The following is a 56,037-nucleotide window of genomic DNA, read 5'->3' as shown; positions in this document are numbered from 1 at the left end:
TGGAGCGGGGATTCGTAGAGGCAAAAGCCCGCCAGCGGGTGGTGCAGCTGTGTTTTTGCGAATCCCGAATCCCCAATCCCGAATCCCGGCCAAAAGCTACTTCGCCCTGCCCTGGTTCGCCACCGCGGCCATCTTCGCCGCGATCGCGTCGGCGTCGCCGAGGTAGTAGTGGCGCAGCGGCTTCAGCGCGTCGTCGAACTCGTACACCAGCGGCACGCCGTTGGGGATATTGAGCTCCACGATCGCCTCGTCGGAGATGACGTCGAGGTACTTCACCAGCGCGCGCAGCGAATTGCCGTGCGCCGCCACCAGCACGCGCTGGCCGGACTTGATCGCCGGCGCCAGCACCTCGTGCCAGTACGGCAGCACGCGCGCCACGGTGTCCTTCAGGCATTCGGTGTCGGGGATGTCCTTCGGATCGAGCGCCGCGTAGCGCGGATCGTGCACCGACTCGTTGGCGGCCCGGTCCAGCGGCGGCGGCGGGATGTCGTAGCTGCGCCGCCAGATCTTCACCTGGTCCTCGCCGTACTTCGCCGCGGTCTCGGCCTTGTTCAGCCCGGTGAGGCCGCCATAGTGGCGCTCGTTGAGGCGCCAGTCGGTGAGCACCGGGATCCACATCAGGTCCATCGCGTCCTGCACGCCCCACAGCGTGCGCACCGCGCGCTTGAGCACCGAGGTGTGCGCCACGTCGAAATGGTAGCCGGCTTCCAGCAGCAGCCGGCCGGCCTCGCGCGCCTCGGCCATGCCCTGCTCGGTGAGGTCGACGTCGGCCCAGCCGCTGAAGCGGTTGTCGAGGTTCCACTGCGATTGGCCGTGGCGGATCAGGACGAGCTTGTGCATGGAGGCGCCCAACAGTGATGAGTAAATCGGGAATGGTGCCGGCCGGCCCCCGGCAGCGTCAAATGCGGCCCCTGCCACAGGTCATGCCAAACCCTCGGCCCGCTGGCTGCATCCTAGTGCTTGTACCCATCCACTGAAGACTCAAGGAGATTGCCATGCGTCGATTCCCGACGATCCTCATCCTGGCCGCACTGGCGCTGGGCCTGGTCCTGCCGCCGCTGGCCGTCGCGCAAGACAACGACATCGACAAGGTCAACGGTTCGGTGCAGGTCGCGGCCGGGCAGCAGGCGGGCGATGTCAGCACCGTCAACGGCGCGGTCCATGTCGGCGACGGCGCCAGCGTGCACGAGGCCAGCACCGTCAACGGCGAAGTCGAACTGGGCGACAAGGCGCAGGCAACCGAACTGGGCACGGTCAACGGCGCGATCAGCCTGGGCGGCGCCAGCCGGGTCAGCGGCAAGGTGAACGCGGTCAACGGCAGCATCCATCTGGCTCGCGGCGCCGAAATCGGCGGCCGGCTGGAGAACGTCAACGGCGCGATCGTGCTGGACGGCGCCCACGTCGCCGGCGGCATCGGCACGGTCGGCGGCGACGTCACGGTCGGTGCCGACTCGCGCGTCGAGGGCGGCATCCTGGTCGACAAGCCGAACAGCGGCTGGTTCCACTGGGGCAGCGACCGCAAGCCGGTGATCGTGATCGGCCCGCACGCCGTGGTGCAGGGCACGCTGGAATTCCGCCGCGAGGTGGTGCTGAAGGTCAGCGACAGCGCACAGATCGGCCCGGTGAAGGGAGCCACGGTGGAGCGATTCCATGGGGATGCACCGTAGGCCGCGACCCGGCATTCGTCACCACAACCGAACAACCGACCCATTGCAGCGAGCCATCATCCGGGGCTCGCCGGGAGACTGCCATGAACACCCAAATCGCCGTCGCGGTCGTCGCCGCGGCGCTGGCGGGTTGTGCCAGCGCGCCCATGAATCGCGACGCACTTCACCGGCACGCCGAACGCAACTGCCGCGTCCAGTCCGCCGTGTCGAAGGCTTATGCGATTGACAGTACTGGCGCAAGCATTCGTAGCGTCGCCTATGTCCGTTGCCTGCGTGCCGCTGGTTTCACGGCTGAAATCTGAGACGGGCGGGCGCTACGCCCAATCCCGCGGCTTCAGGTATTCCGCCAGCTGCGCCTCGGGCGAACCCGGCTCGGGCTGATACGCGTATTCGAAGCGCACGCGTGGCGGCAGGCTCATCAGGATCGATTCGGTGCGCCCGCCGGACTGCAGGCCGAACAGGGTGCCGCGGTCGTAGACCAGGTTGAACTCCACGTAGCGGCCGCGCCGGTACAGCTGGAACTCGCGCTCGCGCTCGCCGTATGGCGTGGCCTTGCGGCGCGCCACGATCGGCAGGTAGGCATCGAGGAAACCCTGGCCGACCGCCTGGGTGAACGCGAAGCAGCGCTCGAAGCCGCCCTCGTTCAAGTCGTCGTAGAACAGTCCGCCGACGCCGCGGGTCTCGTCGCGATGCTTCAGGTAGAAGTACTCGTCGCACCACTGCTTGTAGCGCGGATAGACGTCCGCGCCATACGGCGCGCACAGGTCGCGCGCCACCGTGTGCCAGTGCCGCACGTCCTCGTCCACCGGATAGAAGGGGGTGAGGTCGAAGCCGCCGCCGAACCACCACACCGGCTCCACGCCTTCCTTGCTGGCTTCGAAATAGCGCACGTTGGCGTGGGTGGTCGGCACGTGCGGATTCTTCGGGTGCAGCACCAGCGACACGCCGGTGGCGATGAAGCTGCCGCCGGCCAGCTCCGGCCGATGCGCGGTGGCGCTGGGCGGCAGCTGGTGGCCGTGCACGCGCGAGAAATTCACCCCGGCCTGCTCGAACACCGCGCCGTCGCGCAGCACGCGGGTGCGCCCGCCACCGCCGGCCGCGCGTGTCCACGCGTCCTCCTCGAAGCGCGCGCCGCCGTCGGCCTGTTCGATCGCGGCGCAGATGCGGTCCTGCAGTTCGCGCAGGAAGGTTTCGGCCCGGTTGGCTTGCTCGCTCATCGCCCGACTCGTCGATTCAATGGCGCAAGCTTAGCAAGTGCCCATGCACGAACGGCTGCGGCGCGGCGCCGCGCCGGGCTGAGCCAGATCAGCCGGACGAATCAGCTGATCCGCGCCGCCATCCGCCGGTGTCCGATCAGCTGCGCCCAGCGCAGGCCAAGGTCGATCCACATCAGATAGCTGGCCTCGAGCAGCAACAGGCCGAGGTAGCGCCGCTGCCGCGGCAGCGCCGGTTCGGCGGCCACCGGCAAACCATCGAAGCCGAGCCGGCGCGCCAGCAGCAGGCAGCGCGCCAGGTGATAGCGGCTGGTCACCAGCGCCACCGGCGGCAGCCCGGCGTCGCCGGCCTCGGCCAGCAGCAGGCGGCGCGCGTGGCGCAGGTTTTCCAGCGAGTCGACCGAATCCTGCTCCAGCTCCACCCGCACTCCGCCGGCCAGGCCGTGCCGCTGCAGCCAGGCCTGGCCGGCGGCCGCCTCGCTGCACTGGCCGCCGCTGCAGCCGCCGAGCAGCAGCAGGTGGTCGGTCTGTCGCTGCTCGGCCAGGCTCAGCGCACGGCGCAGGCGCTGCTGGTAGTCGTGCTCGGGCACACCGCGCTCGAGCCGGCGGCCGAACACCAGCGTCACCATCCGCCGCGGCGGCGCCAGCGGGCTGCGCAGGGCGACGCGGCAGACGTGGATCAGGTAGCCCAGCCAGACCAGGCCCGCGCTCAGCACCAGCGCCAGCACGGTCACCAGCGCGGCATGCTGCACGTCGCGGTCGCGCAGGTAGAGCCAGGGGCTTCGGGATACAGGCATGGGGAACGTGAAATGGCAGCGGGATGAGCCAGCTTAGCCGGCCGCGCTGTTCGCGGCATCCTCATGCCGCCATGGTTACGCTGAATACCCGCTTGGCGTGGGCCAGCCGCAGGCTAGGCATTCCGCGGGGTCAACGTTAGGCTTTCCTGATGCCCATTCTCATGACACCCCTCGCGGTCACCGCGTATACCGCCACTTCCGCCATGGGCAGCGGCCTTGAAGCGCAGCTCGATGCGCTCGAACACGCCCGCAGCGGGCTGCGCCCGAACGACATCAGCAGCGCGCCGCTGGCCTGCTGGGTCGGCCGCGTCGACGGCGTGGAAGACGTCGCCCTGCCCGCCGCCCTGCGCGCATGGGACTGCCGCAACAACCGGCTGGCCTGGCTGGGCCTGAACCAGGACGGCTTCCTCGAACGCGTGCACGCCGCACGCACGCGCTACGGCGCCGACCGCGTGGCGCTGCTGCTGGGCACGTCCACCGCCAGCATCGGCGCCACCGAGGAAGCCTATCGCCGGCTCGATCCCGACGGCGGCTTCGCCGACGACATGCTGCGCCCGGCGATCCACGCGCCGCACTCGCTGGCCGCCTTCGTCGCCGCCGCGCTGGAACTCGACGGCCCGTGCCTAACGGTTTCCACCGCCTGCTCGTCCAGCGCCAAGGTGTTCGCCAATGCCGAACGGATGATCCGCCTCGGCCTGGTCGACGCGGCGGTGGTGGGCGGCGTGGACACCCTGTGCGACAGCGTGCTGTTCGGCTTCAACGCGCTGGAGCTGGTGTCGCCCGAACCGTGCCGCCCGTTCGACGCCGCGCGCAACGGCATCTCGATCGGCGAGGCCGCCGGCTTCGCGCTGCTGGAACGCACCGGCGTGGCGCCCGACGCGCCGCAACTGCTCGGCTACGGCGAGGCCAGCGACGCGCACCACATGTCCACCCCGCATCCGGACGGCCTCGGTGCCGAGCTGGCGTTGCACGATGCATTGGCCCGCGCCGGCCTCGATGCGGCCCGGGTCGACTACATCAACCTGCACGGCACCGCCAGCCAGAAGAACGACGAGGTCGAGGCGGCGCTGGTCGGCCGCGTCTTTCCGGCCACGACGCGGGCCAGCTCGACCAAGGGCTTCACCGGCCACACGCTGGGCGCGGCCGGCATCGTCGAGGCGACCATCGCGCTGCAGGCGATCGGGCACGGCCTGGTGCCGGGCAACCTCGGCGGCGACACGCCCGACCCGATCTGCGGCGCGCAGTTCGCCTGGCGCAACGAACGCCAGTGCGTCGACGTGGCGCTGAGCAACTCGTTCGGCTTCGGCGGCAACAACGCCTGCCTGGCGTTCGCCCGTGCGGGATTTGCGGCATGAATACGCTGCGCGTCCACGTCGAAGGCGTCGGCCTGTGGTCGCCGCAACTGGCCGACTTCGCCGCGCTGCGCGCGCTGCTGGCCGGCGCCACCCCGCCAGCGCCGCCGCCGCGACCGGCCGCCGCCAGCCTGCCGCCGAACGAACGCCGGCGCGCGCCGGAAAGCGTGCTGCTGGCGGTCGAGGCGGCCGGCCAGGCGGTGGCGATGAGCGGCCGCGATGCCGCCGCGCTGGCCTGCGTGTTCGCTTCCGCGCATGGCGACCAGGCGATCACCGACTACATGTGCGCCACCCTGGCGCAGGCGCCCACCGAGCTGTCGCCGATCCGCTTCCACAACTCGGTGCACAACGCCGCGGTCGGCTACTGGACCATCGCCACCGGTTGCCACGCGCCGTCCACCGCGATCTGCGCCCAGCGCGCCAGCTTCGGCGCCGCGCTGCTGGAAGCGGCCAGCCAGGTATTGGCCGAGCAGCGTCCGGTGCTGCTGGTGTGCAGCGACACCGCCGGCAGCGGCGCGCTGGCCGAAGTCACCGGCTGCGCGCAGGCGTTCGGCTGCGCACTGGTGCTGGCGCCGCAAGCCGGCCCGGCGACGCTGGCACGGCTCGACCTGCAACTGGGCACCGCGCCCGCCGACGCGCCCTTGCCGGAACCGCTGCATGGGTGGCGCGCCGGCAACCCGTCGGCCGCCAGCCTGCCGCTGCTGGCCCTGCTGGCCACAGAGGGCGGACACTGCGAACTGGCCGTCGCCGCTACACTCGGCTTGCGGATCGACATGGAGAACGTCGCTTGAACACTGCCGTGGCGCGCTGGTGCGTGCTGATTCCCTGCCTCAACGAGGAGGCCGCGATCCAGTCGGTGGTCGAATCCGTGCTGGCGCTCGGCGCGCCGGTGATCGTGATCGACGACGGCTCGGACGACCGCACGCCGGAGATCGTCGCCGCGCTGCCGGTGACCCTGCTGCGCCACGACGAACGCCGTGGCAAGGGCGAGGCGCTGCGCCATGGCTTCCGCGAGGCGCTGCGGCAAGGCTACGAGGCGGTGCTGACGATGGACGGCGACGGCCAGCACCTGGCCAGCGACATCCCGCGCATCGTGGCGGCCGCCGCACAGTACCCCGACCACATCGTGATCGGCGCGCGCCTGCTCCATCGCGAACAGCAGCCGAAGGGCCGCCGCCGCGCCAACGCGGTCGCCGACTGGGGCATCTCGTGGGCCTGCGGGCAGCCGATCGCCGACACCCAGAGCGGGCAGCGCTGGTATCCGCGCGCGGCGCTGGACCTGGTCGACCTGCCGGCGGAGAACTTCGTGTTCGAGGCGGCGATCCTGATCGCCGCCTCGCGCGAGAAAAAGCTCGGGGTGGTCTCGGTGCCGATCGCCTCGCGCTACCACGGCGCGTTCCGTCCCAGCCACCTCAAGCCGGTGCGCGACGTCACCCGCATCACCACCTATACGATCGGCCAGGTCCTCCACTACGGCCACATCGTCGCCAGCCATCGCCGCTCGCGCGCGGCGCCGCTCATCGTCGACGACGGCACGACGGCCTGACGCCATGGGCCATGCGCTGCTGCTGGTGCAGTTGGTGGCGATCCTGGTCACGGCACGCGCACTCGCCTGGCTGCTGCGCTGGATCGGCCAGCCGCCGGTGATCGGCGAGATGATCGCCGGCCTGGCGCTGGGCCCGCTGCTGTTCGGCGCACTGGCGCCGGCCTGGCAGGGCTGGCTGTTCGCGCCGGCCAGCCTGCCGGCGCTGGACGGGCTGAGCCAGATCGGCCTGGTGCTTTTCATGTTCATCGTCGGCGCCGAGCTGCGCCTGTCCGGCGGCGTGAGGCAGGCGCTGCGCGCGGCCGGGGCGGTGGGCGGACTCGCCGTGCTGCTGCCGATCGGGCTCGCCCTGCTGATCACGCCGCTGTTGTATGCGCGCTACGCGCCGGCGGGCATCGCGTACTGGCCGTTCGCGCTGTTCCTGGCCGCGTCGCTGGCGATCACCGCGATGCCGGTGCTGGCGCGCATCCTCAAGGATCGCCACGTCACGCACACACCGGTCGGCCAGCTTGCGCTGACGGCGGCGGCGATGGCCGACGTGCTGGCGTGGATCCTGCTCGCGCTCACCGTTGCGCTGATCTCCGCGCACGGCGACTGGGCGCCGTTCTGGCGCAGCGTACTCGGCGTCGGCGCCATGCTGGCGCTGTGCTTCGGCGTGCTGCGGCCGCTGTTGCGGCGCTGGCTGACGCGGCATGCGTCGAAAGGCCGCCCGGACGGCGGCGTGCTCGCGGCGCTGCTGATCGGCGCGTTCGGCTGCGCCGCGTTGACCGAGTGGCTGCATCTGCACGCGGTGTTCGGTGCGTTCGTGTTCGGCCTGTGCCTGCCGCGCGACGATGCGTTGCTGGCCGGGCTGATCGAACGGCTGGAACACGTCGCGGTGATCGCGCTGATGCCGGTGTTCTTCGCGCTGACCGGGCTGAGCACCAGTGCCGACGCGTTCCAGCGCGATGCGCTGGACGCCTTCGCGCTGATCCTCGCGGTGGCGGTGGTCGGCAAGGTGCTCGGCGGCGCGCTCGGCGCGCGCCTGGGCGGCCACGGCTGGCGCGACAGTCTCGCGGTCGGCTCGCTGATGAATGCGCGCGGCATGGTCGAGCTGATCGTGCTGAAGATCGGCCTCGATGCCGGCGTGATCGGCCGCGAGATGTTCACCCTGCTGCTGTTGATGGCGATCGTCACCACCATGATGAGCACGCCGATGCTGCTGTTCTTCAGCCGCCACCGCCGGCTTGCCGCCGTGGAACGCTCACGCCACCCAGACCAGGGTTGAGCCAGCATCGGTCGTGCACGGCAGCCGTCGCGCACTCCCGGAGTCCTGGACCAGCATGAGCGACGCGATGCACGAAGCGGTGATCCTCGGCGGTGGCCTGGCCGGCCTGTGCCTGGCGCTGCAGCTGCGCGGCGAATTTCCGGACATGGACATCCTGGTGCTGGAGCGCAACCGGCACCCGCTGCCGGCGGCGGCGCACAAGGTCGGCGAGTCGACGGTGGAGATCGGCGCGGATTATTTCGACCACACGCTGGGCCTGCGCGAGCACATGGACGCCGCGCACATCCGCAAGTTCGGCCTGCGCTATTTCTTCAGCGACGGCAGCAGCGACATCGCGGACGTCACCGAACTGGGCGTGAGCCGGATCCTGCCGGCACCGAGCTACCAGATCGACCGCGGCATCTTCGAGACCTTTCTCGGCGAGGAAGCGCGGCGACGCGGCATCGCGTTCCGCGACGGCGCCACGGTCAAGCGCTTCAACGTGGGCGAGCATGGCGCCGCGCACGAGGTGCACTACCTCGACGACGATGGCGAGCACCATGTCACGGCGCGCTGGCTGCTGGATGCGTCGGGCCGCGCCGCGCTGCTGCGCCGGCGCTTCGGGCTGACCGTGGACAACGGCCATCATGCCAACGCGGTGTGGTTCCGCATGGATGCGAAGCTCGACATCGACCGCTGGAGCGACGACGCCGACTGGCGTGGGCGCGTTTCGCCGCCGGAACGCTGGCGCTCGACCAACCACCTGACGGGGCCGGGCTACTGGGCGTGGCTGATTCCGCTGGGTTCGGGCGCGCACTCGGTCGGCATCGTCACCGACGCGGCGATGCATCCGCTCGACGGCATGCGCGATTTCGAGCTCGCGCTCCAATGGCTGCACGCCCGCCAGCCGGCCCTGGGCCGCGCGGTCGCCGCCGAGCGCGGCAACCTGCTCGACTTCCGCTTCCTGCGCAATTACTCGCACGACAGCCGCCAGCTGTTTTCCGCCGACCGCTGGGCGCTGACCGGCGAGGCCGGCAGCTTTCTCGATCCGTTCTACTCACCCGGAAGCGACTTCATCGCGATCGCCAACACCTACATCGTGGCGCTGCTCGGCCACGATCGCGCCGGCCGCAAGCTGGCGCCATACGCGCACATCTACGAGCAGCTGTTCCGCTCGTTCTACGCGAACACGCTGAGCCTGTTCCGCGGCCAGTACCCATTGTTCGGCAACGCCCAGGTGCTGCCGGCCAAGGTGACCTGGGACTACGCGTACTACTGGGGCGTGCTGTGCCAGCTGATGTTCCAGCGCCGGCTGACCGACCTCGACCTGCTCGGCGAGATGCGCCCCGAACTGGAACGCGCGCAGGCGCTCAATGCGCGCATGCAGCAGTTGTTCCGCCACTGGCATGCGGCCAGCAGCGGCCACAGCCGGCGCGAGATGCTGGACCAGTGCAGCCTGGCCTGGTTCGCCGCACTCAACCGCGGCCTGCACGACAGGCTGGACGATGCCGGCATCCGCGCACGGCTGCGCGGGCACGTGCGCGTGCTCGACGGCCTGGCCGATGCGCTCACCCTGCAGGCAGCCGCCGTCGACGCGCGCCTGCACGCACCGCTGTCCGGCCAGCCGCGGCCGGCGCTGTTCGACGCGGCGAGGTGACCGCGCGGCTCAGCCCATCGCGCCGTTGACGCCGATCAGCTGGCCGTTGATGTAGCCGGCCGCGTCCGAACACAGGAACGCGACCAGCGCCGCGACCTCCTCCGGCTTGCCGGCGCGCTGCGCGGGGACCAGCTCGCGGATGCGTTCGGGCGGGAACGCGGCCTCGGCCATGCGCCCCTCGATCACACCGGGCGCGACCACGTTGACAGTGATCCCGCGCGAGGCCATCTCGCGCGCCAGCGACTTGCTGGCGCCCACCAGCGCGGCCTTCGCCGCGGCGTAGTTGGTCTGCCCGCGATTGCCCAGCTGCGCCGCCGCCGAGCCGATCGAGACGATGCGGCCGAAGCGCGCGCGCGCCATCGGCAACAGCAGCGGCCGGGTGACGTGGAAGAAGCCGTGCAGTGAGACGTCGATCACCCGGTGCCACTGCTCGTCGCTCATGCCTGCCATCGGCGCGTCGTCGTGGATGCCGGCGTTGTTGACCAGCGCGTGGATCGGCTCTTCGGACAGCAGCACGTCCAGCGCCGCGCGGGTCACCTCCGCGTCGGTGACGTCGAACGCCAGCGCCTGCGCGCTGCCGCCTCCGGCAACGATCGCCGCGGCGGTTTCCTCGGCCCGGGCCAGGCTGTGGTGGCCGTGCACGATGACGTGCCAGCCGGCCGCGGCGAGCGCGTGGCAGATCGCACCGCCGAGCTCGCCGCTGCCGCCGGTGACCAGGGCGCGACGTGCGGGATGGGCTTCGGACATGGCAGGCCTCGCAGGCGGATCAACGGGAAGGATAGATCACCGCGGCGCGCCCGCTGGCCAGCAGGCGGCCGCGATGCTCGACGCGGAACGCATACTGCGCGCCGCCGCCGTCGGCGTACAGGCATTCGGCATGGACGTCCAGATGGCCGTCGAGCCGGTCGACGTATTCCTCGAACAGCTGCACGTCACGCAGGCTGACCAGCCGGCCGGGGCGCACCGTCTCGTCGCCGCGCGCGCGCGCCAGCAGCGCGCCGTGCACCGCCGTCGCCTGCGCGCCATATTCGGCCAGATGCACGGCGTGCAGTCCGTGCGCGCCGCGCAGCGGGTTGTCGGCGCACGTGTGGCCCGCGCTGATCGCGTGGATACTGCGCTCGTCCCACGCCAGCACCGCTTCGAGCAGGCACATCGTGCCCGCGTGCGGAATCAGCTGCGCCCAGTCAGTCTTGTCGAGCATGCGGCGCCATCAGGATCGACAGGCAGAAGTGGAAGGCCACGCCCAGGCTCACCGTGAGCCCGATCGCGCGCAGCACCGGGATCGTGGCCCACGCCAGCATGCCGAACACCAGCAGCGCGGACAGCACGCAGACGAGGGTGGCGTGCAGGGTGCGTCGCTGCTCGGCCGGGTCGCCGGTGTCGCGCTCGAAGAACAGGGCGTAGTGCAGGCCGAGGCCGCCGGCGAGGATCAGCGCGACCAGGTGGAACAGCGAGATCTCGACACCGGCCACGCGCTCCACCGCCAGCACCAGGAAGGTCGCTAGCGTCATCGGCGCCAGCACGTGCCAGGCGCGGCGCAGGCTACGCAGCGCGAACGTGATCGTCAGCACCAGCAAAATCGCAGCGACCAGCAAGGCCTGCAGGATGCGCGTGCGGTAGTCGACCACCAGCGACTCCGAGGCTGCCTTCAGGTCGAGCAGGCGCACCGCGCCGTTGGTGTTTTCGCCCAGCGTCTGCAGCGCGGCCGCGTCGTGCACGCCGCTGACCGTGCCCAGGCCCAGCCAGTGGCCGTCGCGCTCCACCAGCATCGCAGCGAGGCGCTGGCCCAGCGGCGTCTGTGCGTAGCGCTGCGGCGTCAGCGGCGGCAGCTGGCGCGCGGTTTCCACATCGTCGACGAACGGCTGGAACAGATCGGCGCGGAACGGCAGGCCCTGTGACGCTTCGTCCAGCGCGTGCTGCAGCGTGGCGCGGTCGGGCAGCTTCTGCTGCCGCTTCCGCTGCAACGCTGTCGTCGGCAGATAGCGTGACGGCAATTCCAGCGCATCGGCCGCATGCTGCGCCAGCAGGGCATCGACGCGCGGCTGCAGCTTCTCCGACAACGCCAGCACGCCCTGCTCGGTCGGCGCCTGCAGCACCAGCAGGTAACGCACGTCGGGCGCGCCGAGCGCCTCGCGCAGGCGCGCGTCATGCTGCAGCAGATCCTGCGGCAGCGGGGTCAGCGCGGCGAGGTTGTTTTGCCAGAACGGCGCGGGTGCGAGCGCCAGCATCAGCACGACCGCCACGGCGACCGCGGCGGGAATCCAGCGCGGCCGCGGCAACCGGTCGACGACATCGCGCGCGCGCGCCAGCCAGCGCATGTCGGCGACGTCGCGCACGCGCCGCGGCAGCAGGTGCGGCAGCAGGTAGCGCGTGCTGAAGCCGGCCACCAGCAGGCCGACGATGGTGAACACGGCCAGTTGCTTCAGCCCGTTCACGCCGGAGGCGTAGAACGCCAGGTAGGCGATGCAGGCCGAGGCGATCGCGGTCAGCAGCAGCGGCCACAGGGCGCGCACGCTGTGCACCGCATCCTCGCCGGCGCGGCGGTGGCTGAGCACGCGGATCGGATATTCCTGCGCCACGCCAAGCAGGGTGAAGCCGAACGCCAGGGTGATCCCGTGCACTTCAGGGAAGGCGAGCGTCAATGCGGCGATGCCGGCCAGCGCGGCGCTGGCGATCGGCAGCGCCGACAGCAGCAGCGAGCTGAAGCTGCGGTACGCCAGCAGCAGCAGCGCGACGAAGCCCACGGTGGAGATGCGCCCGATCCAGTCGGCCTGGTGCCGCGTCTTCGCGCCGACCACCACGCTGAAGTAGCCCGGCCCGCTCAATTCCAGCTTCGCGCCGGCACTGCCGGGCAGCGCATGGAAGGCCTGCCGGATGCCGTCGATCGCCTGCTGCTGCGCGCCCGGATCGAAACCGGCGGCCACCGTCTGCACCAGCAACAGCGCTTCACCCTGCGGCGAGAACCACACCCCCTCGCGCAGTTCCGGCGATTTCGCCGGCGCCCACAGCTCGGCCAGTTTCAGCACCTCCAGCGTGGGGTCGCGCGGCAACAGGCCTTTCAGCAGACTGGCCGCCGGCGAGGAAAGATCGTCCAGCCGCTGCTGCAGCTGGTCGGCCAGGTACGCTTCGTCCAGCGGCTGCGTGTCCAGCGTGGGCGACAGCAGGAAGCGGTACGGCAGCAGGCCGGTGTCCAGCGCGCCGAGGTCGAAGCTGCCGTTGAGTACCTGGCTGTAACGCAGGTCGTGCTTCAACGCCGCGGCGAGGCCCTGGCTCAGCGTCGCCAGCCGTGCGTCGGACTGGCCTTGAATGGAGAGCAGCAGCAAGCGCGAACCCGGCCCTTCGCCGACCTGCTCCATCAGCAGACGCTGGTCCGGCGTGGTCGGTGCGGGCATGAAGCTGCGCAGGTCGGTGCTGACGTGCAGGCGCTGGCCGACCACCCAGCCGAGCCCGGCCAGCGCCAGCAACCATCCGATCAGCAATGCCGCGCGGGCGCCCCGGCGCATGCTCAGGGCGCGCCCTGGCACAGCGCCTGCAGTGCCTCCCGGGTAGGTTCGGCCGGCATCTGCGCGGCCAGCGGGCCCAGCAGGTCGACCGCGAGATCGCCGTCGGCTTCCTGCATGTGCATGCAGCGCGAGGCCTTCGCGTAGCCGTCGATGCGGATGTTGGCGACGGTCTTCGCCACGCGCGCGTCGCGCGGCACCAGGGTCAGCGTCCACGCGCCGCCGGCGTCGCCGCCCTGGCGGATCTCGAATGCCTGCTGCAATCGCGCGGCGTCGCCGCTGAGCAATGCCACGAAGCTGTCCAGCAATACCTGCAACTGCGGCGCACGCTTCAGCGAAAAGTGCCGCGGGCTCTTGCCGGGACGCTGCTGGGTCACCTCGCCGTCGGCGATGGTGGACGTTTCCTGCTGCGGGTGATCGACGCGCCGCTGCAGCCGGTCGCCGCCGAGCCACGACAATTCGCCGGAGACCACCAGCGGCCGATCGAGCACCTGCAGGAAACGCGCCTCGGCGAACGCGGTATGCGCGGGTGCGGGCTGGCCCAGGGCCGCGATCAGCGCCGGCGCGGACGACGCTGCCGGCGCCGGCTCAGATGCCGACGCGCTCGCCCACAGCGGCAGCAGCAGGCCCATCAGCCACAGGCGCGTCTTGCCAGAAATCATAGAAGTTGAACCAGTTGTAGGGAGCGACATGGATGTAGTGTTCCAGCCGTTGCGCGTAGCGGGCAATCAGCGCATCCAGCGCCGGGCCGCGATCCTGCCGCGGGATCTGCACCTGGTCGCTGAACGGCTCGAAGACCAGCTTGTAGCGGTTGCCGCCCAGGTACAGCCCGAAGCACAGTACCACCGGCACCTGCAGCGTATGCGCCAGCAGCCACGGGCTGATCGGGAACGGCGCGGGGGAACCGAGGAAACCGGTGCGCCGCAGCACCTCGTGGCCGCGGCCGCGGTCGGCCAGCATCGCCACCAGCGCGCCGTCGTGGCAGGCCTCAGCCATCGCCAGCGCGATCGTGGCGCCGTCCTGCGCCGCGTCGATCACGCAGGCGCCCACGTCCGGCGCCAGCGCTTCGAGCAGTTCGGTCATCGCCGGGGTCTTCTGCTTGTCCAGCACCACGCGCAGCGGCATCTCCGGCCGGCGCGCGCCGATCGCCCGCAGCGCCTCGAAACTGCCCTGGTGCGAGCCGAACAGCAGCACGCCGCGACCCTGCGCGAGGCGTTCGTCGAGCAGGTCCAGGCCTTCGGTCTCGATCTGGAATGGCTGCTCGCCGTGTGCGAGCAGGAAGATCCGGTCCAGGATCGTCGCGGCAAAGCAGTGGATATGCTTCAGCACCTGCCATGCCGTGGCCGGCCGGCCGAACACGCGCTGCAGGTACTGGCGTGAGGCCCGTCGTTCCGGTGCGCGGCGCAAGAAGAAGTACAGCGTGATCGGGTACAGGCACAACCGGCCAAGTCGGCGCCCGCCATGCAGTGCGATCGTGCGGATCAGCCACAGCGCGAAGCGGCCGCCGCCTTCCGGTCGGCTCTGCCAGTGTGTGTGTGTGCTCATGTCGTTCCCTCGACCAGGCCGCGCGCCAGCAGGATGCCGTCACGCCGGATTTCGAAACGCGCGCGCGCGCCGTCCGCGGCGGTCAGGCGCAACGTGGCGGTTTCTTCCGGCAACAGCGGCGCCACGAACTTCGCCTCCAGCACGCGGCCCAGCCGCTGGTCGCGCCAGGCGCGCAAGGCCAGCGCCACCTGCTCCAGCAGGATCACCCCCGGCACCAGCGGCGCACCGGGAAAGTGGCCGGGCAACGCCGGATGCCCCGCGCCGATGCGCAGTACCTGTTCGAAGCCGGCGTTCATGGCGCCACCGCGCGCTTGCCGCGCAACAGTTGCGGCCAGTGCAGCGCCAGCTGCAGCAGCATGTCGTGCAGGCCGGGATGATGCAGATGGCGCAGCCGCCAGCGGCGATAGGCGTATTCCAGCAGGAACGCCGCAGCCAGCAGGATGTAGCAACCCAGGTGCAGCCACGTCGCGGCCCAGCGCTCGGGCACCGGCAGCGGCACGGCGATGCCGGCGCGCGCCAGCAGGCCGCTGTGGCCGGCGCACAGCAGCAGCACGGTCAGCAGCAGCGCCTGGGTGCCCAGCAGCACCGTCCAGAACCAGGTGACCTGGCGGGCGTAGGCGGCCACGCCCGGCTGCAGCAGCCGTTCGGCGCCTTCGATGGCGACGATGAAGCGCGCCACCAGCGGCTCGGACGTGCCCAGGGTGCGGCCGAACCAGCCCGCCAGCAGCGCATTGATCAGCACCGGCACCGCCTCCAGCAGCAAGTCGGCGAAGCCGTAGCGCCACGTCCACAGCAGGCCGGCCAGCATGCCCGACCACCACAGCCACGGCGCGGCGCGGCGCGCCAGCAGGCGCGGCAGCATCAGCACGGTGAGCAGCAGGGCCAGCGCCAGCAGCGCGAAGACCTGCCGACGCGTCACCGCGCCGGCGATCGCCAGCAGCGGGTAGGCCGGCAGCAACAGCAGGCCGTAGCGCCGCGTCGTGCCGTCAGGTGGTGAAGAGGACGTCATGCCGGGTTCCGCGTTGGCTCCGTCGAAGCCGCCAGCCTGCCACCGGCGCCGGAACATGGCGTGACAGAAGCGGCGTCGATGCGACGATGCGCCCGCTTCAACCGACGCGGTTCTTCTCGACATGCGCGGACAGCGTGCGCAGGCTGGTGAAGATCTGCCGGTTGTCCGGGTTGTCCGAGCGCAGCTGGAAGCCGTAGCGCTTGGACACGGCCAGGGCGATTTCCAGCGCGTCGATGGAATCCAGTCCCAGCTCGCCGCCGAACAGCGGCGCATCCGGGTCGATCTGTTCCGGGGTCACGGTCTCGAGATTCAGGCATTCCACGACCAAGGTGGCCAATTCGTGCTGTGCCGCTGTCTGTTCCGCCATGCTCGATTCCGTACGCTGGATGCATTGCCTCCCCCCGGTGGCAGTGGGCGCGGAGTGTAACATAGCGCCCTTGTCGCTCCCGGTTGTACGCAATGATGCAGGGCTGTGAAAACCCCCAGATCGACCCGCAGCCGCGCCGCGCGCCGCGGGTGTCCTACCGCATGGCCGAGGTCGCCGTGACCCTGGCCGAACCCGGCACGCTGGCGCTGTTCGGCTTCGGCGCCGGCACCCCGGCCAGTACCGATCCACGCTACCTGCAGGTCGCACTGGAAACCCTCGATGCGCCTGCGCCGCTGGAACTGTGGCAGGTCGACGCGCCGGTCAGCAGCGGCAGCGACGGTGCGCTGCGCTGGTCGGCCGGCGGCGGCTGGCTGTTCGCCTCGATCGAACTGGACGAGCGCGAACACGGCGGCCCCATCGCCACCGCCCGGCTGGCCTACGAGCAGTTGCACCGCTTCGTCGCCACGCGTGAGGCGCGGCATGTGCTGCGGGTCTGGAATTATCTCGGCGCGATCAACCACGGCGACGGCGACGCCGAGCGCTACAAGCACTTCTGCGACGGCCGCGCCAGCGGCATGGGCGACTTCTTCGCCGAAGGCTTCCCCGCCGCCACCGCGATCGGCCATCACGGCCACCCGCATCGCCTGCAGGTCTATCTGCTGGCCTGCGACCAGCCCGGCACGCGGGTGGAGAATCCGCGCCAGGTCAGCGCCTGGCGCTACCCGCGCCAGTACGGCCGCACCCCGCCCAGCTTCGCCCGCGCGATGGCGCTGCCGGCGCAGGACGTGCTGGCGATCTCCGGCACCGCCGCCGTGGTCGGCCACGCCTCGGCGCACCAGGACGACCTCGACGCCCAACTGGAAGAAACCCTGACCAACCTCGAGGCACTGCTGGCCAGCGCCGGCATGGCCGCCGGCTTCGACACCCGTTCGCCGCTGAAAGCCTATGTGCGCCACGGCGCCGACGCCGCGCGCGTGCGCGCGTTCCTGCAAACCCGCCTGCCCGGCGTGCCGGTGCTGCTGCTGCACGGCGACATCTGCCGCAGCGAGCTGCTGGTGGAGATCGACGGCTGGCGCTACGCCTGACTGCCGGGATTAGGGATACGGGATTGGGGATTCGGAAAAGCGGGGCCGCAGTGGCTTCTGACGAATCCCCAATCCCGTATCCCTAATCCCGTTGTTTTACTGGCCGCTTCCATCCTTCGAACGTCTGCTGCCGGCCGCGCGCCACGGTGAGTTCGCCTTCCGGCGCATCGCGGGTGATCACCGAACCGGCGCCGATGGTGGCCAGTGCGCCGATGGTCACCGGAGCCACCAGCGCGCTGTTGGAGCCGATGAAGGCGCCGTCGCCGATGCGCGTGGTGAACTTGTTCACGCCGTCGTAGTTGCAGGTGATGGTGCCGGCGCCGATGTTGACGCCGCGACCCACCACGGTGTCGCCGAGGTAGCTGAGGTGGTTCGCCTTGCTGCCTTCGCCGAGGCGGGTCTTCTTGGTCTCGACGAAGTTGCCGATGTGCACGCCGGCGTCAAGTTCGGTGCCGGGGCGCAGCCGCGCGAACGGGCCGATCGTGCAGGGGCCGTGGGTCACCACGCCGTCCAGGTCGCAGTGCGACTGCACCACGCTGCCGGCCACCAGCTGCACGTCCTTCAGCCGGGTGAACGCGCCGATGCGCACGTCGTCGCCTAGCACCACGCGGCCTTCCAGGATCACGTCGATGTCCAACTCGACGTCGTGGCCGGCCTCGACCGTGCCGCGCACGTCGACGCGCAAGGGATCGGCCAGGCGCACGCCATCGGACATCAGCGCGCGCGCGGCACGCTGGCGATACGCCGCTTCCAGCTCGGCCAGCTGCAGCGGATTGTTCGCGCCGGCGGCCTCGATCGGGTCGACGCATTCGACGCTGCGCGCCGCCCGGTTTTCCGCCGTGGCCATGCGGAAGATGTCGGTGAGGTAGTACTCGCCCTGCGCGTTGTTGCGGTCGAGCCGGCCGATCCAGCCGCGCAGGGCCTGCGCCTCGGCGACCAGGATGCCGGTGTTGACCAGGTTCACCGCACGCTGGTCGGCATCGGCATCCTTCTCCTCGACCACCGCGCGCACGCGGCCGTTGCCGTCGCACAGCACGCGGCCATAGCCGTGCGGATCGGCGGGGCGGGTGGTGAGCAGGCTGAAGCCGCCTTCGGCCGCCACCAGCTGTTGCAGTGTCTCGACCCGGGTCAGCGGCACGTCGCCGTACAGCACCAGCACGCGCACGCCATCGGGCACGCCGGCCAGCGCCTGCTCCACCGCGTGGCCGGTGCCCAGCCGTTCCGCCTGCAGCGCCCAGCGCAGATCGGGCTGGTCGGCAAACGCGGCCGGCACCTGTTCGCCGCCATGGCCGTAGACGACGTGGATCACCGCCGGCTGCAGCGCGCGCGCCGCAGCGACCACGTGCGCCAGCAACGGCCGGCCGGCCAAGGGCATCAGCACCTTCGGCCGGTTCGATTTCATCCGCGTGCCGGCACCGGCGGCGAGGATGACGACGTGGAGAGGCGTTTGGTTCATGGCTGCAGGACCTTGTCGCGTGTCGATCAAAAAGCATACCAGCCCGTCCTGGCCGGATGATGGCGGGAACGGGTTCATGGCGTTGCCGCCGCGGCCGACACCGCGGGCTTGCCGGCATGGCACTCGAAGCGGAACACGCAGGCGAGACTGAACGGTCGCGTCTCGCTGTCCACCACATGGCTGTTGCCGTCGGCATCGGCAGCCCAGCGGTTGATCTGCAGCGGATTGAACTGCCACTGCAGCGCAGCCACGCGCACCGCGGCGATGAAGGCGCGCCGACTGGCATCCGCCTGTGCCTCGCCCGTGACGCGTACTTCGCCGACCATCCCGTTCGCACCGACGATCAACAGCGCCGGCACCTCCTGCGGCGGCGGGCAACTGGCAAGCAGATTCGGTGGATACGCCGGCGACACGCGCCGGAACGGTGTGCCGCCGCTGGACACCTCACCCAGTGCCAGTTGATAGCGCGTCGTGTCGGGCGGCAGCACGGCCCGCCACGACGCCCCGCCGGTGGCGAATGACGATGGCGACGGCAGGGGCGGCGTGGTGGCGCAGCCGACGAGAGTCAGCAACAACCCGCCGCATGCGTACTTCAGCCACGTCATCGTCGTCGTCCCTGCCTGTCCAAAGCTGCATCGTGCCGACGCAAAAACGCCGGCACAAGGCCGGCGTCCTTTTCTGAAGTGTCCATCGAAGCGACCGCTTCATCGACGAGTGCAGCCACGGACGGCCGCCTTTTGATCCTGGCTCTGCGCTCACGGACGAGCGCACAAACTCAGTGCTTGAGGTTCTTGCGCAGCCGCTCCAGCGCCTGCAGCTGGGTGATCGCTTCGGCCAGCTTGGCCTGGGCCTCGGCGATCTCCATCGCGTCGGTGCGATTGGCCAGCGCGTCTTCGGCTTCCTTCTTGGCGCGCTGCGCGGAAGCTTCGTCCAGGTCGGCGGCGCGGGCGGCGGTGTCGGCCAGCACGGTGACCACCTGCGGCTGCACTTCCAGCATGCCGCCGGAAACCCAGAACTGCTGGCGCTCGCCGCTGGTCAGCAGCACATCGACGTGGCCCGGCTTGAGGCGGGTGATCAGCGGCGCGTGGCGCGGCGTGATGCCGAGTTCGCCGATTTCGCCGGTGGCAACGACCATCGTCGCGTCGCCGGAGAAGATCTCGGCTTCGGCACTGACGATGTCGACGCGAATGGTGTGGGTCATGATTCTCTCTCGCTACGCTCGGTCGATCGATCGGGATTCGAGATTAGGGATTCGGGATTCGTCCAAAGCGCGATGACGCTGCTCTACGAATCCCGAATTCCGAATCCCAAATCCCGGCTCCAGGATCAGGCCGCCTTCTTGGCGCCCATCTCTTCCGCTTTCTTGATCGCCTCGTCGATGCCGCCGACCATGTAGAACGCCTGCTCGGGCAGATGGTCGACGTCGCCGTCGACGATCATCTTGAAGCCGCGGATGGTTTCCTTCAGCGACACGTACTTGCCCGGCGAACCGGTGAACACCTCGGCCACGTGGAACGGCTGCGAGAAGAAGCGCTCGCACTTGCGCGCACGCGCCACGGCCTGCTTGTCCTCTTCGCTGAGCTCGTCCATGCCGAGGATCGCGATGATGTCCTTCAGCTCCTTGTAGCGCTGCAGCGTGCCCTGCACCTTGCGGGCGACGTCGTAGTGCTCCTGGCCGATCACGTTCGGATCGAGCTGGCGGCTGGTCGAATCGAGCGGATCCACCGCCGGGTAGATACCCAAGCTTGCGATGTTGCGGCTGAGCACCACGGTCGCGTCCAGATGCGCGAAGGTGGTGGCCGGCGACGGGTCGGTCAGGTCGTCCGCGGGTACGTAGACGGCCTGGATCGAGGTGATCGAGCCGGTCTTGGTCGAGGTGATGCGCTCCTGCAGCACGCCCATTTCCTCGGCCAGCGTCGGCTGGTAGCCCACCGCCGACGGCATGCGGCCGAGCAGCGCGGACACCTCGGTACCGGCCAGCGTGTAGCGGTAGATGTTGTCGACGAAGAACAGCACGTCGCGGCCCTTGCCGTGCTCGTCCTTTTCGTCGCGGAAGTACTCGGCCATGGTCAGGCCGGTCAGCGCGACGCGCAGGCGGTTGCCCGGCGGCTCGTTCATCTGGCCGTACACCATCGCGACCTTGTCGAGCACGTTGGAGTCTTTCATCTCGTGGTAGAAGTCGTTGCCCTCGCGGGTACGCTCGCCCACGCCGGCGAACACCGACAGGCCTTCATGCGCCTTCGCGATGTTGTTGATCAGTTCCATCATGTTGACGGTCTTGCCCACGCCGGCACCGCCGAACAGGCCGACCTTGCCGCCCTTGGCGAACGGGCAGACCAGGTCGATCACCTTGATGCCGGTTTCCAGCAGGTCGGTCGCGGCGGCCTGGTCGGCGTAGCTCGGCGCCTCGCGGTGGATCACCCACTGATCCTGCTCGCCGATCGGGCCGGCCTCGTCGATGGCGTTGCCGAGCACGTCCATGATGCGGCCCAGGGTGGCCTTGCCGACCGGCACCTTGATGCCTTCGCCGGTGTTGCGCGCCTCGAGGCCGCGCTTCAGGCCTTCGGTGGAACCGAGCGCGATCGTGCGCACGATGCCGTCGCCGAGCTGCTGCTGGACTTCCAGCGTGATCTCGGTGCCGTCGATTTTCAGTGCGTCATACACCTGCGGCACCTGGTCGCGCGGAAATTCCACGTCGACGACCGCGCCGATGATCTGAACAACTTTGCCCTGGCTCATGCTGATAGCTCCGGATGAATCTCTTTAAGATTTCGATTTGTACAAAGCGCCAATGAAACGTCGCTCTTACTGGGAGTGCGGCCATGGATGGCCGCTTCTTGATCTTGCCCTGCGATCACGGACGATCGCATTTACACAGCCGCGGCGCCGCCGACGATTTCCGAGATTTCCTGGGTGATCGCAGCCTGGCGCGCCTTGTTGTAGATCAGCGTCAGCTCGTCGATCACCTTGTTCGCGTTGTCCGACGCGCTCTTCATCGCGACCATGCGCGCGGCGTGCTCGCTGGCCAGGTTCTCCAGTGCCGCCTGGTACACCACCGATTCGATGTAGCGGGTCAGCACGTGCTCCAGCACGGTCTGCGCGTCCGGCTCGTAGATGTAGTCCCAGTCGTGGCTCGCTTCCAGCTTCACGCCGGCGTAGGCCGACTCGCCCGCTTCCTGGTGCGCTTCCATCTCCGCGGCCACCAGCGGCAGCGGCAGCAGCGCGTCGATGGTCGGCTTCTGCGTCATGGTGTTGACGAAGTCGTTGTAGGCGAGGAACACGCGATCCAGGCCGTTGGCCTGGTAGGCGTCCATCATCACCTTGATCACGCCGACCAGTTGCTCGAGCTTGGGCCTCTCGCCGAGGTGACTGACGCTGCCGACCAGGTTGACGCCCTTGAGGCGGCGGAAGAACGCCACCGCCTTCTGGCCGATCGCCACCACGTCCACCTGCACGCCCTGCTTCTGCCATTCGGCGATCGCCGGCAGCAGGCGGCGGAACAGGTTGGAATTGAGGCCGCCGCACAGGCCGCGATCGGTCGACACCACGATGTAGCCGACCCGCGCCACGTTGTCGCGCTGGACCATGAACGGATGGCTGAAATCGGTGCTGGCCTGCGCCACGTGCGCGATCACCTTGCGCATGGAGCGCGCATACGGACGCGAGGCCTTCATCAGATCCTGCGCCTTGCGGATCTTCGAGGCCGAGACCATCTCGAGCGCGCGCGTCACCTTGCGCATGTTCTGCGTGCTCTTGATCTTGGTTTTGATTTCGCGTCCGCTGGCCATGCTCTACTCGCTCGCTTTGCTCACTCGTGGGATTCGGGATTAGGGATTCGAGATTCGTTGATGCCTCGACCTGCGGCCTTTTCGAATCCCGAATTTCAAATCCCGATTCCCGGTTCTCTTACCAGCTGCCGGTCTTCTTGTACTCGTCCAGCGAGGCCTTGAAGACGCCCTCGATGTCCTTGTCCCAGTTGCCGGTGGCGACGATGGTCTTCATCAGGTCGGCATGGTTCTGATGCATGAACGCGTGCAGGCCCTTCTCGAACGGCAGCACCTGATTCACCGGCAGGTCGTCCAGGTAGCCCTGCTCGGCGGCGTACACCGACAACGCCAGTTCGGCGATCGACAGCGGCGCGTACTGCTTCTGCTTCATCAGCTCGGTGACGCGCTGGCCGCGGTCCAGCTGGGCGCGGGTGGCCGGGTCCAGATCCGAGGCGAACTGCGCGAACGCGGCCAGCTCACGGTACTGCGCCAGCGCCAGCTTCACGCCGCCGGACAGCTTCTTGACGATCTTGGTCTGCGCGGCGCCGCCGACGCGGGACACCGAGATGCCGGCGTTCACGGCCGGACGGATGCCGGCGTTGAACAGGTCGGTTTCCAGGAAGATCTGGCCGTCGGTGATCGAAATCACGTTGGTCGGCACGAACGCCGAGACGTCGCCGCCCTGGGTCTCGATGATCGGCAGCGCGGTCAGCGAACCGGTCTTGCCCTTCACCTCGCCGTTGGTGAACTTCTCGACATACTCCTCGGACACGCGCGAGGCGCGCTCGAGCAGGCGCGAGTGGAGGTAGAACACGTCGCCCGGGTACGCCTCGCGGCCCGGCGGGCGCTTCAGCAGCAGCGAGATCTGGCGATACGCCACGGCCTGCTTGGACAGGTCGTCATAGACGATCAGCGCGTCCTGGCCGCGGTCGCGGAAATATTCGCCCATCGCGCAGCCGGAGTACGGCGCGACGTACTGCAGCGCGGCCGACTCGGACGCCGAGGCGACCACGATGATGGTGTTGGCCAGCGCGCCGTTCTCGTCGAGCTTGCGCACCACGTTGGCGATCGACGAACGCTTCTGGCCGATCGCGACGTAGATGCACTTAATGCCGGAATCCTTCTGCGCAATGATCGCGTCGATCGCCAGCGCGGTCTTGCCGGTCTGGCGGTCGCCGATGATCAGCTCGCGCTGGCCGCGGCCGACCGGGATCATCGCGTCGACCGACTTGTAGCCGGTCTGCAGCGGCTGGTCGACCGACTTGCGCCAGATCACGCCCGGCGCGACCTTCTCGATCGGCGCGTTGAGCTTGGCGTTGAGCGGGCCCTTGCCGTCGATCGGGTTGCCCAGCGCGTCGACGACGCGACCGAGCAGCTCCGGGCCGATCGGCACTTCCAGGATGCGGCCGGTAGTCTTGGCGGTGTCGCCTTCGCGCAGGTGCTGGTATTCGCCCAGCACCACCGCGCCGACCGAGTCGCGCTCGAGGTTCAAGGCGAGGGCAAACGAATTCCCCGGCAGCTCGATCATTTCGCCCTGCATCACATCGGCCAGGCCGTGGATGCGCACGATGCCGTCGGACACGCTGATGATCGTGCCCTCGTTGCGCGCTTCCGCGCCGAGCTTGAACTGCTCGATGCGGCTCTTGATCAGTTCGCTGATCTCGGACGGATTCAAAGTGGTGCTGGACATGGTGGTTATCCCGAAATTTTAGAATCGAAGCTCTTTCCCAGAGTCCGGCCATGGATGGCCGGTTTTTGCTCTTCGCGAAATGGACTTCGCGTAAAACTTAATGCGCCAGAGCGCTGGCCAGTTGCGCCAGGCGTCCGCGTGCGGAGCCGTCGATCACTTCTGCGCCGGTATCGATCACCACGCCGGCCAGCAGCGAGGCATCGACCCGGGTATCGAGTTCGATCTCGCGCTTGAAGCGGCGCTTCAGCGATGCCTTGAGCTGCTCGGCCTGGGCCGCGTCCAGCGCCATCGCGCTGGTCACCTTGACCAGCAGCTGCGACTCGGACTCGCGCTTGAACGCCTCGAACAATTCGGCCACTTCCGGCAGCAGCGCCAGCCGGCGCTGCTCGGCCATCTCGACGAGGAACTGCCCGAACGGGGCATCAGCGGCCACGCCGGTGGGCAGATGCAGCGCCACCAGCTGCGCCGGCTGCACCCGCGGGTCGTTGCCGAGGCCGGCCACGCGCGGATCCTTCGCCACCGCGGCGGCGAATGCCAGCGCCTGCGACCATGCCTGCAGCGAACCGGCCGCATGCGCCACTTCGAAAGCGGCGCGAGCGTACGGGCGGGCGAGGGTGATTGCCTGGGCCATCGATCAGATCTCGGCCGCGAGCTGGTCGAGCAAGGCCTTGTGCGTCGAGGCATCGACCTCGCGCTGCACGATCTTGCTGGCGCCCTGCACGGCCAGTGCACCGACCTGCTCGCGCAGCTGGTCGCGGGCACGCTGCGCCATCGAGGCGATGTCGTCCTGCGCCGCCGCCTTCAGCCGGTTGATCTCGCTGACCGCTTCGCCGCGGGCCTTCTCGATGATCTGGTTGGCCTGCTGCTGGGCCTTGTCGATGATCTCGGAAGCCTGCAGGCGCGCCTGCTTGATCTCGCCGGCCACCTTCACGTCCGCGCTCTTCAGCTCGGCATGGGCGCGCTCGGCTGCGTTCAGGCCTTCGGCGATCTTGATCTGCCGATCTTCGATGGCCTTGTTGATATGCGGCCAGATGAAATGGACGCTGAACCAGATCAGGATGGCGAACGAAATCATTTCGCCAATCAAGGTCGCGTTGAAATCCATCGCTGCGTTACCTGTAAATGCGGGTTGAAACAGGCCCGGGCGTCACGACACCCGGGCCGAAACGGCGACGCCGCAGCGTCGCCAGGGGAGCTTACGCGCCAGCCAACTTCGACAGCAGCGGGTTCGCCACGGCGAAGTACATCGCCAGCGCCACGCCGATCAGGAACGCGGCGTCGATCAGGCCGGCCAGCAGGAACATGCGGCCCTGCAGCAGCGGCACCAGCTCCGGCTGGCGGGCAGCGGCTTCGAGGAACTTCGAACCCATGACGCCGATACCGATACAGGCACCGAGCGCACCGAGGCCGATGATCAGGCCCAGCGCAATGGCGGTGAAGGACTGGACTTGAGCAATGTGAGCGATGAGTTCCACGACGATCTCCTGAGAAATTCAAACTGAAGTAGACAAAAGGATGAAACGAATGCTTCGAGGTACGCGGATCAGTGGTGATCGTGCGCCATCGAGATGTACACGATCGTCAGCACCATGAAAATGAACGCCTGGATCGAAATGATCAGGATGTGGAAGATGCCCCACACCGTGTAGCCGATGATGCCTGCGCCGTACAGCGCCCAGCCAGCGAGGCCCGCGCCGGCGCTGAACAGGCCGGCGATCAGCATGAACACCAGCTCGCCGGCGTACATGTTGCCGAACAGTCGCATCGCCAGGCTCACCGGCTTGGAAGCCAGCTCGACGAGGTTGAGCAGGAAATTCGGGATCCACAGCAGCGGATGCTTGCCGAACGGCGCGGTGAACAGCTCGTGCATGTAGCCGCCGGCGCCCTTGGCCTTGAAGCTGTAGAAGATGATCAGGATGAACACCGTCAGCGACATCGCGAACGTCATGTTGATGTCGGCGGTGGGCACGGCGCGGAAGTGGCCGACGCCAAACTTCTCGGTGATCCACGGCAGCAGGTCGACCGGCAGCAGATCCATCGCGTTCATCAGGAACACCCAAACGAACACGGTCAGCGCCAGCGGGCCGAGCACGCGGCGGTCGCCATGGAACACGTCCTTGACCTGGCCGTCGACGAACTCCAGCACGATCTCGACGAACGCCTGCCCCTTGCCCGGCACGCCGGCCGTGGCCTTGCGCGCCTTCAGCCAGAACCACAGGCAGAACATCACGCCCAGCACCAGCGACACGGTGACCGAGTCGACGTGCACCGCCCAGAAACCGCCCTCGCTGGTGTGCGGAGTCAGGTGCTGCAGATGGTGCTGGATGTATTCGGTAAGACCGCCAGTCGGCTCGCTTGCCATGGATCAACCCTTGAATCTGAACGCCAGCAGATAAACCGCGTAAGCCGCCGCCAACCCCGTGATGGCGGCCAGCGGTGGCAACTTGAATTGGAACAGGATCACGACCAGCCCCCCGACGATCACGATCCATTTCAGGAACATGCCCGTCAGCAGGCGGCTCAACGCCAGGCCCGCCCCGCCGAGGCCGCTGAAGAATCGCGCCGACATCAACGCGGTACCCAGCGCCACCAGCGCCGCACCTGCAGCTGCCGACACCGCTTCGCGGCGCCCCAGCGCCAGGAAAACCAGGCCAGCCAGCAGCGCCACAGCAAGCTGCAGCAAAATGATGCGCAAGGCGAGGCGTCGACCAGAGGCAAGACTGTTCAGCACGTAGCGTCTCCGCGCGGCCTGCATCAGGCGGCACCGATACAGCTAAGGGCCACGATCCAATCCGCAAAAGTATATCAGTGCGGCAATTGCGCGGACAAGCCGTGCTGCCTGCGGCATCGTGTCCGACCGCACGGATCGCATCCGCCAGGCCACCACCGCCGGCATGTTCCTGCGAAACGTACATACAAACAGGGCCGAACACTCGGTTCGGCCCTGTTTCATCGCGTGAACTGCGACGTACTGCTGGATTACTTGGCGGCAGCCTTCTTGGCAGCGGCGACCGGCGCGACGACGGCGTCGTTGGCGGCCTGGCGCTGCTCCTGCACGAGCGCATTCAGCGACTCGGCGGTCTTCTGGGTGATCGCGAGCACTTCCTGCGAAACCGCCACCGCACGCTCGGCGTTGTCGCGGCTCAGGCTGGTGCCCTTTTCCCACAGGCTGCGCAGGCCGTTGATGTCGCGGGTTTCCAGCGCTTCGGCGACGAATTCGGCGGAGACCTTGGCCTGCTCCTCGAGCGCCTTGAGCTGCAGCTCGGCGACCGTCTCAAGACCCTTCAGGGCCAGCGACTGTGCCTTGAACGCGCTGTCGGTGAACTGCTTGGTGAAAGCGAAAAGCTGGTTGTTGAGTTGCTGCGTCATGACGTAGTCCTCGCTGAGGATGGGGGTAGTGGCATGCACTCTAGCAACGCTTCTGTTGCAATGCAACATATATTTTCGCATGCAAGCGAAATGGTCAAGAAACGTTCATGAAAAACTGTGGCTTATAGCCATTTCAAGCACTACCGCGGCGCGTCAAAAGCTGTCATGACTGCAGCTGGCTCCCGAGGTGCAGGTCTCGTGCACCACTACCTTGTCCAACCCGGCCAGGCGCGGTTGCAGCCGTTGCCAGATCCAGCGCGCCAAGATCTCACTGGTCGGGTTCTCCAGCCCTTCGATCTCGTTGAGATAGTGATGGTCAAGTTGCTCGTACAGCGGCGCAAAGGCCGCCTTCACGTCGGCGAAATCCATCACCCAGCCCAGTTGCGGGTCCGGCTCGCCCGTCACATGGATCTCGATGCGGAACGAATGCCCGTGCAGCCGCGCGCACTTGTGCCCGGCCGGCACGTTCGGCAGCCGATGCGCCGCCTCGATCTGAAACACCTTGAAGATATGCATGGCGGACGCCTGCGAGCAAATGATGGGCCGGCGGCAGAAAACACGCACGACGCGTTTGGTGGCTATGGGTGGACTCGAACCACCGACCCCAGCATTATGAGTGCTGTGCTCTAACCGGCTGAGCTACATAGCCTTGGGGAAACCCGCCATGCCGGATCGGAACGATGCGGGCGGGGCGCGGCAGTGTAGTCGGGTAACCCGGTCGGTTCAAGTCCGCCGCTTGCCGCCGCTTCGCGCGCCGTGGTTGAATCGACCGCAGGACTTCGCTGCGGTTCGGCCGGCATTGGCCGCGCCGTTCGACTCCAGGAGGCGACATGATTGATGTAGATGGCTACCGTCCGAATGTCGGCATCGTGCTGCTGAATGCAGACGGCCGGCTGTTCTGGGCGCGCCGGATCAATCGCGACGGCTGGCAGTTCCCGCAGGGTGGCATGCGCTCGGACGAGACCCCGCTGGAGGCGATGTACCGCGAACTGGAAGAGGAGACCGGCCTCGCCGCGCACCACGTCGAGGTCATCAGCGCCACCCACGGCTGGCTGCGTTATCGCCTGCCGAACCGCTATGTACGCCATCACCAGCGGCCCACCTGCATCGGCCAGAAGCAGGTCTGGTTCCTGCTCAAGCTGGTCGGCGGCGAGGATGCGCTGAAGCTGGACGCCTGCGACAAGCCGGAGTTCGACCTGTGGCGCTGGGTCGACTTCTGGTATCCCGCCGCGCACGTCGTCAACTTCAAGCGGCAGGTATACGAACGGGCATTGCGCCACTTCGCCCCGCTGGTGGAAGACCTGTTCAGCGTCCAGTTGGGCACCCTGCCGCCGCGCGACGACGCCGACACCCCGCCGACCGGGCCGCGCGACGGCCGCGCCGCCGCCTGAACGGATGGCCGCGCCCCGTCGACTGCTTGTTGACAATCATTCGCATTCGCGTTCTTATACGCGCCATGTACATCTGCATGTGCAACGCCGTCACCGACCACGACATCCGCCGCGAAGCGGCCGATGGGGTGCATACCTTTGCCGAACTGCAGGCCCGCACCGGCTGCTCGGACTGCTGCGGCTGCTGCGAGCAGGAAGCCCGCGCCACGTTCGACAAGGCGGTATCGCAAGTCCGTTGCCAGCTGCCGCTCGCCGCAGCCTGAGTTCTTCATCTTCTGTTTGCCATGCGGGATACCCTCCCGCTTACAGGCAAACCATTGCCGTTCTCATTTCGTCGATCGCCGCGTGGAATTCGTATAGTCCACGTTGTCCGTCGACGGGAGAACGACCATGAAAGGTGATGCCAAGGTCATCGAGTACCTCAACAAGGTGCTCTACAACGAACTGACCGCGATCAACCAGTACTTCCTGCATTACCGCATGCTCAAGGACTGGGGCTACACCGAACTGGCCGAGCACGAGTACAAGGAATCGATCGAGGAGATGAAGCACGCCGATCACCTGATCGAGCGCATCCTGTTCCTCGATGGCCTGCCGAACCTGCAACACCTGGGCAAGCTGCGCATCGGCGAGAACGCGCTGGAATCCATGCAGGGCGACCTCGACCTGGAACTGGCCGCGGTGAAAGACCTGCGCGAGGCGATCGCGTACAGCGAAGGCATCGCCGATTACATCAGCCGCGACCTGTTCAAGAACATCCTGCACGACGAGGAAGAACACATCGACTGGCTGGAAACCCAGTTCAGCCTGGTCAAGGACATCGGCGCGGAGCGCTACCTGCAAAGCAAGATGCAGAGCTGAACCATATCGGCTGCATCGGGGCCCGGCGCACCGAAGCGTGCACCCGTTCCTTGACGCTTTCGTCACGCCGGGGCTATACCTTCGGTTTTCCCCCGGAACGCGCCGCATGGCCTCACGACCACCACCGCGTTTTGTCGTGCGCCGGCACGACGACGCCAGCCATCGCCGACGCTGGCTGTGGCTGGGTCCGGCCTGGCTCGGCAGCCTGCTGGTGGTCGGTCTGGCCGTTGCTGCGCTGAGCCGGCGGGCGAATGCCCCGGCCGCCGTCGACAACCGCCAGCAGCGCGCCCTGCTCGGCCAGATCGACGATCTGAAGCAGCAGCTCGCCAACCTGCAGCGCGCAGCCCAGGTCAACGAAGTCGCCACCCGCTCGCTGCGCGGCACCCTGGCCCAGCGCGAGGAAGAGCTCAACGGCTTGCGCGCCGACCTGGGTTTCTACTCGCGACTGGTCGGCGGCGACGCCCAGCGGCAGGGATTGAAGCTGCAGGAAGTGAAGTTGCAGCCGATCGTCGGCTCGCGCGGCTGGAACCTCAGCCTCAGCCTGACCCAGAACGCCAAGCGCGGCAACGAGGTTTCCGGCAACGCGCTGGTCAGCGTGGAAGGCCTGCGCGGCGACCAGGTGGCGCGGCTGGACTGGCCCGCGCTGGGCGATGCCGCGCAGAAGGACGGCCTGCCGTTCCGTTTCACCTATTTCCAGCAATTGCACGGCACCATCGTGCTGCCGGCGGGTTTCCGCCCGACGCGATTGCGCATCAGCATCCAGCCCGCCAGCGGCGAGCCGGTCAACCGTGCCGTCGCATGGGGCGCCGCGCTGAGCGGAAACATCACCAACGCCGAAGGGGACCGCGATGCTCAACCGTAGACGCAGCGACCGCAACGATCGCAACAACACCAGCCACGAAACCAGCCTGATCGCGCGCGGCACGGTGATCCGCGGCGACCTGCGCTTCAGCGGCGCGCTGCACCTGGACGGCCGCATCGAGGGCACCGTGCTGGGCGAGGGCGACGACGCCATGTTCACGCTCAGCGAGCACGGTCAGGTGCACGGCGAGATCCACGTGCCGCAGGCAGTGATCAATGGCCACGTGACCGGCGACGTCAACGTCAGCGTGCGGCTGGAACTGGCGCCGCAGGCACGCATCGACGGCGACCTGCGCTATCACACGCTGGAAATGGCCGCCGGCGCCCAGGTCAACGGGCGCATTTCGCGGCAGGCCGAGCAGGCGCAGCGCGAATTGCCGGCGCCGGACGCCGAACTCGACGAGGCCATGCCGGCCTGAAGCGGTATGCTTGGCTACAGTCCGCCACGCCCCCATCTAGATGACCATGGAAACTCTCGTCGCGATCCCCGATTACCGCAGCAGCGGCGCCCCGCTGGTGTTCACCGCCGCCGCCGCACACAAAGTGCATGAGCTGATTGCCGAAGAAGGCAACCCGGCGCTGAAGCTGCGCGTCTACATCTCCGGCGGCGGCTGCTCGGGCTTCCAGTACGGATTCACCTTCGACGAGGCCCAGGCCGAGGACGACCTGGCGATCGAGCGCGAGGGCGTGACCCTGCTGTGCGATCCGCTGTCGCTGCAATACCTCACCGGCGCGCAGATCGACTACGCCGAGAACCTCAGCGGCGCGCAATTCGTGATCAGCAACCCGAACGCGAAGACCACCTGCGGCTGCGGCTCCTCGTTCTCGGCCTGAGCACGCCGCCGATGGACCGGGCCAAACTGCCACCGCCGAACACGTTCGCCGGGCTCAGCCTGGTGCTGAACCGCGTTGCCGAGTCGCGCGACGAATCGGTGTGGATCGTCGAACAGGCACGCTCGCCGGAAGCGCGCTACCTGCTGCTGGACGCCAGCGGCAAAGCGTTCCTGCGCCGCGACGGCGACGCGTTGCGCTGGCTCGACGTGAACGAACGCGAACAATGGCTGGGCGAGTTGCACGCCAGCCTGCTCGGCATCGCCTACGAACGCCCGCATTTCCTGCTGGTGGTGGACGAGCCCGCCCGCATCGGCGAACTCGAAGCTGCGCTGGACGCACGCCGCATGAATCTGCGCAGCGCCGGCTTGCAGCTGGCCGCCGACGAGGCCGGCCTGTTCGCCTATGCCAAGGGTCTGTCGCACTGGCAGCGCGAAACGCGCTTTTGCGCCCATTGCGGCGCACCGCTGCTGCTGGTCGCCGCCGGCCATCGCGCGCAATGCACCAACCCGGACTGCGCACGCCTGCACTTCCCGCGCACCGATGCCGCCGTGATCATGCTGGTCGAGCACGACGGCGCCTGCCTGCTCGGCCGCCAGGCCGGCTGGCCGCCAGGGCGCTACTCCACCCTGGCTGGCTTCATCGAGCCAGGCGAGGCACTGGAGGATGCGGTGCGCCGCGAAGTGGCCGAGGAAGCCGGCGTGATCGTCGACGAAGTGCGCTACCACTCCTCGCAGCCGTGGCCGATGCCCGCTTCGCTGATGGTCGGCTTCATCGCCAGCGCCGTGTCGCGGCAAATCGTCATGCGCGACCACGAGCTGGAAGACGCGCGCTGGTTCACCCCACGGCAGATCGTCGACGGCATCGCCGACGGCAGCTTCCTGCCCTCCACGCGACTGTCGGTGTCCTACCAGTTGCTGGCGTACTGGCTGCAGCAGCGCACGGGGCTGGACCTGGACACGCTGGTAGCCGACACCCCGCCACGCTGATCCGCCGGCGCGGACTTCACGCCGATCCGCCGCGCCCCGGCATCCAGCTGCGGACCGCCCCTACCCTGCAGCAGGTCGTGCGCGCGATGACCACGGCCAGCCGCTGCGAGTACGAGCGCATGAAGAAGATGGAAAGAAGCGCGAATCAGTTCGTCACGCGCCAGCTGGAGGAACGCGCGCTCGATGTCGACGGCTGCGGCCCGCAACCCGCTCACACGGCAGCCGACGCCACGATCGATGCGATCTCCCGCCGGGCAGTCTCCGACGACTGACGCCAGCGCATGCTGTCGATGCCGATCGGTCGCTTACAATGGCAGCTACTGTCCGCGAGTCCGTTCCGTCATGGCCATCAGTCTGCTCGTTGCCCTCATCGCCCTCGGCCTGCTGCATGTCGTGCCGCAACTGGCACGCTGGCGCGGCGACGGCCTGTTCCGCCGCTGGGTGGCACAATTGGCGGACACCAGCGGTGGCGGCCGTGTGGCGCTGGTTCTGCTGCTGCCGTTGACCCTGTGCATGCTGCTGGAATGGTTGCTCGGGCGTTCGCCGCTGGGCGAGCTGCTGCGGTTGCTGTTCGCGCTGGCGGTGCTGCTGTACTGCTTCGGCCCGCGCGAGTTCGAAGCCGACCTGGAAGCCATCCTGGACGCCCCGGATGGCGCCAGCCGCGAAGCCGCGGCGCAGGCATTGGCCGACGACGGCCGTCCAATCGCCTGGAGCGCACCGGCGCTGGGCGAGGCGGTCGCCTATGCTGCGTTGCGCCGGCGCTTCGCCGTGCTGCTCTGGTTTTTCCTGCTCGGCCCGGCTGGTGCGCTGCTGTACCGGCTGGCGCAGACGCTGGGCCGCGACGATGCGCTGCGGCTCGATCCGGACAGCCGTCGCGTCGCCGGCTACGTGGCCAACGCACTGGACTGGCTGCCGGCACAACTGCTGACGTTCACCCTGGCCGTGGTCGGCCACTGGGAGGCGGTGATCGGCGCCTGGCGACGCTGGCACGCCCAAGCCGCGCCGACCAGCTGGTACGACGCCGGCCCGGGCTTCCTGGGTGCGGCGGCACAGGCCGACGTGTTGACCGACATCGAGGCCGGCGACGGCTACGCCGAGGAACACAGCGACCCGCTGGCCGAGCTGCGGCGCCTGCGCAGCGCCTTGCTGCGCGCCCTGCTGGCCTGGCTCAGCGTGGTGGCGCTGATCGTGATCGGCGGCTGGATCGGCTGAGCCCGCTTACGCCAGGTTGCCGCGCAGCTCGCGCACCCGCGCCTCCAGCGCTGCCGCCGTAACTTGTTCGGGTGTCCGCGGCTCATCGACCACCAGTTCCACCCGCGCCCGGAACCGCCGCGGCAGGCGCGCGCGATGCAGCATCGAATCGCGCCGGCTCCACACGCTGCCCCACAGGCCGCGCAGTGCCATCGGCACCACCGGCACCGGCCGCCGCGCCAGGATCTTCTCCACACCCGGCCGGAACGGCGCAATCTCACCGTCGCCGCTCAGCCCGCCTTCGGGAAAGACGCATACCACTTCGCCGGCGGCCAGCGCCTCGTCGATCGCGTCGTAAGCCCGCTGCAGCACCGCGGGATCCTCCTTGCGGCCTGCGATCGGGATCGCCTTGGCGGTGCGGAACACGAAGCTGAGCAACGGGATGTTGAAGATCCTGTAATACATCACGAAGCGCACGGGCCGGCGCAGGTTCGCCATCAGCAGCAGCGGGTCCATGAAGCTGACATGGTTGCACACCAGCAGCACCGGGCCCTCATCCGGAATGTGCTGGGTACCGTCGGCGCGCACCCGGTACAGCGTGTTCACCAGCACCCAGGTGATGAAACGCATCACGAACTCGGGCACCAGGGTGAAGATGTACCAGGCCACCAGCACGTTGAGCAGCGCTGCGGCAAGGAAAATCTGCGACGCATCCATGCCCAGCGCACCCAGCCCCAGGCCGAAGCCGGCTGCCAGCACGATCAGCAGCGCGTTCAGGATATTGGTGCCGGCGATGATGCGCGACAGCTTCTCGCGCGGTGCGCGCGCCTGCACGAAGGCGAACAGCGGCACCACGTAGAAACCGGCGAACAGGCCGATCAGGGTGAGGTCGAGCACGACGCGCCAGCTGCCCGCGCCACGCAGGAAGGCCAGCCAGTCCAGCCCGCGCACCGCCGCCACGCCGTGCCGCGCGAGGTACAGGTCGACGCCGAACGCAGTCAGCCCGAACGCGCCCAGTGGCACCAGGCCAATCTCCACCCGCCGGCCCGACATCCGCTCGCACAGCAGCGCGCCGATGCCGGTTCCGATCGAGAACAGGGTGAGCACCAGCGTGTTCACCGAACCGTCGCCGCCCAGTGTCTCGCGCGTGTAGATCGGCAGCTGCGCGATCAGCACGGTGCCAAAGAACCAGAACCACGAGATGCCCAGCACCGCATTGAACACGGGTCGATCGGCGCGGGTGATCGCCAGCACCCGTGCGGTTTCGCTGAACGGGTTCCAGTTGAACTTCAGCTCCGGCGCGGTTGCCGGCGCCAGCGGAATCCGGCGGCAGGCCAGATAACCGACCACCGCCACCGCGATGGTGGCGCCGGACGCCAGCAGCGGCCCCACGCCGGCTACCAGCATCAGCGAGTTGCCGGCAATCATGCCGATCAGCATCGCCATTTGCGTGCCCATCTCGACCAGCCCGTTGCCGCCGACCAGTTCGTCCGGCTTCAGCGCCTGCGGCAGGATCGCGTACTTGATCGGCCCGAACGTGGCCGAGTGCATGCCCATCATGAACAGCACTGCCAAAAGCAGCGAGGTGTGGTGCGTATAGAAACCGTACGCGGCCAGTGCCATCGCGCCGATCTCGAACAGCTTCACGTAGCGGATGATCCGGCTCTTCTCGTACTTCTCGGCCAGCTGCCCGGCCGTGGCGGAGAACAGGAAGAAAGGGATGATGAACAGCGCCGGCGCGAGGTTGGTGTAGAGCGACACCGTGTGATCGTCCAGCCCCATCTGGAACGCCACCAGCATCACCAGCGCATTGCGGAACGCATTGTCGTTGAAGGCGCCCAGTGCCTGGGTCCAGAAAAACGGCGCAAAGCGCCGCTTGCCCAGCAATGCGAATTGGCTCATGCGATGACCTTGGTGTGATGTACGCAACTTGCCTCGGCCGCCTGCACCGGACGATGGCGCGTCTTGCGGGGGCTACCGGCGCATCCTAGGTCTTGTGCCATAGAAGTGGGTACCACGCACAGCTTACAAGACGAGTGCATCGGTCCCAAAAGAAAAGCTGCCGGGAAGTCCTCGGCAGCTTTTTATGATTCGCAGCGGTACCTTGCTGCTTTTGCGGATGGAACACCTCGCGTCCGGATCCGACATGCCGGATCATCGCTGATCCGGCATGCCACCGACTCCCGGAAATCAGAAGTCGTAACGGGCGGTCAGGCGTACCGAACGCGGCGCATCGTAGCTGATGACGCGGAAGCGGCTGTCCGCAATCACGCCTTGACCACCAAGTTCGCCACGCTCTTCGACATTCTGTGCAACCTGACGGTTGAGCACGTTGAAGACGTCCACCGACAGCTTGAGCTTGCCGTCCGCCCACTTCGGCGTATAGGCGGCGTTCAGGCTCAGCTGGGCATCGAACGGCAGACGACCCGCGGTGCCGCGTGGCACGGCCTGGCCGCCACAGAAGTGGTAGTAACGACCGTAGTCCAGATTGTCCGCCCAGAACTGGCTGTACTCGGAAGACGTCGGCGGGAGGTAACCCAGGCAACTCTTCGGGCGACCGGTCTTAGCCACCAGCGAGCCACCAAACTGCCACTCGGGGGTGAGCTGGTAGTAGCCATACGCCTTCAGCACGTGGCGGCGATCGTTCGGCAGGTTGCCGCCGCCGTACGCCATCAGCTCCTTGTGATCGAACAGCACGGTCTGCGACACGTCGCCCTGACCGATATCCGAATCGAGCTGGCCTTCGTCGTTACCGTAGTTGTGCGAAATGGTGTAGTCGATGCGACCGAACCACTTGCCATCGAACGGGTGCTCCAGTGACAGGTCCAGGCCGATGTACTTGCGCTTCAGGTACATGCCCATGTCTTCCTTGGAATAGGGCACGGCGACCAGTTCCGGCGAGCCGGCTGCGTCAGGTAGATCCAGCAGCATCGTGTTGGCGACGCCCGGGTTGAACAGGCGGCAATCCGGCGAATAGCTGTAGTTCGGATCGACCGCGATGTTGTTCTCGGCCATGTACTTCAGCATCGGACGGTTGTCGCACTGGTCGTCGATCGCCGACTTCAGGTCGCGGTACTGCAGGCGGGCGCCCCAGTTCCAAGACGAGCCGATCGCCTGCTGCATGCCCAGGATCATTTCGTCCTGATAATGCGACTTCAGGCCCTTCGCCGCCACGGTACGCGGATCCGGTGCCTGGCCGTACTCGTTGTTGGACGAGTACGGGCCACTGCCCAGCGGAGTCAGGCCACCGGGAACGCCAGTGGTCGGGTCTATACTGGTGTACGAGAAGAACTCGGTGGTGTACAAGGAGCCGGAGGCGCCACGAACCGCGACGTTCAACGGCATGGCCAGGAAATAGCGACCGGCGTTGCCGTAGACCTTCAGGCTGGAGTCGCCGAAGACATCCCAAGTGAAGCCCAGACGCGGCGCCCACTGATTCTTCTGGCTGACATACTCGATGCCGTCAGAGTTGTAGTTGGTGAAGCTGTCGTTGCGCACGCCCAGCGACAGCAACCAGCGGTCGGTCAGCTGCCAGCGGTCCTCGACGTAGTACGCCTTCTGCTCGACCTTGAACGTGCCGCCATTCTCGAAGATGTACTTATAGGCGTAGTCGCTATTCGGCGCCGTGGTCAGGCCGCCGCTGTTCGGGATATCACCGGCAGCGGTATGCGCATAGAACCAAGCGTAACCCGGACCAGACATAATGGTGCCCGCTTCGGATTCCGAGTTCGACACGTCGTAACCGAAGCTCAAGTCGTGATCGCCCACATGCCACTCAAGGTCGACGCGGTAGCCGTCGGTCTTGTCGTAGGCATTGGTGTCGTCCAGGTTGGTATAGGGCTGCAGGCCGGTGACCTTGTTGGTGATCGGCCGATTGTCGACGATGTTGACCTGGGTCGGATCGTAGCCGTCCGGCGCCGAGTAATGCACGACCTTCTGCTGGCCATACATGGCCGTCAGGGTCAGGCTGTCGGTCAGATAGCCGGTGTACTTGCCGATGTAGGTCTCGCCGCCGTCCTTGTAGCGGTAACCACCGTTCTTCGTGTTGCCGTGGGTGCCGTCCGCAAAATTGTAGGAATAACGGCTGCGATTGGTGCCGAGCTTGTCGGAGATGCCGGTGAATTCGAGCAGGTTATTGTCGTTGATGTTCCAATCGACCTTGGTCATCCAACGCGGCGTCTTGTCCTTGTCCGAGATATACGCGGTACGCGGCGCGGCGGTGACAGCCTGATTCTGGTTGAAGTCGCGGCTGGTCCACTCGCCGGTGGCGTAGATGAATAAGCGATCCTTGATTAGCGGGCCACTCACATAGGCGCCATAGGTGAGCGAGTCGTCTTCAAAGCCGCTCCGATCTGTGTAGACCGTGCCAGCGTTCGGCGCGCCATTATCCTTTTCGTAGTACAGGCTCTTGCGAGTGGAGCGCAGGCTTTCCGGCGTCCAAGTCGTGAGGGCGCCGAACTTCCATTCGTTGCTGCCGGCCTTGGTGGAGATACTGATCACACCGCCGGTGGAACGACCGTAGCGGGCACTGTAGCCACCCGTAATTACCTGCTCCGACTGGATCGCGTCAAACGGCATCGTCGTCGAGCCAATGTTGGTCAGCGCATTGGTGACCGGATAGCCGTTGATGAAGTAGGCATTCTCGGACGCCGCAGCGCCGCCGAACGACACCGAATTGCCATAACGTGAGTCGGCGGGAATAACGCTCGGTGCCAGAACCGCGGCCTGAGTGATGTCGCGCGCCACCGGGATGTTGTTCAAAATCGTCGCGCTCAGCTCCGTGGAGGTATCCACGCGGCTGACGTCGATGGCCGGCAGCGAGTTCGCCGACACGGTCACAGCACCAAGCTCCTGCGCACCAGCGACAAAATCGACCATGGTGCCGCCCGCGCCCACGTAAATATTGCGAGGAGCGCCTACGGCTTCGCCGCCGCTGGTTGCGGTGACGGTGTAGGTGCCGAGCGGCAATTCACTGGCCCGGAAGCGGCCCTTGGCATCAGCGACGAGCGTACGTGTCAAGCCAGTGTCTGTACTGACGATCTTGATCTCGCTGCCAGCAGCCGCGCCACCGAAAATGGAGCCTGCAGCGCGCGACTGTGCGAAAGCCGAACCACCGCCAGCGAGACTCATTGCCAAGCCGATTGCCAAAGCCGAGCGCCGCAACTGCCCTGTCTTGAAATTTTTACGCGAATTCATCGTGGTGACTCCCCATGGTTCGGCCCGAGCCGTCCGGGCACAAGAAACTTTTGTGTGTTCGTGGCATCCAAGAGCGGCATCCCAGAAGCTATGCAAGCCCTGCCGATCCACATGATTTAAACTAGGTTTCTTACGCAAATAGCTACGCAAGTTATTGCGACGTTAATTCAAGAAAACGCGGAGGTCAACACTTCCGTAACTTTTATTTCGGATGTTCTTTTAGCTTGACATCCGCTCACAACCTGCGCTAGCTACCTCCTTCTCACTAGGCCACCCAAATGGATACGCAAAAGCTCACGAACCCCTCAGCCACCGAGACATTCGCCGAACGTATTAAATTGCTGATCCAGCGCGTCGGGAGCGCTACCGAAATCGCAAGAATGTGCGGCTTCTCCGAGGGCGTGGTGCGCAGCTGGCGCGATGGCAACACCGATCCCTCGCGCGCGCGTTGCGTCACGCTGGCCAAGACGTTGGGCATCTCGCTGGTGTGGCTGGTGGCCGGCGAGGGGACGCTGCAAATCGACCCCAGCCACGTCGGCGCGGATGAGCAGTACAGCTCGGAAAAAGTTGCCCCTCACCGCTCCCATGGTCGCGCGGGCCTTGCGCACGGCCATACGGTCAACAGCATGGCGGTCGACGCGCAGCGGCTGGATACTGCCGTGCGCATCCTGCAGTCGGAGCTGAGCCTGGCGAACAGCCAACTTTCACTGTCCGAGAACACCGATCTGCTCAGTCAACTCTATGAGATGCTCGGTCCTGGCGGCTCCCATGTGGATCCGCTCGCCATGGTGACGTTCAACCAGAAGCTAGCCGAGCGGATCCGCAAGGAGCGCGACACGGCCTGACCCACCGGCCTGGCACACCGCCAGAGAACGCGGCAGCCATCGAGGCTGCCGCGTTTTTTGTGGCCTGTTCTCAGAGCAGGGCGATGTCGGCGATGGCGCCGAACTGAGCTTTCAGCTGGCCCAGCAAGGCCAGCCGATTGGCGCGCACCGCCGGGTCGGCGGCGTTCACCAGCACGCTGTCGAAGAACGCATCCACTGATGCCTGCAACTGCGACAGACGAGCCAGTACCGCCGTGTAGTCGCCGGCGGCCAGGGCGGCAGCGCTGTCCTGCCTGGCCGAGGTCAGCGCGTCGGCCAGGTCGCGCTCCGCATCCGCCTCGAAGTGTGCCGGGTCGACGACACGGCCGATGGGCGGCGCACCAGCCTCCTCGGCCTGCTTGCGCAGGATGTTCGCGACGCGCTTGTTGGCGGCAGCCAGGCCGGCCGCTTCCGGGCGGCGGCCGAACTCGGCCACCGCGCGCAGGCGGTGGTCGAAATCGGCCAGGCTGGCCGGCTGCACCGCCAGCACTGCCTCGAACTGGGCGTTGTCGAAACCCTGTTCGGCGTAGTAGCCACGCAGGCGATCGAGCACGAAGTCGTACAGTTCGTCGGCCAGGATCGCCCGCCGCTGGCCCGCGTTCAGGACCGGCGGCTTGCCGCCCTTGCCTGGTTTCAGGCCCGCCGCCAGCGCCGCGTCCGGCAGCAGTTCCAGCGCTTCGACAAAGCTGCCGCGCAAGTCCAGTTCGAGGCCACCCTCGATCAGGGTGCGCGCCAGGCCCAGTGCGGCGCGGCGCAGGGCGAACGGATCCTTGTTGCCGCCGGGTTTCATGCCGACGGCGAAGATACCGGCCAGGGTATCCAGCCGTTCGGCCACGGCCAGCACCTGGCCGAGCCGGTCGGCGGCGATCGCATCGCCGCCGAAACGCGGCTGGTAGTAGCTGTCCAGCGCCTCGGCCACCGCCGCCGGCTCGCCGTCGTGGCCGGCGTAATAACGACCCATCACGCCCTGCAATTCGGGAAATTCGCCGACCATGCGGGTCAGCAGGTCGCACTTGCTCAGCGAAGCGGCGCGGGTGGCCGCACCGGCATCGACACCGACCCGGTTGGCGGCGATCCGCGCCAGTTCGGCCACGCGCACGCTCTTGTCCCACAAGCTGCCCAGCGCCTGCTGGTAGGTGACGCCCTTGAGTTGTTCCTGGTAGCTGGCCAGCGGGGTCTTCAGATCCTCGTCCCAGAAGAACTTGGCGTCGGCGAAGCGCGGCCGGATCACCCGCTCGTAACCCTTGCGGATCTCGGCCGGGTCCTTGCTCTCGATGTTCGCGATGCCGATGAAGTGCTCGGTCAACTTGCCGTCGGCGTCGAACACCGGCACGAACTTCTGGTTCGCCACCATGGTGGTGACCAGCGCCTCCGGTGGCACGCCGAGGAACTCGCGCTCGAACGTGCAGGCGATCGCCACCGGCCATTCGGTGAGGTTGGCCAACTCGTCCAGCAGCGCATCGTCGAGCCGCGGCACGCCACCGGTCACTCCGGCGGCCTGCCTGACCTGGTCGCGAATGCGCTGGCGCCGCTCGCGTGGATCGGCCAGCACGTTGCAGGCACGCATCGCATCCAGCCAGCCGTCCGCATCGGCCAGGTGCACCGGCTGCGGGTGCATGAAGCGATGGCCGCGCGACTTGCGGCCGCTGTGGAGGCCCAGCACGCTGCCGTCGACGATGCCGGCGCCGTGCAGGATCACCAGCCAGTGCGCCGGGCGTACGAAGCTGTAGTCGTGATCGGCCCAGCGCATCGGCCGCGGTACCGGCAGCGTCTTCAGCGCCTCGTCGATGATTTCCGGCAACAGCGCCGCCACCGGCTGGCCCGGCTTGACCGTCCGCCAGACGAACCAGCCGCCCTTGTCGGTTTCCAGTTTCTCCAGCTGTTCGACGCCGACGCCGCAGGACTGCGCGAAGCCAAGCAATGCCTTCGACGGCTGCCCCGCCGCATCGAGCGCCGCGGCCAGTGCCGGGCCACGGCGTTCCAGCGCCTGCTGCGGCTGCGTCACGGCTACCGCCGGGATATACGCAGCCAGACGGCGCGGCGAAGCATAGGCCTGGGCCAGGTCGAGCCCGGCGTCGATGCCGCGCCTGGCCAAGCCATCGCAAATGCCGCGCAGGAAAGCGGCAGACAACTCATCCAGCGCCTTCGGCGGCAGCTCCTCGGTGCCCAGCTCGATCAGCAGTGACTTGGCGGCGCTCATGCGGCCTGCTCCTTCGCGTTCTTCGACGGCGCATGCTTCAGGCCCGGGAAGCCGAGCCTCTCGCGCTGCGCCACATAGGTCTCGGCCACGCTGCGCGACAGCGTGCGCACACGCAGGATGTAGCGCTGGCGCTCGGTGACGCTGATCGCACGGCGCGCATCGAGCAGGTTGAAGGTATGGCTGGCCTTCATCACCTGCTCGTACGCCGGCAGCGGCAGGTTCGCCGCGATCAGCTGATTCGCGGCGGCTTCGCACACGTCGAACCAGTGCAGCAATTCGGGCACGTTCGCGTGTTCGAAGTTGTAGGTGCTCTGCTCCACCTCGTTCTGGTGGAACACGTCGCCGTAGGTCACGATGCCACGCGGGCCGTCGGTCCAGACCAGGTCGTAGACGTTGTCCACGTTTTGCAGGTACATCGCCAGCCGCTCGAGGCCGTAGGTGATCTCGCCGGTCACCGGGCGGCATTCCAGTCCGCCGGCCTGCTGGAAATAGGTGAACTGGGTGACCTCCATGCCGTTGAGCCAGACTTCCCAGCCCAGTCCCCAGGCGCCCAGGGTCGGCGACTCCCAGTTGTCCTCGACGAAGCGCAGGTCGTGCACCAGCGGATCGAGGCCGAGCTCCTTCAGCGAGCCGATATACAGGTCAAGAATGTTCTCGGGATTGGGCTTCATCACCACCTGGTACTGGTAGTAATGCTGCAGGCGGTTCGGATTCTCGCCGTAGCGGCCGTCGGTGGGCCGGCGCGAGGGCTGCACGTAGGCTGCGGCCCAAGGCTCGGGACCGAGTGCGCGCAGGAAGGTGGCGGGGTGGAACGTACCGGCGCCGACCTCGGTGTCGAGTGGCTGCAGCAGCACACAGCCCTGCGCCGCCCAGTAGCGGTTGAGGGTCTGGATCACATCCTGGAAAGTGCGTGCGGACATGGTTTTCCGTGACCTTGGATAAAGCGCGTTAGTATAGCCGCAGCTCGCTTTTCCACCGGGCTCCGGTCGGAAAACGCATCGCGGGGGACGCATCCGGATGGTCGCTTCACCTCAAATCGCATCCCTGCTCGGCCGGCGTGGCCGGCTGGAGCTGGACGAACTGCTGGCGACGCTGGTGGTCGACGGCTACCTGCTGGCCGATGACGCCAAGCAGGTGCGCATGGGTGCCCGGGCCGGCCGCAGCACGGTCGAATTGCACCCGCTGGTGCTGATCGCGAACGCCAAGCTGGCTAACCAGCACGAAAAGGGCCGACCGCTCAGCCTGGAGGCCCTGACCGAGTGGCTGGCCGGCCACGCCGGGCTGCCGTACCTCAAGATCGACCCGATGAAGATCAACGTCGCCTCGGTGACCCAGGTGGTGAGCCATGCCTACGCCAAGCGCCACCGGATCCTGCCGATCGCGGCCGCTCCGGGCGAGGTGACGTTCGCCACCTGCGAGCCGTTCGAAGCCGGCTGGGCACCCGACCTCGCGCAGATGCTGCGGCGGGACATCAAGCGCGTGGTGGCCAGCCCGATCGACATCAACCGCTACCTGCAGGAGTTCTACGGCGTCCAGCGCTCGATCCAGCTGGCGCAGGACGCCAAGGGCGGCAGCGATGCCTCTTCGGCGATCCTCAACTTCGAGCAGTTGGTCGAGCTCGGCAAGAGCGGCGAAGTCGGCGCCGATGACCGCCACGTGGTACACATCGTCGACTGGCTGCTGCAGTACGCGTTCGAACAGCGCGCCTCGGACATCCACCTGGAACCACGCCGCGACACCGGGCATATCCGCTTCCGCATCGACGGCGTGATGCAAAAGGTGTTCGAGCTGCCCTCGCCGGTGATGACCGCAGTGACCGCGCGTATCAAGATCCTGGCGCGCATGGACGTGGCCGAAAAACGCCGCCCGCAGGATGGCCGCATCAAGACCCGCTCGTCCTCCGGCCGCGAGGTGGAGCTGCGCATCTCGAACATGCCCACGGCATTCGGTGAGAAGGTGGTGATGCGCATCTTCGACCCGGACCTGGTGGTGAAGGACTTCGCCCAGCTCGGCTTCTCTCCCTCTGAGGGCGCCAACTGGCGCAGCATGGTGGAGCGACCGCACGGCATCGTGCTGGTCACCGGCCCGACCGGTTCGGGCAAGACCACCACGCTGTATTCCACGCTGAAGCATCTGGCCACGCCGGAGCTCAACGTGTGCACGGTGGAGGACCCGATCGAGATGGTCTCGCCGGAGTTCAACCAGATGCAGGTGCATGCGGCGATCGAGCTGGATTTCGCCGCCGGCGTGCGCACGCTGCTGCGACAGGACCCCGACATCATCATGATCGGCGAGATCCGCGACCTGGAAACCGCGCAGATGGCCGTGCAGGCCTCGCTCACCGGCCACCTGGTGCTGTCCACCCTGCATACCAACGACGCGCCGAGCGCGGTCACCCGCCTGCTCGACCTGGGCGTGCCGCATTACCTGATCCAGTCCACCCTGACCGGCGTGGTGGCGCAGCGACTGGTGCGCACGCTGTGCCCGCACTGCAAGCGGGCGAGCGCGCAGGACCTTCAGGCCTGGACCGTACTCACCCACGGCTGGGACATGCCGCTGCCGCAGCAGGTGTTCCAGCCGGTCGGTTGCCTGGAATGCCGCAATACCGGCTTTCTCGGCCGCACCGGCATCTACGAGATGCTGAAGCTGTCGCCGCGCTTGCGTGGCATGATCTCGGCCCAGCTCGACCTGAGCGGGTTCGGCCAGGCCGCACTGTCCGAAGGCATGCGCCCGCTGCGCATCTCGGCCGCGGACCAGGTGGCTGCCGGACTGACCACCGTGCAGGAAATCCTCACCGTCTTGCCGCCGATCGATGCGTTCGACAATATCCAGCCGTAAAGACGTCCAGATGACGCGTGACCGACTCCCCGCATGAAGCCCGTACTGATCATCCGCACCGGTCGCGCGCCGGATCGCATCCGAGCCCGCCACGGCGACTTCCCCCACTGGTTCCGGCTTGGCGCGGGATTGCACCCGCAGCAGCTGCGCATCGTCGACGTCGCGGCCGGCGAGGCACTGCCGGCGCCGCGGGAAGTCGCCGGAGCCATCATCACCGGTTCGGCGGCCATGGTCACCGAGCGCTCGGCATGGAGCGAGCGCACCGCCGGCTGGATCCGCGATGCGATGGATGCCGAATTGCCTCTATTCGGCGTCTGCTACGGCCACCAGCTGATGGCACACGCGCTGGGCGGGCGCGTCGATTACTTGCCGGGCGGGCGTGAAATCGGCACCCAGGCGATCGAGTTGTCAGCCGCCGGCGCGCAGGATCCGCTGGCGCGCAGGCTGCCGGCCAGCTTCCGCGCGCACACCACGCACGAACAAAGCGTGATCGAGCCACCAGACGGAGCCGCCGTACTGGCTCGATCGGCACGCGACCCGCATCAACTGCTGCGCTACGGACCGCATGCGCTCAGCGCGCAATTCCATCCGGAGTTCAATGCCGAAGTGATGCGTGCCTATATCCAGCGCAAGCACGCCGATATGCAGCGCGAGGGTACGGACCCGCAGCAGATCTTCAGCGCGGTGGCCGCCACGCCGATCGCCCGCCGGCTGCTACGCCAGTTCTCACGCCACCATCGCTGGATTGCGGTTGCAGGCTGAAGCCTCAGCCACGCAGGCGGCGGGCGATCGCATCGCGCGAGAACAATGCAAACACCACGCCGAACAGAAAACCGCCGATGTGCGCCCACCAGACGTAGGCGCCATAGCTCGGCCCCGCATAGCTGAACAGCAATTGCAGCAGAACCCAGAGGCCGATCAGCAGGAACGCCGGCACCCGCACGAACTCCAGGTACAGGCCCAGCGGCAGCACCAAACCGAGCCGGGCACGCGGAAACAGCGCCACATACGTGCCGACCACCGCCGATACCGCGCCACTGCAGCCGATGATCGGCAGGCGTACGCCGGTCAGGGACAACGCACCGATCAGGTTCGCCACGATCCCGCCCACCACGAACAGCAGCAGGAACCGCAGCGAGCCCAATGCGCGTTCGCCCGGCAAGCCGAAGATCGCCAGAAACAGCAGGTTGCTCAGCAAATGCAGCCAGGTCACATGGATGAACAGCGCCGTGAACAGACGCAGCAAGGCGGGATCGGTCAGCTGCGGCAACAGCGCCTCATGCGGATCGAAGATGTTCGCCGGTACCGTGCCCCATTCCAGCAACAGGGAAACCCGTTGCGTGGCAGGCGTCAGCGCCAGGCCCACGAAACACATGACACAGACCGTCACCACCAACAGGGTGGCCCAGTGCCAACGGGGACGGCGACGTGTTTCGACATGGACAAACAAGAGTCGCTCCCCCAGGACATGTGTCGGCCGCAGGTGTGCCGACCATCATAGGCGATGGCGCATTGCCCGCGGTGATGGAATCGATATTTCGACGCCGGGGAAAACACCCTCACCGTTGCCGATGAGGGTGTTTCAGGATAAAGCCCGAGACGGAGAGCCGTGTGAGCCGGCGATCGGCGATCGCCGCGGCAAACGCCAAAAAGACGAAGGCCTCCCCGGATGGGGAGGCCTTCTAAGGATAAAGCCCCTGGCGGTGACCTACTCTTGCATGGCAAAGCCACACTACCATCGGCGCATGCGCGTTTCACTTCTGAGTTCGGGATGGGATCAGGTGGGACCACGCCGCTATGGCCGCCAGGGAAGGGGTTGAAGCAGCGCCAGTGCGCCGGCTTCAATAAATCGTAAACGAGTGACAAGCGTCGAGGTGAATGCGAATCGGACTTTCGTTAAAACCCGCGAAGCCACTTGGGGTTATATGGTCAAGCCGCACGGCTCATTAGTATCAGTTAGCTGAACGCATTGCTGCGCTTCCACACCTGACCTATCAACCACCTGGTCTTGATGGTGCCTTAAGGAGAGTCAAGCTCTCGGGAGATCTCATCTTGGGGCGTGCTTCCCGCTTAGATGCTTTCAGCGGTTATCACTTCCGTTCGTAGCTACCGGGCAATGCCATGGGCATGACAACCCGAACACCAGCGGAACGTCCACTCCGGTCCTCTCGTACTAGGAGCAGCCCCCCTCAAATCTCCAACGCCCACGACAGATAGGGACCGAACTGTCTCACGACGTTCTGAACCCAGCTCGCGTACCACTTTAAATGGCGAACAGCCATACCCTTGGGACCGGCTACAGCCCCAGGATGTGATGAGCCGACATCGAGGTGCCAAACACCGCCGTCGATATGAACTCTTGGGCGGTATCAGCCTGTTATCCCCGGAGTACCTTTTATCCGTTGAGCGATGGCCCTTCCATACAGAACCACCGGATCACTATGACCTACTTTCGTACCTGCTTGATCCGTCGATCTCGCAGTCAAGCACGCTTATGCCATTGCACACAGTGCGCGATGTCCGACCGCGCTGAGCGTACCTTCGTGCTCCTCCGTTACTCTTTGGGAGGAGACCGCCCCAGTCAAACTACCCACCATACACGGTCCCTGACCCGGATCACGGGCCGAGGTTAGAACGTCAAGCACTTCAGGGTGGTATTTCAAGGATGGCTCCACGCAAACTGGCGTCTGCGCTTCAAAGCCTCCCACCTATCCTACACAGAAGAACTCAACGTTCAGTGTAAAGCTATAGTAAAGGTTCACGGGGTCTTTCCGTCTTGCCGCGGGAACGCTGCATCTTCACAGCGAATTCAATTTCACTGAGTCTCGGGTGGAGACAGCGCCGCTGTCGTTACGCCATTCGTGCAGGTCGGAACTTACCCGACAAGGAATTTCGCTACCTTAGGACCGTTATAGTTACGGCCGCCGTTTACTGGGGCTTCGATCAAGAGCTTCGCCTTGCGGCTGACCCCATCAATTAACCTTCCAGCACCGGGCAGGCGTCACACCCTATACGTCCACTTTCGTGTTTGCAGAGTGCTGTGTTTTTGATAAACAGTCGCAGCGGCCAGGTTACTGCGACCCATCAACGCTCAGTCACGCACGTGACCACGTCGATGGGCGCACCTTCTCCCGAAGTTACGGTGCCATTTTGCCTAGTTCCTTCACCCGAGTTCTCTCAAGCGCCTTGGGATTCTCACCCTGCCTACCAGTGTCGGTTTACGGTACGGTTTTTCTACAGCTGAAGCTTAGTGGCTTTTCCTGGAAGCGTAGTATCAGTCACTTCGTCCAAATAGGACTCGTCTCGGTGCTCGGCATAAAGGGCCCCGGATTTGCCTAAGACCCATGCCTACCGCCTTTCCCCGGGACAACCAACGCCCGGTAGACCTAACTTTCTCCGTCCCCACATCGCACTGTAGAAAAGTGCTGGAATATTAACCAGCTTCCCATCGACTACGCATTTCTGCCTCGCCTTAGGGGCCGACTCACCCTGCGCCGATGAACGTTGCGCGAGGAAACCTTGGGCTTTCGGCGTGGGGGCTTTTCACCCCCATTATCGTTACTCATGTCAGCATTCGCACTTCCGATACCTCCAGCAGACTTTACAATCCACCTTCACAGGCTTACGGAACGCTCCTCTACCGCGTACACCTAAAGGTGCACACCCCGAGCTTCGGTGCATAGCTTAGCCCCGTTAAATCTTCCGCGCAGACCGACTCGACCAGTGAGCTATTACGCTTTCTTTAAAGGATGGCTGCTTCTAAGCCAACCTCCTGGCTGTCTATGCCTTTCCACATCGTTTTCCACTTAGCTATGACTTTGGGACCTTAGCTGCGGGTCTGGGTTGTTTCCCTTTTCACGACGGACGTTAGCACCCGCCGTGTGTCTCCCGGATAGTCTGTCCTGGTATTCGGAGTTTGCCATGGTTTGGTAAGTCGCGATGACCCCCTAGCCATAACAGTGCTCTACCCCCAGGAAGATTCGTCCGAGGCGCTACCTAAATAGCTTTCGAGGAGAACCAGCTATCTCCGAGTTTGTTTAGCCTTTCACTCCTATCCTCAGCTCATCCCCATCTATTGCAACAGATGTGGGTTCGGTCCTCCAGTGCGTGTTACCGCACCTTCAACCTGGCCAAGGATAGATCACTCGGTTTCGGGTCTACTGCCAGAGACTATGCGCCCTATTCAGACTCGATTTCTCTTCGCCTCCCCTATACGGTTAAGCTTGCCACTGACAGTAAGTCGCTGACCCATTATACAAAAGGTACGCAGTCACCCTTGCGGGCTTCCACTGCTTGTACGTATACGGTTTCAGGGTCTATTTCACTCCCCTCTCCGGGGTTCTTTTCGCCTTTCCCTCACGGTACTAGTTCGCTATCGGTCAGTCAGTAGTATTTAGCCTTGGAGGATGGTCCCCCCATGTTCAGACAAGGTTTCACGTGCCCCGCCTTACTCAATTTCACACAAAGTGCCCTTTCGTCGACTGGGCTATCACCATCTATGGCCGGCCTTTCCATGCCGTTTGACTAGAACACAATGTGCTTTTGGGCTAGTCCCCGTTCGCTCGTCGCTACTCAGGGAATCTCGGTTGATTTCTTTTCCTCCGGGTACTTAGATATTTCAGTTCCCCGGGTTCGCCCCGTACACCTATGTATTCAGTGCACGGTACCGCTTGCGCGGTGGGTTTCCCCATTCGGACATTGCCGGATCAAAGCTTGTTGCCAGCTCCCCGACACTTTTCGCAGGCTGCCACGTCCTTCATCGCCTCTGACTGCCAAGGCATCCACCGTATACGCTTAGTCGCTTGACCATATAACCCCAAGTCGCCTCGGGGCCTACACCCTCCTCAGGTGCAGCCAAGTTACTTCGTTTTCGTGCCTTAACACTTGTCTCGGTTCGGTTCGAACCAAGACGCTTGTCACTCGTTTACGTGTTTTCAAAGAACATCACACCGGCCTCAATGCCGGATGATTTCAAAATCTTGGGTGTGCTGATACTTCACGCGGCGCTTGATGGTGGAGCCTGTCGGGATCGAACCGACGACCCCCTGCTTGCAAAGCAGGTGCTCTCCCAGCTGAGCTAAGGCCCCTTGAGGAGTCCGCCCAGGGAAGGGCGGTCTTGATCTGCCCTTCGCGGATGGACTCGCGTGAGGTAATGGTGGGTCTGGGTGGACTCGAACCACCGGCCTCACCCTTATCAGGGGTGCGCTCTAACCACCTGAGCTACAGACCCAGAGATCGAGCCCCAGAACCTACGCCAGCCTGCCTCGAACCTGGGTTCGGACCGGCTTTTGTTGAAGAGTCCGGCCATGGATGGCCGGTTTTGCTCTTCGCAAAAGGGACTTTGCGTAAAGTACAGGTGTCTTGTGTGGACGTCTTGCGTGAAGACTCACGCCGTCATTTCTTGAAAGGAGGTGATCCAGCCGCACCTTCCGATACGGCTACCTTGTTACGACTTCACCCCAGTCATGGACCACTCCGTGGGCGTCGTCCTCCTTGCGGTTAGACTAACGCCTTCTGGAGCAACCCACTCCCATGGTGTGACGGGCGGTGTGTACAAGGCCCGGGAACGTATTCACCGCGGCATAGCTGATCCGCGATTACTAGCGATTCCGACTTCACGGAGTCGAGTTGCAGACTCCGATCCGGACTGGGATCGGCTTTCTGGGATTGGCTCCACCTCGCGGTATGGCAACCCTCTGTACCGACCATTGTAGTACGTGTGTAGCCCTGGCCGTAAGGGCCATGATGACTTGACGTCATCCCCACCTTCCTCCGGTTTGTCACCGGCAGTCTCCTTAGAGTTCCCACCATGATGTGCTGGCAACTAAGGACAAGGGTTGCGCTCGTTGCGGGACTTAACCCAACATCTCACGACACGAGCTGACGACAGCCATGCAGCACCTGTGTTCCGATTCCCGAAGGCACTCCCGCATCTCTGCAGGATTCCGGACATGTCAAGGCCAGGTAAGGTTCTTCGCGTTGCATCGAATTAAACCACATACTCCACCGCTTGTGCGGGCCCCCGTCAATTCCTTTGAGTTTCAGTCTTGCGACCGTACTCCCCAGGCGGCGAACTTAACGCGTTAGCTTCGACACTGATCTCCGAGTTGAGACCAACATCCAGTTCGCATCGTTTAGGGCGTGGACTACCAGGGTATCTAATCCTGTTTGCTCCCCACGCTTTCGTGCTTCAGCGTCAGTGTTGTCCCAGATGGCCGCCTTCGCCACTGATGTTCCTCCCGATCTCTACGCATTTCACCGCTACACCGGGAATTCCACCATCCTCTGACACACTCTAGCTGCCCAGTATCCATCGCCATTCCCAGGTTGAGCCCGGGGATTTCACGACAGACTTAAACAACCGCCTACGCACCCTTTACGCCCAGTAATTCCGATTAACGCTTGCACCCTTCGTATTACCGCGGCTGCTGGCACGAAGTTAGCCGGTGCTTATTCCTCAGGTACCGTCAGCCCCACAGGTTATTAACCCGTGGTATTTCGTTCCTGATAAAAGTGCTTTACAACCCGAAGGCCTTCTTCACACACGCGGCATTGCTGGATCAGGCTTGCGCCCATTGTCCAATATTCCCCACTGCTGCCTCCCGTAGGAGTCTGGGCCGTGTCTCAGTCCCAGTGTGGCTGATCATCCTCTCAGACCAGCTAGCGATCGTCGCCTTGGTAGGCCATTACCCTACCAACTAGCTAATCGCACATCGGTCCGTCCAACCGCGCGAGGCCCGAAGGTCCCCCGCTTTCTCCCGTAGGACGTATGCGGTATTAGTCCCGGTTTCCCGAGGTTATCCCCCACGTCTGGGTAGGTCCCGATGCATTACTCACCCGTCCGCCACTCGCCACCCAAGGAGCAAGCTCCTCTGTGCTGCCGTTCGACTTGCATGTGTTAGGCATGCCGCCAGCGTTCAATCTGAGCCAGGATCAAACTCTTCACTTAAGTTTTCGATCGTCCGGAGACGATCTATCTTTCTGAAGCGTTCTTCCCAACCAATCAAAACTCATTACTGACTTTTACTTGGTGGGACGCTTGCATTGCTTGGACAGGTCGCAACCCTCCAACACAAGACGTCCACACAATTCACCTGCGCACACTGTCAAAGATCTTCCCGCCGACCACCGTTTCGGTGATCACCCCGCAACCTTTCGTCCCGGGTGAGCCGCCCATTCTACATCGCTTTTCTAGACCGTCAACACCCTCGGCGAAGCTTCTTCGAGGTCCCGTCAGTCCATCTTGCGACGTTGGGCGACTGCGGGCCGCGAATAATACGGGCTGTGTTTTATTTGGCAAGCGTTTCTTGAGAAAAATTTCACGAAATCTTCGCAAGCGACTGTGGCGTCGCCGAATTTTCTTTTTCGCAGAGTGTCCGCACCGCCACGCCTGCCGGCGCGGACGTGGCGAAATCAGGCGAGCACGAGCTTCACACGGGCAAAGTTGCGCTTGCCCACCTGCAGTACGCCCTCGAAGCCGGCGCTGAAGACGCGCTGTGCATCCACCACCACTTCGGCGTCGATGCGCACGGCGCGCTCCTTCAACTTGCGGTTTGCCTCGGAGTTGCTGGCGGTGAGTCCTGCCGCGGTCAGCAAGGCCGCCAGCCGCATGCCTTCAGCCGGCACCACGACGTCGGCCTGCGGCAGCAGCGAAGTATCGCCTTCGCCGCGTACGACGGCATGCCAGCCCGCGATCGCCTGCTCGGCGGCCGCCGTGTCGTGAAAGCGTGCAGCCAGCTCGCGCGCGAGGCGCAGCTTGGCGTCGCGCGGGTTGAGTGCACCGCTGGCAATGTCCTGCTCCATCCGGGCCAGCTCGTCCAGCGACACGTCGAAGCTGAGCAACTCGAACCAGCGCCACATCAGTTCGTCGCCGATCCTCATGGTCTTGGTGACGATGTCGATCGCCGGCTCGTTGATGCCGATGTAGTTGCCAAGCGACTTGGACATCTTGTTGATGCCATCCAGGCCTTCCAGCAGCGGCATGGTCAACACGATCTGCGGCGGCTGGCCGTGGTGTTCCTGCAGCGCGCGGCCCATCAGCAGGTTGAACTTCTGGTCGGTGCCGCCCAGTTCCACGTCCGCCTTCAACGCCACCGAGTCGTAGCCCTGCACCAGCGGATACAGGAATTCGTGGATCGCGATCGGCTGCTGCGCCGCATAGCGCTTGGTGAAGTCGTCGCGCTCGAGCATGCGCGCCACGGTGTGCTGGGCAGCCAGCCTGATCATGTCGGCCGCCGACATCTGGCCGAACCATTCGGAATTGAAGCGCAGCTCGGTCCTCTCGCGGTCAAGCACTTTGTAGACCTGCTCGGCATAGGTCTCGGCGTTGGCCAGCACGTCTTCGCGGCTGAGCGGCTTGCGGGTGACGTTCTTGCCGGTAGGGTCGCCGATCATGCCGGTGAAGTCGCCGATCAGGAAGATCACCTGGTGACCCAGGTCCTGAAACTGGCGCATCTTGTTCAGCAACACGGTGTGGCCCAGGTGCAGATCCGGCGCCGTCGGGTCGAAGCCGGCCTTGATCCGCAGCGGGCGACCGCTTTTCAGACGCTCGGCCAGATCCTCCCGCTTGATGATTTCGTCGGCGCCGCGCGCAATCGTGGCCAGCGCCTGCTCAAGCTCGCTCATGGGTTTCTCTCTGATGAAGTGGGCAGCGGCCCGCAATGTGACCGTGCCGTCAACGTTAATTGTGTGTTAACCAGGAATGCGTTGCAAACCCTTGATGCGAAAGGCGTTGACGCCCTTTGCACATGACCGTTATGGTACGCGAAGTTTGTTACTTTGTAGCGCGGGCGTGTACAGCATGGCAGAAGAAAAGCAGGGGGCGCGGCAAACCCGCAAGCAGGCGATCTGTCGCAAGGCACAGCGTCGGCACTCCCACTTCTACGAGCGCCGTGCACACTGGTCGTTCAATCGCTCGGGCGAGATCGAGCCGATCCGCTGGAACCGCGAGCGTCTGGTACTCGCCGGCACCGCGCTGCTGATCACCCTGTTGTCCGGCTTCATCATGCCCGCCTGGGCCAGCGCAATGCGTCCCGCGCCCACGCCGGAAGTGCACTCGTTGCTGCCGCTGGCGCTGCCCAAGATCGCGCCGGTCAGCGTCACGGCCGCGACCGTGGACGACTGGCAGGTGGTGCGGGTGCAGCCGGGCCAGACGCTGTCGGATATTTTCACCGCCCGCGGCCTCGACATGACCGATCTGCAGAAGGTGATGGACGCCGCCGCCGGCGCGAAATCCGCCCTGCACAGCATCCGTCCGGGCCAGGAATTCGACTTCCTGCTCGGCAGCGACGGCAGCCTCAAGGGTTTCCGCTTCGATCGCGACCAGGCCAGCCGCGCCACCGTCCGTCTCGACGGCGCGCAGCCCACCGTCGCCATCCAGCAGCGCGACATGGACCTGCGCGAACAGGTGGCGCATGGCGTGATCCGCAGCAGCCTGTACGCTGCCGGTGACCAGGCCGGCATGGATGCGGCGATGGTGGGCAAGCTTGCCGACCTGTTCAAGTACGACATCGACTTCGTGCAGGATCTCCGCGTCGGCGACAGCTTCACAGTGATCTACGACGACATCTACCGCGACGGCGTGCGCTACGGCCAGGGCAACATCATCGCCGCCGAGTTCGTCAACCAGGGCAAGCGCTACACCGCCTACCGCTTCAAGAAGGCCGACGGCAGCTACGGCTGGTACAGCGAAGACGGACGGCCGATCCAGAAATCGTTCCTGCGCATCCCGGTCGATTTCACCCGCATATCCTCGCAGTTCACCGCGGCCCGCATGCACCCGATCCTCGGCCGCATGCGGGCGCACAAGGGCGTCGACTACGCCGCGCCCAGCGGCACCCCGATCCATGCGGCCGGCGACGGCGTGATCAAGTACCACGGCTGGGAGCGCGGCTACGGCAACTTCGTGGTGATCCAGCACGACAAGACCATCAGCACCGCCTACGGCCACATGTCGCGCTTCGTGAAGGGTCAACACGTGGGCGAACGCGTGCGCCAGGGCGAAGTGATCGGCTACGTCGGCATGACCGGCCTCGCCACCGGCCCGCACCTGCACTACGAATTCCGCGTCAACGGCGTACAGCGCAACCCGCAGACGGTCACGCTGCCCAAGCCCCAGCCGCTGCCGGCCGCGCAGATGGCGCGTTTCAAGGCCGAAGTGGTGAAACCCCAGCTGGCGCGCCTGACCGAACTGGACTCCCGCATCAAGCTGGCGCGTGCCAACGCCCCCGCCAACCACGACAACTGAGCGTCCGCCGCGCGTGGACGACGACGCCTCGGCGCTCTACCTCGGACTGATCTCCGGCACCAGCGCGGACAGCATCGACAGCGTGCTGGTCAGCTTCAGCCGCGGCGTGCCGCAGCTGCTGGCCAGCCACGCGCATCCCTGGCCCACGGCGCTGCGTGAACGCATGCTTGCCCTGGCCCAGGGCGAAACCGCACTGGACCTGGATACGTTTGGACGGCTGGACGTCGAAATCGGCCACGGCTTCGCCGACGCGGCGCTGCAGCTGCTCGAACACAGCGGTACCCCGGCAACAGCCGTCCGCGCGATCGGCTCGCATGGCCAGACCCTGCGCCACCGCCCGACCGGGACGTATCCGTTCACGCTGCAACTGGGCGATCCCAGCGTGATCGCCGAACGCTGCAGCATCGACGTGGTGGCGGATTTCCGCCGCGCCGACATCGCCGCGGGCGGGCAGGGCGCGCCCTTGCTGCCGGCGCTGCACGCGATGCTGCTGGCCCGGCCGGGACATGCGCGGGTGGTGCTCAACCTCGGCGGCATCGCCAACATCACCGTGCTTGGCGCCGACGGCCGCGTGCTCGGCTTCGACACCGGCCCGGCCAACGGCCTGCTCGATGCCTGGTGCCTGCGCCAGCGCGGCGAGCCGTTCGACCGCGACGGCGCGTACGCCGCCAGCGGCCGCCCCGACGCCGGCTTGCTCGATGCCTTGCTGGCCGATCCCTACTTCGCGCTGCCGCCGCCGAAAAGCACCGGACGCGAGCATTTCCACCTGGCGTGGCTGGCCACGCGTGCGCCATTCGCCGCGCTGGATCCGGCCGACGTGCAGGCAACCCTGCTGGAACTCACCGCGCGCAGCGTCGCCATGGCGATCGCACAACACGCGCCGGACGCGGAAGAGGTGCTGACTTGCGGCGGCGGCGTGCACAACGGCGCGCTGATGCGGCGGCTGGGCGAACTGCTGGCGCCCCGCGCACTGCTGAGCACATCGCGCTACGGCATCGACCCGGATTTCCTCGAAGCTACCGCGTTCGCCTGGCTGGCACGACAGCGCCTGCTCGGCCTGCCCGGCAACCTGCCGGCGGTCACCGGCGCGCGCGGACCGCGGGTGCTTGGCGCGATCTACTCCGCGCCTGCCGCGGGTTCGTCGTAACGGATGCGCTCCGGCGCCAGCTGGGTCGGGCGGGTCTGCGCCAGCGCGCGCAGCGCTTCCTGGAACACTCCCTGTTCCGCAGCTTCCCACTGGCCTTCGAGCACGGTCAGCGCCTCCGGGTCGCGCAGGCTTTCGCTGAAATGCTGGGCGGCCGAGATG

53 protein-coding genes, 3 tRNA genes and 3 rRNA genes (1 of these 59 running past the window's edge) are annotated in these 56,037 nt (G+C 66.2%); 22 read left to right on the top strand and 37 right to left on the bottom strand.

The window, feature by feature from the left end; genetic code table 11:
• Positions 1-96: 96 nt before the first annotated feature.
• Positions 97-840 (bottom strand): 2,3-diphosphoglycerate-dependent phosphoglycerate mutase, encoded by a 744-nt coding sequence (gpmA, locus tag KK131_RS09615; protein WP_214556421.1) that lies wholly within the window; start codon positions 838-840, stop codon positions 97-99.
• Positions 841-995: 155 nt separating this feature from the next.
• On the opposite strand from gpmA, the gene KK131_RS09610 reads away from it, so the two are divergent.
• Together KK131_RS09610 and KK131_RS09605 are read left to right on the top strand one after the other, a co-directional pair.
• Entirely contained in the window at positions 996-1,667 is a 672-nt protein-coding gene (locus KK131_RS09610) for a hypothetical protein (protein WP_214556420.1), read from the top strand.
• An 83-nt stretch (positions 1,668-1,750) separates the two neighbouring features.
• Positions 1,751-1,969: a hypothetical protein gene (locus KK131_RS09605; RefSeq protein ID WP_214556419.1), complete on the top strand. Its 219-nt coding sequence runs from the start codon at positions 1,751-1,753 to the stop codon at positions 1,967-1,969.
• Positions 1,970-1,981: 12 nt separating this feature from the next.
• Here the strand turns inward: KK131_RS09605 and hemF are convergent, their stop codons facing one another.
• Positions 1,982-2,884, bottom strand: a complete 903-nt coding sequence (gene hemF / locus KK131_RS09600) for an oxygen-dependent coproporphyrinogen oxidase (RefSeq protein WP_214556418.1) — start codon at positions 2,882-2,884, stop codon at positions 1,982-1,984.
• A gap of 101 nt (positions 2,885-2,985) precedes the next feature.
• Entirely contained in the window at positions 2,986-3,678 is a 693-nt protein-coding gene (locus KK131_RS09595; protein ID WP_214556417.1) for a YdcF family protein, read from the bottom strand.
• Between the two features lie 161 nt (positions 3,679-3,839).
• Here KK131_RS09595 and KK131_RS09590 point away from each other — a divergent pair, with 161 nt between their 5' ends.
• From KK131_RS09590 to KK131_RS09570, 5 genes are read left to right on the top strand one after another with little or no spacing between them, the layout of a single operon-like run.
• Complete coding sequence (locus KK131_RS09590) at positions 3,840-5,033, top strand: beta-ketoacyl-[acyl-carrier-protein] synthase family protein (RefSeq protein WP_214556416.1); 1,194 nt, start codon at positions 3,840-3,842, stop codon at positions 5,031-5,033.
• Positions 5,030-5,821 (top strand): beta-ketoacyl synthase chain length factor, encoded by a 792-nt coding sequence (locus tag KK131_RS09585; protein ID WP_214556415.1) that lies wholly within the window; start codon positions 5,030-5,032, stop codon positions 5,819-5,821. The genes KK131_RS09590 and KK131_RS09585 overlap by 4 nt, the downstream gene beginning before the upstream one ends.
• On the top strand, positions 5,818-6,576 hold the full coding sequence (locus KK131_RS09580; RefSeq protein ID WP_214556414.1) for a glycosyltransferase family 2 protein: 759 nt from the start codon (positions 5,818-5,820) through the stop codon (positions 6,574-6,576). The genes KK131_RS09585 and KK131_RS09580 overlap by 4 nt, the downstream gene beginning before the upstream one ends.
• Positions 6,577-6,580: 4 nt before the next feature.
• On the top strand, positions 6,581-7,840 hold the full coding sequence (locus tag KK131_RS09575; protein WP_214556413.1) for a cation:proton antiporter: 1,260 nt from the start codon (positions 6,581-6,583) through the stop codon (positions 7,838-7,840).
• Between the two features lie 55 nt (positions 7,841-7,895).
• Positions 7,896-9,476 carry a tryptophan 7-halogenase gene (locus KK131_RS09570; RefSeq protein ID WP_214556412.1) on the top strand — a complete coding sequence of 527 codons (1,581 nt, stop codon included), beginning with the start codon at positions 7,896-7,898 and terminating at the stop codon, positions 9,474-9,476.
• A gap of 9 nt (positions 9,477-9,485) precedes the next feature.
• Here the strand turns inward: KK131_RS09570 and fabG are convergent, their stop codons facing one another.
• From fabG to KK131_RS09530, 8 genes are all read right to left on the bottom strand, one after another.
• Positions 9,486-10,223: a 3-oxoacyl-ACP reductase FabG gene (gene fabG, locus KK131_RS09565; RefSeq protein ID WP_214556411.1), complete on the bottom strand. Its 738-nt coding sequence runs from the start codon at positions 10,221-10,223 to the stop codon at positions 9,486-9,488.
• A gap of 19 nt (positions 10,224-10,242) precedes the next feature.
• Positions 10,243-10,677 carry a phosphotransferase gene (locus KK131_RS09560; RefSeq protein ID WP_214556410.1) on the bottom strand — a complete coding sequence of 145 codons (435 nt, stop codon included), beginning with the start codon at positions 10,675-10,677 and terminating at the stop codon, positions 10,243-10,245.
• Positions 10,661-12,979, bottom strand: coding sequence for an MMPL family transporter (locus KK131_RS09555; RefSeq protein ID WP_214556409.1), 2,319 nt, complete (start codon positions 12,977-12,979; stop codon positions 10,661-10,663). Before KK131_RS09555 ends, KK131_RS09560 begins: the two co-directional genes overlap by 17 nt.
• A 2-nt stretch (positions 12,980-12,981) precedes the next feature.
• Positions 12,982-13,638: a LolA-related protein gene (locus KK131_RS09550; RefSeq protein WP_214556408.1), complete on the bottom strand. Its 657-nt coding sequence runs from the start codon at positions 13,636-13,638 to the stop codon at positions 12,982-12,984.
• Entirely contained in the window at positions 13,565-14,521 is a 957-nt protein-coding gene (locus KK131_RS09545) for an acyltransferase (protein WP_214556407.1), read from the bottom strand. Before KK131_RS09545 ends, KK131_RS09550 begins: the two co-directional genes overlap by 74 nt.
• A complete protein-coding gene (locus KK131_RS09540; protein WP_214556406.1) occupies positions 14,518-14,817 on the bottom strand; it encodes a hydroxymyristoyl-ACP dehydratase in 300 nt (99 codons plus the stop codon). Before KK131_RS09540 ends, KK131_RS09545 begins: the two co-directional genes overlap by 4 nt.
• Positions 14,814-15,530 carry a xanthomonadin biosynthesis protein gene (locus KK131_RS09535; RefSeq protein WP_214556405.1) on the bottom strand — a complete coding sequence of 239 codons (717 nt, stop codon included), beginning with the start codon at positions 15,528-15,530 and terminating at the stop codon, positions 14,814-14,816. Before KK131_RS09535 ends, KK131_RS09540 begins: the two co-directional genes overlap by 4 nt.
• A 97-nt stretch (positions 15,531-15,627) precedes the next feature.
• The gene (locus KK131_RS09530) at positions 15,628-15,897 is read right to left on the bottom strand and encodes a phosphopantetheine-binding protein (protein ID WP_214556404.1); all 270 of its coding nucleotides are present in this window, start codon (positions 15,895-15,897) and stop codon (positions 15,628-15,630) included.
• Between the two features lie 92 nt (positions 15,898-15,989).
• Between KK131_RS09530 and KK131_RS09525 the strand changes: the two genes are divergently transcribed.
• Positions 15,990-16,982, top strand: coding sequence for a pteridine-dependent deoxygenase (locus tag KK131_RS09525; protein ID WP_214556403.1), 993 nt, complete (start codon positions 15,990-15,992; stop codon positions 16,980-16,982).
• An 82-nt stretch (positions 16,983-17,064) separates the two neighbouring features.
• Here KK131_RS09525 and glmU read toward each other — a convergent pair whose 3' ends face one another.
• From glmU to KK131_RS09455, 14 genes are all read right to left on the bottom strand, one after another.
• Positions 17,065-18,438 (bottom strand): bifunctional UDP-N-acetylglucosamine diphosphorylase/glucosamine-1-phosphate N-acetyltransferase GlmU, encoded by a 1,374-nt coding sequence (glmU, locus tag KK131_RS09520; protein ID WP_214556402.1) that lies wholly within the window; start codon positions 18,436-18,438, stop codon positions 17,065-17,067.
• A 74-nt stretch (positions 18,439-18,512) separates the two neighbouring features.
• A complete protein-coding gene (locus KK131_RS09515) occupies positions 18,513-19,043 on the bottom strand; it encodes a hypothetical protein (RefSeq protein WP_214556401.1) in 531 nt (176 codons plus the stop codon).
• A gap of 170 nt (positions 19,044-19,213) precedes the next feature.
• Positions 19,214-19,639, bottom strand: coding sequence for a F0F1 ATP synthase subunit epsilon (locus KK131_RS09510; protein ID WP_214556400.1), 426 nt, complete (start codon positions 19,637-19,639; stop codon positions 19,214-19,216).
• Between the two features lie 125 nt (positions 19,640-19,764).
• The gene (gene atpD / locus KK131_RS09505; protein ID WP_214556399.1) at positions 19,765-21,177 is read right to left on the bottom strand and encodes a F0F1 ATP synthase subunit beta; all 1,413 of its coding nucleotides are present in this window, start codon (positions 21,175-21,177) and stop codon (positions 19,765-19,767) included.
• Positions 21,178-21,308: 131 nt separating this feature from the next.
• A complete protein-coding gene (gene atpG, locus KK131_RS09500; RefSeq protein ID WP_214556398.1) occupies positions 21,309-22,226 on the bottom strand; it encodes a F0F1 ATP synthase subunit gamma in 918 nt (305 codons plus the stop codon).
• A gap of 118 nt (positions 22,227-22,344) precedes the next feature.
• The gene (atpA, locus tag KK131_RS09495; RefSeq protein WP_214556397.1) at positions 22,345-23,895 is read right to left on the bottom strand and encodes a F0F1 ATP synthase subunit alpha; all 1,551 of its coding nucleotides are present in this window, start codon (positions 23,893-23,895) and stop codon (positions 22,345-22,347) included.
• Between the two features lie 97 nt (positions 23,896-23,992).
• On the bottom strand, positions 23,993-24,526 hold the full coding sequence (locus tag KK131_RS09490; protein WP_214556396.1) for a F0F1 ATP synthase subunit delta: 534 nt from the start codon (positions 24,524-24,526) through the stop codon (positions 23,993-23,995).
• Positions 24,527-24,529: 3 nt separating this feature from the next.
• Entirely contained in the window at positions 24,530-25,000 is a 471-nt protein-coding gene (locus KK131_RS09485) for a F0F1 ATP synthase subunit B (protein WP_214556395.1), read from the bottom strand.
• A 91-nt stretch (positions 25,001-25,091) separates the two neighbouring features.
• Entirely contained in the window at positions 25,092-25,376 is a 285-nt protein-coding gene (gene atpE / locus KK131_RS09480) for a F0F1 ATP synthase subunit C (protein WP_197736611.1), read from the bottom strand.
• 62 nt (positions 25,377-25,438) lie between these two features.
• Positions 25,439-26,257, bottom strand: a complete 819-nt coding sequence (gene atpB, locus KK131_RS09475) for a F0F1 ATP synthase subunit A (RefSeq protein WP_214556394.1) — start codon at positions 26,255-26,257, stop codon at positions 25,439-25,441.
• Positions 26,258-26,260: 3 nt separating this feature from the next.
• Positions 26,261-26,626: a hypothetical protein gene (locus KK131_RS09470; protein WP_214556393.1), complete on the bottom strand. Its 366-nt coding sequence runs from the start codon at positions 26,624-26,626 to the stop codon at positions 26,261-26,263.
• 248 nt (positions 26,627-26,874) lie between these two features.
• Positions 26,875-27,264, bottom strand: a complete 390-nt coding sequence (locus KK131_RS09465; protein ID WP_056390767.1) for a phasin family protein — start codon at positions 27,262-27,264, stop codon at positions 26,875-26,877.
• 153 nt (positions 27,265-27,417) lie between these two features.
• Complete coding sequence (queD, locus tag KK131_RS09460; protein ID WP_214556392.1) at positions 27,418-27,780, bottom strand: 6-carboxytetrahydropterin synthase QueD; 363 nt, start codon at positions 27,778-27,780, stop codon at positions 27,418-27,420.
• Between the two features lie 56 nt (positions 27,781-27,836).
• Positions 27,837-27,913: transfer RNA gene (locus tag KK131_RS09455), tRNA-Met, on the bottom strand.
• A 181-nt stretch (positions 27,914-28,094) separates the two neighbouring features.
• On the opposite strand from KK131_RS09455, the gene KK131_RS09450 reads away from it, so the two are divergent.
• The 9 genes from KK131_RS09450 to KK131_RS09410 all read left to right on the top strand — a co-directional run bounded on the left by KK131_RS09450 (position 28,095) and on the right by KK131_RS09410 (position 33,409).
• The gene (locus KK131_RS09450) at positions 28,095-28,655 is read left to right on the top strand and encodes an RNA pyrophosphohydrolase (protein WP_214556391.1); all 561 of its coding nucleotides are present in this window, start codon (positions 28,095-28,097) and stop codon (positions 28,653-28,655) included.
• Positions 28,656-28,720: 65 nt separating this feature from the next.
• Positions 28,721-28,918, top strand: coding sequence for a (2Fe-2S)-binding protein (locus tag KK131_RS09445; RefSeq protein WP_250887396.1), 198 nt, complete (start codon positions 28,721-28,723; stop codon positions 28,916-28,918).
• A 127-nt stretch (positions 28,919-29,045) separates the two neighbouring features.
• Positions 29,046-29,516 carry a bacterioferritin gene (gene bfr / locus KK131_RS09440; protein WP_214556390.1) on the top strand — a complete coding sequence of 157 codons (471 nt, stop codon included), beginning with the start codon at positions 29,046-29,048 and terminating at the stop codon, positions 29,514-29,516.
• Between the two features lie 106 nt (positions 29,517-29,622).
• Positions 29,623-30,378, top strand: a complete 756-nt coding sequence (locus KK131_RS09435; protein ID WP_214556389.1) for a DUF6776 family protein — start codon at positions 29,623-29,625, stop codon at positions 30,376-30,378.
• On the top strand, positions 30,365-30,796 hold the full coding sequence (locus tag KK131_RS09430; protein WP_214556388.1) for a polymer-forming cytoskeletal protein: 432 nt from the start codon (positions 30,365-30,367) through the stop codon (positions 30,794-30,796). Before KK131_RS09435 ends, KK131_RS09430 begins: the two co-directional genes overlap by 14 nt.
• A gap of 46 nt (positions 30,797-30,842) precedes the next feature.
• Positions 30,843-31,211, top strand: coding sequence for an iron-sulfur cluster insertion protein ErpA (gene erpA / locus KK131_RS09425; protein WP_214556387.1), 369 nt, complete (start codon positions 30,843-30,845; stop codon positions 31,209-31,211).
• Positions 31,212-31,222: 11 nt separating this feature from the next.
• Positions 31,223-32,197: an NAD(+) diphosphatase gene (nudC, locus tag KK131_RS09420; RefSeq protein ID WP_214556386.1), complete on the top strand. Its 975-nt coding sequence runs from the start codon at positions 31,223-31,225 to the stop codon at positions 32,195-32,197.
• Positions 32,198-32,283: 86 nt separating this feature from the next.
• Entirely contained in the window at positions 32,284-32,469 is a 186-nt protein-coding gene (locus tag KK131_RS09415; protein ID WP_250887397.1) for a hypothetical protein, read from the top strand.
• A gap of 70 nt (positions 32,470-32,539) precedes the next feature.
• Positions 32,540-33,409 carry a beta-lactamase induction protein gene (locus KK131_RS09410; RefSeq protein WP_214556385.1) on the top strand — a complete coding sequence of 290 codons (870 nt, stop codon included), beginning with the start codon at positions 32,540-32,542 and terminating at the stop codon, positions 33,407-33,409.
• Positions 33,410-33,415: 6 nt separating this feature from the next.
• Here KK131_RS09410 and KK131_RS09405 read toward each other — a convergent pair whose 3' ends face one another.
• Together KK131_RS09405 and KK131_RS09400 are read right to left on the bottom strand one after the other, a co-directional pair.
• Complete coding sequence (locus KK131_RS09405) at positions 33,416-35,290, bottom strand: MFS transporter (protein WP_214556384.1); 1,875 nt, start codon at positions 35,288-35,290, stop codon at positions 33,416-33,418.
• A 288-nt stretch (positions 35,291-35,578) separates the two neighbouring features.
• Entirely contained in the window at positions 35,579-38,584 is a 3,006-nt protein-coding gene (locus tag KK131_RS09400; RefSeq protein WP_214556383.1) for a TonB-dependent receptor, read from the bottom strand.
• 278 nt (positions 38,585-38,862) lie between these two features.
• Between KK131_RS09400 and KK131_RS09395 the strand changes: the two genes are divergently transcribed.
• Positions 38,863-39,429 (top strand): helix-turn-helix transcriptional regulator, encoded by a 567-nt coding sequence (locus KK131_RS09395; RefSeq protein WP_214556382.1) that lies wholly within the window; start codon positions 38,863-38,865, stop codon positions 39,427-39,429.
• 70 nt (positions 39,430-39,499) lie between these two features.
• Here the strand turns inward: KK131_RS09395 and glyS are convergent, their stop codons facing one another.
• Positions 39,500-41,647 (bottom strand): glycine--tRNA ligase subunit beta, encoded by a 2,148-nt coding sequence (glyS, locus tag KK131_RS09390; protein ID WP_214556381.1) that lies wholly within the window; start codon positions 41,645-41,647, stop codon positions 39,500-39,502.
• Positions 41,644-42,567, bottom strand: coding sequence for a glycine--tRNA ligase subunit alpha (gene glyQ, locus KK131_RS09385; protein WP_214556380.1), 924 nt, complete (start codon positions 42,565-42,567; stop codon positions 41,644-41,646). Before glyQ ends, glyS begins: the two co-directional genes overlap by 4 nt.
• A 97-nt stretch (positions 42,568-42,664) precedes the next feature.
• On the opposite strand from glyQ, the gene KK131_RS09380 reads away from it, so the two are divergent.
• Both KK131_RS09380 and KK131_RS09375 read left to right on the top strand, forming a co-directional pair.
• Positions 42,665-44,485, top strand: coding sequence for a GspE/PulE family protein (locus KK131_RS09380; RefSeq protein WP_214556379.1), 1,821 nt, complete (start codon positions 42,665-42,667; stop codon positions 44,483-44,485).
• Positions 44,486-44,518: 33 nt separating this feature from the next.
• Complete coding sequence (locus KK131_RS09375) at positions 44,519-45,247, top strand: glutamine amidotransferase (protein ID WP_214556378.1); 729 nt, start codon at positions 44,519-44,521, stop codon at positions 45,245-45,247.
• Positions 45,248-45,251: 4 nt separating this feature from the next.
• On the opposite strand, the gene KK131_RS09370 is transcribed toward KK131_RS09375, so the two are convergent.
• From KK131_RS09370 to tyrS, 7 genes are all read right to left on the bottom strand, one after another.
• Positions 45,252-45,935 (bottom strand): rhomboid family intramembrane serine protease, encoded by a 684-nt coding sequence (locus KK131_RS09370; RefSeq protein WP_214556377.1) that lies wholly within the window; start codon positions 45,933-45,935, stop codon positions 45,252-45,254.
• A 245-nt stretch (positions 45,936-46,180) separates the two neighbouring features.
• Positions 46,181-46,294, bottom strand: a 5S ribosomal RNA gene (gene rrf / locus KK131_RS09365).
• A 116-nt stretch (positions 46,295-46,410) separates the two neighbouring features.
• Positions 46,411-49,293: ribosomal RNA gene (locus KK131_RS09360) — 23S ribosomal RNA — on the bottom strand.
• A gap of 203 nt (positions 49,294-49,496) precedes the next feature.
• Positions 49,497-49,572: transfer RNA gene (locus tag KK131_RS09355), tRNA-Ala, on the bottom strand.
• A 66-nt stretch (positions 49,573-49,638) separates the two neighbouring features.
• A tRNA-Ile gene (locus KK131_RS09350) sits at positions 49,639-49,715 on the bottom strand.
• 174 nt (positions 49,716-49,889) lie between these two features.
• Positions 49,890-51,434: ribosomal RNA gene (locus KK131_RS09345) — 16S ribosomal RNA — on the bottom strand.
• The 16S, 23S and 5S rRNA genes sit together here with 2 tRNA genes alongside, the layout of an rRNA operon.
• A gap of 464 nt (positions 51,435-51,898) precedes the next feature.
• Complete coding sequence (gene tyrS, locus KK131_RS09340; RefSeq protein WP_214556376.1) at positions 51,899-53,110, bottom strand: tyrosine--tRNA ligase; 1,212 nt, start codon at positions 53,108-53,110, stop codon at positions 51,899-51,901.
• A gap of 175 nt (positions 53,111-53,285) precedes the next feature.
• Between tyrS and KK131_RS09335 the strand changes: the two genes are divergently transcribed.
• Entirely contained in the window at positions 53,286-54,731 is a 1,446-nt protein-coding gene (locus tag KK131_RS09335; protein ID WP_214556375.1) for a peptidoglycan DD-metalloendopeptidase family protein, read from the top strand.
• A gap of 13 nt (positions 54,732-54,744) precedes the next feature.
• Positions 54,745-55,878: an anhydro-N-acetylmuramic acid kinase gene (locus KK131_RS09330; RefSeq protein ID WP_214556374.1), complete on the top strand. Its 1,134-nt coding sequence runs from the start codon at positions 54,745-54,747 to the stop codon at positions 55,876-55,878.
• On the opposite strand, the gene KK131_RS09325 is transcribed toward KK131_RS09330, so the two are convergent.
• On the bottom strand, positions 55,848-56,037 hold the 3' portion of the coding sequence (locus KK131_RS09325) for a hypothetical protein (RefSeq protein WP_250887436.1). Its footprint extends 113 nt past the window's final position; only the last 190 of its 303 coding nucleotides appear in the window; its start codon lies off the right edge, out of view — the gene reads right to left on this strand; the stop codon is at positions 55,848-55,850. The genes KK131_RS09330 and KK131_RS09325 overlap by 31 nt on opposite strands.

Origin of the sequence: Rhodanobacter sp. LX-99, assembly GCF_018599185.1 — a bacterium.
GTDB lineage: Bacteria > Pseudomonadota > Gammaproteobacteria > Xanthomonadales > Rhodanobacteraceae > Rhodanobacter.
This window is presented reverse-complemented; position numbering and strand designations above follow the sequence as displayed.

What these genes read in the sequence shown, in the direction of transcription:
- gpmA (WP_214556421.1), bottom strand. Translation starts at nt 840, where the DNA reads ATGCACAAGCTCGTCCTGATCCGCCACGGCCAATCGCAGTGGAACCTC.
- KK131_RS09610 (WP_214556420.1), top strand. Translation starts at nt 996, where the DNA reads ATGCGTCGATTCCCGACGATCCTCATCCTGGCCGCACTGGCGCTGGGC.
- KK131_RS09605 (WP_214556419.1), top strand. Translation starts at nt 1,751, where the DNA reads ATGAACACCCAAATCGCCGTCGCGGTCGTCGCCGCGGCGCTGGCGGGT.
- hemF (WP_214556418.1), bottom strand. Translation starts at nt 2,884, where the DNA reads ATGAGCGAGCAAGCCAACCGGGCCGAAACCTTCCTGCGCGAACTGCAG.
- KK131_RS09595 (WP_214556417.1), bottom strand. Translation starts at nt 3,678, where the DNA reads ATGCCTGTATCCCGAAGCCCCTGGCTCTACCTGCGCGACCGCGACGTG.
- KK131_RS09590 (WP_214556416.1), top strand. Translation starts at nt 3,840, where the DNA reads ATGACACCCCTCGCGGTCACCGCGTATACCGCCACTTCCGCCATGGGC.
- KK131_RS09585 (WP_214556415.1), top strand. Translation starts at nt 5,030, where the DNA reads ATGAATACGCTGCGCGTCCACGTCGAAGGCGTCGGCCTGTGGTCGCCG.
- KK131_RS09575 (WP_214556413.1), top strand. Translation starts at nt 6,581, where the DNA reads ATGGGCCATGCGCTGCTGCTGGTGCAGTTGGTGGCGATCCTGGTCACG.
- KK131_RS09570 (WP_214556412.1), top strand. Translation starts at nt 7,896, where the DNA reads ATGAGCGACGCGATGCACGAAGCGGTGATCCTCGGCGGTGGCCTGGCC.
- fabG (WP_214556411.1), bottom strand. Translation starts at nt 10,223, where the DNA reads ATGTCCGAAGCCCATCCCGCACGTCGCGCCCTGGTCACCGGCGGCAGC.
- KK131_RS09560 (WP_214556410.1), bottom strand. Translation starts at nt 10,677, where the DNA reads ATGCTCGACAAGACTGACTGGGCGCAGCTGATTCCGCACGCGGGCACG.
- KK131_RS09555 (WP_214556409.1), bottom strand. Translation starts at nt 12,979, where the DNA reads ATGCGCCGGGGCGCCCGCGCGGCATTGCTGATCGGATGGTTGCTGGCG.
- KK131_RS09550 (WP_214556408.1), bottom strand. Translation starts at nt 13,638, where the DNA reads ATGATTTCTGGCAAGACGCGCCTGTGGCTGATGGGCCTGCTGCTGCCG.
- KK131_RS09545 (WP_214556407.1), bottom strand. Translation starts at nt 14,521, where the DNA reads ATGAGCACACACACACACTGGCAGAGCCGACCGGAAGGCGGCGGCCGC.
- KK131_RS09540 (WP_214556406.1), bottom strand. Translation starts at nt 14,817, where the DNA reads ATGAACGCCGGCTTCGAACAGGTACTGCGCATCGGCGCGGGGCATCCG.
- KK131_RS09535 (WP_214556405.1), bottom strand. Translation starts at nt 15,530, where the DNA reads ATGACGTCCTCTTCACCACCTGACGGCACGACGCGGCGCTACGGCCTG.
- KK131_RS09530 (WP_214556404.1), bottom strand. Translation starts at nt 15,897, where the DNA reads ATGGCGGAACAGACAGCGGCACAGCACGAATTGGCCACCTTGGTCGTG.
- KK131_RS09525 (WP_214556403.1), top strand. Translation starts at nt 15,990, where the DNA reads ATGATGCAGGGCTGTGAAAACCCCCAGATCGACCCGCAGCCGCGCCGC.
- glmU (WP_214556402.1), bottom strand. Translation starts at nt 18,438, where the DNA reads ATGAACCAAACGCCTCTCCACGTCGTCATCCTCGCCGCCGGTGCCGGC.
- KK131_RS09515 (WP_214556401.1), bottom strand. Translation starts at nt 19,043, where the DNA reads ATGACGTGGCTGAAGTACGCATGCGGCGGGTTGTTGCTGACTCTCGTC.
- KK131_RS09510 (WP_214556400.1), bottom strand. Translation starts at nt 19,639, where the DNA reads ATGACCCACACCATTCGCGTCGACATCGTCAGTGCCGAAGCCGAGATC.
- atpD (WP_214556399.1), bottom strand. Translation starts at nt 21,177, where the DNA reads ATGAGCCAGGGCAAAGTTGTTCAGATCATCGGCGCGGTCGTCGACGTG.
- atpG (WP_214556398.1), bottom strand. Translation starts at nt 22,226, where the DNA reads ATGGCCAGCGGACGCGAAATCAAAACCAAGATCAAGAGCACGCAGAAC.
- atpA (WP_214556397.1), bottom strand. Translation starts at nt 23,895, where the DNA reads ATGTCCAGCACCACTTTGAATCCGTCCGAGATCAGCGAACTGATCAAG.
- KK131_RS09490 (WP_214556396.1), bottom strand. Translation starts at nt 24,526, where the DNA reads ATGGCCCAGGCAATCACCCTCGCCCGCCCGTACGCTCGCGCCGCTTTC.
- KK131_RS09485 (WP_214556395.1), bottom strand. Translation starts at nt 25,000, where the DNA reads ATGGATTTCAACGCGACCTTGATTGGCGAAATGATTTCGTTCGCCATC.
- atpB (WP_214556394.1), bottom strand. Translation starts at nt 26,257, where the DNA reads ATGGCAAGCGAGCCGACTGGCGGTCTTACCGAATACATCCAGCACCAT.
- KK131_RS09465 (WP_056390767.1), bottom strand. Translation starts at nt 27,264, where the DNA reads ATGACGCAGCAACTCAACAACCAGCTTTTCGCTTTCACCAAGCAGTTC.
- queD (WP_214556392.1), bottom strand. Translation starts at nt 27,780, where the DNA reads ATGCATATCTTCAAGGTGTTTCAGATCGAGGCGGCGCATCGGCTGCCG.
- KK131_RS09450 (WP_214556391.1), top strand. Translation starts at nt 28,095, where the DNA reads ATGATTGATGTAGATGGCTACCGTCCGAATGTCGGCATCGTGCTGCTG.
- KK131_RS09445 (WP_250887396.1), top strand. Translation starts at nt 28,721, where the DNA reads ATGTACATCTGCATGTGCAACGCCGTCACCGACCACGACATCCGCCGC.
- bfr (WP_214556390.1), top strand. Translation starts at nt 29,046, where the DNA reads ATGAAAGGTGATGCCAAGGTCATCGAGTACCTCAACAAGGTGCTCTAC.
- KK131_RS09435 (WP_214556389.1), top strand. Translation starts at nt 29,623, where the DNA reads ATGGCCTCACGACCACCACCGCGTTTTGTCGTGCGCCGGCACGACGAC.
- KK131_RS09430 (WP_214556388.1), top strand. Translation starts at nt 30,365, where the DNA reads ATGCTCAACCGTAGACGCAGCGACCGCAACGATCGCAACAACACCAGC.
- erpA (WP_214556387.1), top strand. Translation starts at nt 30,843, where the DNA reads ATGGAAACTCTCGTCGCGATCCCCGATTACCGCAGCAGCGGCGCCCCG.
- nudC (WP_214556386.1), top strand. Translation starts at nt 31,223, where the DNA reads ATGGACCGGGCCAAACTGCCACCGCCGAACACGTTCGCCGGGCTCAGC.
- KK131_RS09415 (WP_250887397.1), top strand. Translation starts at nt 32,284, where the DNA reads ATGACCACGGCCAGCCGCTGCGAGTACGAGCGCATGAAGAAGATGGAA.
- KK131_RS09410 (WP_214556385.1), top strand. Translation starts at nt 32,540, where the DNA reads ATGGCCATCAGTCTGCTCGTTGCCCTCATCGCCCTCGGCCTGCTGCAT.
- KK131_RS09405 (WP_214556384.1), bottom strand. Translation starts at nt 35,290, where the DNA reads ATGAGCCAATTCGCATTGCTGGGCAAGCGGCGCTTTGCGCCGTTTTTC.
- KK131_RS09400 (WP_214556383.1), bottom strand. Translation starts at nt 38,584, where the DNA reads ATGAATTCGCGTAAAAATTTCAAGACAGGGCAGTTGCGGCGCTCGGCT.
- KK131_RS09395 (WP_214556382.1), top strand. Translation starts at nt 38,863, where the DNA reads ATGGATACGCAAAAGCTCACGAACCCCTCAGCCACCGAGACATTCGCC.
- glyS (WP_214556381.1), bottom strand. Translation starts at nt 41,647, where the DNA reads ATGAGCGCCGCCAAGTCACTGCTGATCGAGCTGGGCACCGAGGAGCTG.
- glyQ (WP_214556380.1), bottom strand. Translation starts at nt 42,567, where the DNA reads ATGTCCGCACGCACTTTCCAGGATGTGATCCAGACCCTCAACCGCTAC.
- KK131_RS09380 (WP_214556379.1), top strand. Translation starts at nt 42,665, where the DNA reads ATGGTCGCTTCACCTCAAATCGCATCCCTGCTCGGCCGGCGTGGCCGG.
- KK131_RS09375 (WP_214556378.1), top strand. Translation starts at nt 44,519, where the DNA reads ATGAAGCCCGTACTGATCATCCGCACCGGTCGCGCGCCGGATCGCATC.
- tyrS (WP_214556376.1), bottom strand. Translation starts at nt 53,110, where the DNA reads ATGAGCGAGCTTGAGCAGGCGCTGGCCACGATTGCGCGCGGCGCCGAC.
- KK131_RS09335 (WP_214556375.1), top strand. Translation starts at nt 53,286, where the DNA reads ATGGCAGAAGAAAAGCAGGGGGCGCGGCAAACCCGCAAGCAGGCGATC.